General features: G+C 73.4%; 53 protein-coding genes (2 of these 53 cut by a window edge). 12 read left to right on the top strand and 41 right to left on the bottom strand.

Features of this window, described 5'->3' with window-relative positions; genetic code table 11:
- The 9 genes in view from JOE61_RS11090 to JOE61_RS11050 are tightly spaced (at most 22 nt apart) and all read right to left on the bottom strand, a layout consistent with a single transcriptional unit that may run on beyond the window.
- On the bottom strand, positions 1 to 25 hold the 5' portion of the coding sequence (locus JOE61_RS11090; RefSeq protein ID WP_307822944.1) for a YihY/virulence factor BrkB family protein. It extends 1,085 nt beyond the left edge of the window; only the first 25 of its 1,110 coding nucleotides appear in the window; the start codon lies at positions 23 to 25; its stop codon lies off the left edge, out of view.
- 22 nt (positions 26 to 47) lie between these two features.
- Complete coding sequence (locus JOE61_RS11085; protein WP_193669506.1) at positions 48 to 1,214, bottom strand: acyl-CoA dehydrogenase family protein; 1,167 nt, start codon at positions 1,212 to 1,214, stop codon at positions 48 to 50.
- Positions 1,211 to 3,148 (bottom strand): acetyl/propionyl/methylcrotonyl-CoA carboxylase subunit alpha, encoded by a 1,938-nt coding sequence (locus JOE61_RS11080; protein WP_193669505.1) that lies wholly within the window; start codon positions 3,146 to 3,148, stop codon positions 1,211 to 1,213. The genes JOE61_RS11085 and JOE61_RS11080 overlap by 4 nt, the downstream gene beginning before the upstream one ends.
- A gap of 8 nt (positions 3,149 to 3,156) precedes the next feature.
- Positions 3,157 to 4,725 carry an acyl-CoA carboxylase subunit beta gene (locus tag JOE61_RS11075; RefSeq protein ID WP_193669504.1) on the bottom strand — a complete coding sequence of 523 codons (1,569 nt, stop codon included), beginning with the start codon at positions 4,723 to 4,725 and terminating at the stop codon, positions 3,157 to 3,159.
- Positions 4,722 to 5,204, bottom strand: a complete 483-nt coding sequence (locus JOE61_RS11070; protein WP_204797218.1) for an SRPBCC family protein — start codon at positions 5,202 to 5,204, stop codon at positions 4,722 to 4,724. The genes JOE61_RS11075 and JOE61_RS11070 overlap by 4 nt, the downstream gene beginning before the upstream one ends.
- Entirely contained in the window at positions 5,201 to 6,346 is a 1,146-nt protein-coding gene (locus JOE61_RS11065; protein WP_307822943.1) for an acyl-CoA dehydrogenase family protein, read from the bottom strand. The genes JOE61_RS11070 and JOE61_RS11065 overlap by 4 nt, the downstream gene beginning before the upstream one ends.
- Positions 6,343 to 8,109 carry an acyclic terpene utilization AtuA family protein gene (locus tag JOE61_RS11060; protein ID WP_193669503.1) on the bottom strand — a complete coding sequence of 589 codons (1,767 nt, stop codon included), beginning with the start codon at positions 8,107 to 8,109 and terminating at the stop codon, positions 6,343 to 6,345. Before JOE61_RS11060 ends, JOE61_RS11065 begins: the two co-directional genes overlap by 4 nt.
- Complete coding sequence (locus tag JOE61_RS11055; RefSeq protein WP_193669502.1) at positions 8,106 to 8,906, bottom strand: TIGR03084 family metal-binding protein; 801 nt, start codon at positions 8,904 to 8,906, stop codon at positions 8,106 to 8,108. The genes JOE61_RS11060 and JOE61_RS11055 overlap by 4 nt, the downstream gene beginning before the upstream one ends.
- A complete protein-coding gene (locus JOE61_RS11050) occupies positions 8,903 to 9,538 on the bottom strand; it encodes a TetR/AcrR family transcriptional regulator (RefSeq protein ID WP_227491879.1) in 636 nt (211 codons plus the stop codon). The genes JOE61_RS11055 and JOE61_RS11050 overlap by 4 nt, the downstream gene beginning before the upstream one ends.
- 69 nt (positions 9,539 to 9,607) lie before the next feature.
- Here JOE61_RS11050 and JOE61_RS11045 point away from each other — a divergent pair, with 69 nt between their 5' ends.
- Entirely contained in the window at positions 9,608 to 10,843 is a 1,236-nt protein-coding gene (locus tag JOE61_RS11045) for an MFS transporter (protein WP_193669501.1), read from the top strand.
- Between the two features lie 7 nt (positions 10,844 to 10,850).
- Here the strand turns inward: JOE61_RS11045 and JOE61_RS11040 are convergent, their stop codons facing one another.
- Positions 10,851 to 12,158 (bottom strand): HNH endonuclease signature motif containing protein, encoded by a 1,308-nt coding sequence (locus JOE61_RS11040; RefSeq protein ID WP_193669500.1) that lies wholly within the window; start codon positions 12,156 to 12,158, stop codon positions 10,851 to 10,853.
- Positions 12,159 to 12,311: 153 nt separating this feature from the next.
- On the opposite strand from JOE61_RS11040, the gene JOE61_RS11035 reads away from it, so the two are divergent.
- Both JOE61_RS11035 and JOE61_RS11030 read left to right on the top strand, forming a co-directional pair.
- The gene (locus tag JOE61_RS11035; RefSeq protein WP_193669499.1) at positions 12,312 to 12,746 is read left to right on the top strand and encodes a hypothetical protein; all 435 of its coding nucleotides are present in this window, start codon (positions 12,312 to 12,314) and stop codon (positions 12,744 to 12,746) included.
- Positions 12,743 to 13,045, top strand: coding sequence for a hypothetical protein (locus tag JOE61_RS11030; RefSeq protein ID WP_193669498.1), 303 nt, complete (start codon positions 12,743 to 12,745; stop codon positions 13,043 to 13,045). Before JOE61_RS11035 ends, JOE61_RS11030 begins: the two co-directional genes overlap by 4 nt.
- 43 nt (positions 13,046 to 13,088) lie before the next feature.
- Here JOE61_RS11030 and JOE61_RS11025 read toward each other — a convergent pair whose 3' ends face one another.
- The 7 genes from JOE61_RS11025 to JOE61_RS10995 all read right to left on the bottom strand — a co-directional run bounded on the left by JOE61_RS11025 (position 13,089) and on the right by JOE61_RS10995 (position 21,236).
- On the bottom strand, positions 13,089 to 13,577 hold the full coding sequence (locus JOE61_RS11025; protein ID WP_193669497.1) for an SRPBCC family protein: 489 nt from the start codon (positions 13,575 to 13,577) through the stop codon (positions 13,089 to 13,091).
- Positions 13,578 to 13,582: 5 nt separating this feature from the next.
- Positions 13,583 to 13,948 (bottom strand): ArsR/SmtB family transcription factor, encoded by a 366-nt coding sequence (locus JOE61_RS11020; protein ID WP_193669496.1) that lies wholly within the window; start codon positions 13,946 to 13,948, stop codon positions 13,583 to 13,585.
- A gap of 46 nt (positions 13,949 to 13,994) precedes the next feature.
- Positions 13,995 to 16,589, bottom strand: coding sequence for an FtsX-like permease family protein (locus tag JOE61_RS22510; protein ID WP_193669495.1), 2,595 nt, complete (start codon positions 16,587 to 16,589; stop codon positions 13,995 to 13,997).
- Entirely contained in the window at positions 16,586 to 17,308 is a 723-nt protein-coding gene (locus JOE61_RS11010) for an ABC transporter ATP-binding protein (protein ID WP_193669494.1), read from the bottom strand. Before JOE61_RS11010 ends, JOE61_RS22510 begins: the two co-directional genes overlap by 4 nt.
- Complete coding sequence (locus JOE61_RS11005) at positions 17,305 to 17,448, bottom strand: hypothetical protein (protein WP_193669493.1); 144 nt, start codon at positions 17,446 to 17,448, stop codon at positions 17,305 to 17,307. Before JOE61_RS11005 ends, JOE61_RS11010 begins: the two co-directional genes overlap by 4 nt.
- A complete protein-coding gene (locus JOE61_RS11000; protein ID WP_193669492.1) occupies positions 17,445 to 18,032 on the bottom strand; it encodes a PadR family transcriptional regulator in 588 nt (195 codons plus the stop codon). Before JOE61_RS11000 ends, JOE61_RS11005 begins: the two co-directional genes overlap by 4 nt.
- Before the next feature lie 171 nt (positions 18,033 to 18,203).
- Positions 18,204 to 21,236: a S8 family serine peptidase gene (locus tag JOE61_RS10995; RefSeq protein WP_193669491.1), complete on the bottom strand. Its 3,033-nt coding sequence runs from the start codon at positions 21,234 to 21,236 to the stop codon at positions 18,204 to 18,206.
- Between the two features lie 209 nt (positions 21,237 to 21,445).
- Between JOE61_RS10995 and JOE61_RS10990 the strand changes: the two genes are divergently transcribed.
- Positions 21,446 to 22,204 (top strand): SDR family oxidoreductase, encoded by a 759-nt coding sequence (locus JOE61_RS10990; RefSeq protein WP_193669490.1) that lies wholly within the window; start codon positions 21,446 to 21,448, stop codon positions 22,202 to 22,204.
- Here the strand turns inward: JOE61_RS10990 and JOE61_RS10985 are convergent.
- The 6 genes from JOE61_RS10985 to JOE61_RS10960 all read right to left on the bottom strand — a co-directional run bounded on the left by JOE61_RS10985 (position 22,188) and on the right by JOE61_RS10960 (position 29,197).
- On the bottom strand, positions 22,188 to 23,234 hold the full coding sequence (locus tag JOE61_RS10985) for a VanZ family protein (protein WP_193669489.1): 1,047 nt from the start codon (positions 23,232 to 23,234) through the stop codon (positions 22,188 to 22,190). The genes JOE61_RS10990 and JOE61_RS10985 overlap by 17 nt on opposite strands.
- 13 nt (positions 23,235 to 23,247) lie before the next feature.
- A complete protein-coding gene (locus tag JOE61_RS10980) occupies positions 23,248 to 23,925 on the bottom strand; it encodes a histidine phosphatase family protein (RefSeq protein WP_193669488.1) in 678 nt (225 codons plus the stop codon).
- Positions 23,925 to 25,010, bottom strand: a complete 1,086-nt coding sequence (locus JOE61_RS10975; protein WP_193669487.1) for a phosphotransferase family protein — start codon at positions 25,008 to 25,010, stop codon at positions 23,925 to 23,927. Before JOE61_RS10975 ends, JOE61_RS10980 begins: the two co-directional genes overlap by 1 nt.
- A gap of 35 nt (positions 25,011 to 25,045) precedes the next feature.
- Positions 25,046 to 25,558, bottom strand: coding sequence for a thioesterase family protein (locus JOE61_RS10970; RefSeq protein WP_193669486.1), 513 nt, complete (start codon positions 25,556 to 25,558; stop codon positions 25,046 to 25,048).
- A gap of 156 nt (positions 25,559 to 25,714) precedes the next feature.
- Positions 25,715 to 27,922 (bottom strand): 3-hydroxyacyl-CoA dehydrogenase NAD-binding domain-containing protein, encoded by a 2,208-nt coding sequence (locus JOE61_RS10965; protein WP_193669485.1) that lies wholly within the window; start codon positions 27,920 to 27,922, stop codon positions 25,715 to 25,717.
- Between the two features lie 63 nt (positions 27,923 to 27,985).
- Complete coding sequence (locus JOE61_RS10960; RefSeq protein WP_193669484.1) at positions 27,986 to 29,197, bottom strand: acetyl-CoA C-acetyltransferase; 1,212 nt, start codon at positions 29,195 to 29,197, stop codon at positions 27,986 to 27,988.
- A gap of 133 nt (positions 29,198 to 29,330) precedes the next feature.
- Here JOE61_RS10960 and JOE61_RS10955 point away from each other — a divergent pair, with 133 nt between their 5' ends.
- Both JOE61_RS10955 and JOE61_RS10950 read left to right on the top strand, forming a co-directional pair.
- Positions 29,331 to 30,089 (top strand): MerR family transcriptional regulator, encoded by a 759-nt coding sequence (locus JOE61_RS10955; RefSeq protein WP_193669483.1) that lies wholly within the window; start codon positions 29,331 to 29,333, stop codon positions 30,087 to 30,089.
- A gap of 36 nt (positions 30,090 to 30,125) precedes the next feature.
- Complete coding sequence (locus tag JOE61_RS10950) at positions 30,126 to 31,016, top strand: NAD(P)H-binding protein (RefSeq protein WP_193669482.1); 891 nt, start codon at positions 30,126 to 30,128, stop codon at positions 31,014 to 31,016.
- On the opposite strand, the gene JOE61_RS10945 is transcribed toward JOE61_RS10950, so the two are convergent.
- The 11 genes from JOE61_RS10945 to JOE61_RS10895 all read right to left on the bottom strand — a co-directional run bounded on the left by JOE61_RS10945 (position 30,967) and on the right by JOE61_RS10895 (position 42,254).
- Positions 30,967 to 32,031, bottom strand: coding sequence for a cytochrome d ubiquinol oxidase subunit II (locus tag JOE61_RS10945; protein WP_193669481.1), 1,065 nt, complete (start codon positions 32,029 to 32,031; stop codon positions 30,967 to 30,969). The genes JOE61_RS10950 and JOE61_RS10945 overlap by 50 nt on opposite strands.
- Positions 32,028 to 33,446, bottom strand: coding sequence for a cytochrome ubiquinol oxidase subunit I (locus JOE61_RS10940; protein WP_307822941.1), 1,419 nt, complete (start codon positions 33,444 to 33,446; stop codon positions 32,028 to 32,030). The genes JOE61_RS10945 and JOE61_RS10940 overlap by 4 nt, the downstream gene beginning before the upstream one ends.
- Positions 33,447 to 33,519: 73 nt before the next feature.
- Positions 33,520 to 34,227 (bottom strand): CPBP family intramembrane glutamic endopeptidase, encoded by a 708-nt coding sequence (locus JOE61_RS10935; RefSeq protein WP_193669480.1) that lies wholly within the window; start codon positions 34,225 to 34,227, stop codon positions 33,520 to 33,522.
- A 16-nt stretch (positions 34,228 to 34,243) separates the two neighbouring features.
- Complete coding sequence (locus JOE61_RS10930; protein ID WP_193669479.1) at positions 34,244 to 35,719, bottom strand: DEAD/DEAH box helicase; 1,476 nt, start codon at positions 35,717 to 35,719, stop codon at positions 34,244 to 34,246.
- A gap of 227 nt (positions 35,720 to 35,946) precedes the next feature.
- Entirely contained in the window at positions 35,947 to 36,141 is a 195-nt protein-coding gene (locus JOE61_RS10925) for a CsbD family protein (protein ID WP_193669478.1), read from the bottom strand.
- 94 nt (positions 36,142 to 36,235) lie between these two features.
- On the bottom strand, positions 36,236 to 37,720 hold the full coding sequence (locus tag JOE61_RS10920) for a flavin-containing monooxygenase (protein ID WP_193669477.1): 1,485 nt from the start codon (positions 37,718 to 37,720) through the stop codon (positions 36,236 to 36,238).
- 68 nt (positions 37,721 to 37,788) lie between these two features.
- On the bottom strand, positions 37,789 to 38,535 hold the full coding sequence (locus JOE61_RS10915) for a glutamine amidotransferase (RefSeq protein WP_193669476.1): 747 nt from the start codon (positions 38,533 to 38,535) through the stop codon (positions 37,789 to 37,791).
- Between the two features lie 10 nt (positions 38,536 to 38,545).
- On the bottom strand, positions 38,546 to 39,706 hold the full coding sequence (locus JOE61_RS10910) for a CaiB/BaiF CoA transferase family protein (RefSeq protein WP_275581631.1): 1,161 nt from the start codon (positions 39,704 to 39,706) through the stop codon (positions 38,546 to 38,548).
- 33 nt (positions 39,707 to 39,739) lie between these two features.
- Positions 39,740 to 40,480 carry an amino acid ABC transporter ATP-binding protein gene (locus JOE61_RS10905; RefSeq protein WP_307822940.1) on the bottom strand — a complete coding sequence of 247 codons (741 nt, stop codon included), beginning with the start codon at positions 40,478 to 40,480 and terminating at the stop codon, positions 39,740 to 39,742.
- Entirely contained in the window at positions 40,477 to 41,337 is an 861-nt protein-coding gene (locus tag JOE61_RS10900; protein WP_193669475.1) for an amino acid ABC transporter permease, read from the bottom strand. The genes JOE61_RS10905 and JOE61_RS10900 overlap by 4 nt, the downstream gene beginning before the upstream one ends.
- Entirely contained in the window at positions 41,337 to 42,254 is a 918-nt protein-coding gene (locus tag JOE61_RS10895) for an ABC transporter substrate-binding protein (protein WP_193669474.1), read from the bottom strand. Before JOE61_RS10895 ends, JOE61_RS10900 begins: the two co-directional genes overlap by 1 nt.
- A 62-nt stretch (positions 42,255 to 42,316) precedes the next feature.
- On the opposite strand from JOE61_RS10895, the gene JOE61_RS10890 reads away from it, so the two are divergent.
- Genes JOE61_RS10890 through JOE61_RS10875 form a run of 4 tightly spaced genes read left to right on the top strand, consistent with a single transcriptional unit; the run spans position 42,317 to position 46,528 of the window.
- Positions 42,317 to 42,847 (top strand): PadR family transcriptional regulator, encoded by a 531-nt coding sequence (locus JOE61_RS10890; RefSeq protein ID WP_193669473.1) that lies wholly within the window; start codon positions 42,317 to 42,319, stop codon positions 42,845 to 42,847.
- Positions 42,844 to 44,895, top strand: a complete 2,052-nt coding sequence (locus JOE61_RS10885; RefSeq protein ID WP_193669472.1) for an NADPH-dependent 2,4-dienoyl-CoA reductase — start codon at positions 42,844 to 42,846, stop codon at positions 44,893 to 44,895. Before JOE61_RS10890 ends, JOE61_RS10885 begins: the two co-directional genes overlap by 4 nt.
- Before the next feature lie 32 nt (positions 44,896 to 44,927).
- Positions 44,928 to 45,371 carry an HIT family protein gene (locus JOE61_RS10880; protein ID WP_193669471.1) on the top strand — a complete coding sequence of 148 codons (444 nt, stop codon included), beginning with the start codon at positions 44,928 to 44,930 and terminating at the stop codon, positions 45,369 to 45,371.
- A gap of 2 nt (positions 45,372 to 45,373) precedes the next feature.
- On the top strand, positions 45,374 to 46,528 hold the full coding sequence (locus JOE61_RS10875) for an aminotransferase class I/II-fold pyridoxal phosphate-dependent enzyme (protein ID WP_193669470.1): 1,155 nt from the start codon (positions 45,374 to 45,376) through the stop codon (positions 46,526 to 46,528).
- 190 nt (positions 46,529 to 46,718) lie between these two features.
- Here JOE61_RS10875 and JOE61_RS10870 read toward each other — a convergent pair whose 3' ends face one another.
- The 3 genes from JOE61_RS10870 to JOE61_RS10860 are packed head-to-tail and all read right to left on the bottom strand — an operon-like array spanning position 46,719 to position 50,090.
- The gene (locus JOE61_RS10870) at positions 46,719 to 47,645 is read right to left on the bottom strand and encodes a hypothetical protein (RefSeq protein ID WP_193669469.1); all 927 of its coding nucleotides are present in this window, start codon (positions 47,643 to 47,645) and stop codon (positions 46,719 to 46,721) included.
- Positions 47,642 to 48,715, bottom strand: a complete 1,074-nt coding sequence (locus JOE61_RS10865; RefSeq protein WP_193669468.1) for a sulfotransferase family protein — start codon at positions 48,713 to 48,715, stop codon at positions 47,642 to 47,644. Before JOE61_RS10865 ends, JOE61_RS10870 begins: the two co-directional genes overlap by 4 nt.
- Positions 48,716 to 48,743: 28 nt before the next feature.
- Positions 48,744 to 50,090, bottom strand: a complete 1,347-nt coding sequence (locus JOE61_RS10860; RefSeq protein ID WP_193669467.1) for a GH1 family beta-glucosidase — start codon at positions 50,088 to 50,090, stop codon at positions 48,744 to 48,746.
- 15 nt (positions 50,091 to 50,105) lie between these two features.
- Here JOE61_RS10860 and JOE61_RS10855 point away from each other — a divergent pair, with 15 nt between their 5' ends.
- Positions 50,106 to 50,783, top strand: coding sequence for a pirin family protein (locus JOE61_RS10855; RefSeq protein WP_193669466.1), 678 nt, complete (start codon positions 50,106 to 50,108; stop codon positions 50,781 to 50,783).
- Between the two features lie 29 nt (positions 50,784 to 50,812).
- Here JOE61_RS10855 and JOE61_RS10850 read toward each other — a convergent pair whose 3' ends face one another.
- A complete protein-coding gene (locus JOE61_RS10850) occupies positions 50,813 to 52,030 on the bottom strand; it encodes a PKD domain-containing protein (protein ID WP_193669465.1) in 1,218 nt (405 codons plus the stop codon).
- A 245-nt stretch (positions 52,031 to 52,275) separates the two neighbouring features.
- The gene (locus tag JOE61_RS10845; protein WP_193669464.1) at positions 52,276 to 52,569 is read right to left on the bottom strand and encodes a hypothetical protein; all 294 of its coding nucleotides are present in this window, start codon (positions 52,567 to 52,569) and stop codon (positions 52,276 to 52,278) included.
- Positions 52,570 to 52,642: 73 nt separating this feature from the next.
- Between JOE61_RS10845 and JOE61_RS10840 the strand changes: the two genes are divergently transcribed.
- Entirely contained in the window at positions 52,643 to 53,287 is a 645-nt protein-coding gene (locus tag JOE61_RS10840) for a hypothetical protein (protein ID WP_193669463.1), read from the top strand.
- A gap of 48 nt (positions 53,288 to 53,335) precedes the next feature.
- On the opposite strand, the gene JOE61_RS10835 is transcribed toward JOE61_RS10840, so the two are convergent.
- Both JOE61_RS10835 and JOE61_RS10830 read right to left on the bottom strand, forming a co-directional pair.
- Complete coding sequence (locus tag JOE61_RS10835) at positions 53,336 to 54,253, bottom strand: diacylglycerol/lipid kinase family protein (RefSeq protein WP_193669462.1); 918 nt, start codon at positions 54,251 to 54,253, stop codon at positions 53,336 to 53,338.
- Positions 54,250 to 55,432: the 3' portion of an FAD-binding oxidoreductase gene (locus JOE61_RS10830; RefSeq protein ID WP_307822938.1), read on the bottom strand. The gene runs 440 nt beyond the window's last position; 1,183 of the gene's 1,623 nt are visible here — the last part of the coding sequence; its start codon lies off the right edge, out of view; the stop codon is at positions 54,250 to 54,252. The genes JOE61_RS10835 and JOE61_RS10830 overlap by 4 nt, the downstream gene beginning before the upstream one ends.

Here is a 55,432-nt window from a genome sequence, read left to right as displayed (position 1 = left end):
CGGCACCGTCCAGGACTCTTCCCACCCGCCCCACGCTAGTTGGTCGGCTAGTAGGACTTCGGCAGCCCCAGCGAGTGCATGGACACGAAGTTGAGGATCATCTCGCGGCTGACCGGCGCGATCCGGCCCACGCGGGTGGCCACCAGCAGCCCCGCCATGCCGTACTCCTGGCTCGCGCCGTTGCCGCCGTGGGTCTGCACGGCGCGGTCCACGACGTCGCAGGCGGCCTCCGCGGCGGCGTACTTGGCCATGTTGGCGGCCTCGCCCGCAGCCATCTCCTCACCGGCGTCGAGCAGGGCGGCGGCCTTCTGGTTCATCAGCCGCGCCATCTCGATCTCGATGTGGCTCTGCGCCAGCGGGTGCGCGATCGCCTGGTGGGCGCCGATCGGCTGGCCGAAGACCTCGCGCTCCTTGGCGTACGCCGTCGCCTGGCGCAGCGCGTAGCGGGCCAGGCCCAGCGAGAAGGCCGCCGCCATGATCCGCTCGGGGTTGAGCCCGGCGAAGAGCTGCACGAGCCCGCCGTCCTCATCGCCCACGAGCGCGTCGGCCGGCAGCCGCACGTCGTCCATGAACACCTGGAACTGGTTCTCGGGGCTGACGATCTCCATCGGGATCGCGTTGGCCTCGAAGCCCTCGGCGTCGGTGGGCACCACGAACAGGCACGGCTTGAGCTTGCCGGTGCGCGCGTCCTCGGTGCGGGCCACCACCAGCACGTTGTCGGCCTCGTCGATGCCCGAGATCCAGATCTTGCGGCCGTTGAGCACCCAGCCGTCGCCGTCGCGGCGCGCAGTGGTGGTGATGTTGTGGGTGTTGGTGCCGGCGTCGGGCTCGGTGATCGCGAAGGCCATCGTGCCGGTGCCGTCGCACAGCCCGGGCAGCCACTTCTGCTTCTGCTCCTCGGTGCCGTAACGGGCGATGATGGTGCCGCAGATCGCGGGGCTGACCACCATCAGCAGCAGCGGGCAGCCCTGCGCCGAGAGCTCCTCGCAGACCGCGGCGATGTCGCCGATGCCGCCGCCCCCGCCGCCGTACTCCTCGGGGATGTTGATGCCCAGGTAGCCGTTCTTGGCGATCGCCATCCACAGGTCGGTCGTCTTGCCGCCGGAGCGGGCCTTCTCGACGAAGTAGTCGCGCCCGTAGGTCGCGGCCAGCTTGGCGACCTGCTTGCGCAGCTCCTGGCGCTCCTCGGTCTCGGTGAACGCGTGCGTGCTCATTGCTTCTCCTCCACTACTGCCAGGACCTCTCCGGCCGCGACCTGCGAGCCGGGTCGTACGTCGAGCGTGACCACCACACCGTCGGTGGGAGCGCTGACCGTGTGCTGCATCTTCATCGCCTCGAGCACCAGCACCGGATCACCGGCGCCGACCTCGTCGCCCTGGGCGACCAGGACCTTCACGACGCTGCCGGGCATCGGCGCCAGCAGGCTGCCGCTGGCGACCGCGTCGGCCGGGTCGGTGAAGCGCGGCACCCGCACCAGGCGCAGGTGCCCGCGCGGGGAGTCGACGTCGACGACCGCGCGGTGGGTCGGGCCGCTCAGCGCCACGTCGTACGTCGTGCGCACGCCGTCGCGCTCGAGGCTCACGGCCGTGGCGCTCACCGAGACCACGCGGAAGCCCTCGACGCTGTAGCCGTCGCGACCGCCCCACCACTGCACCACCACCGACTCGTCGGCGCCGGGCGCCTCGAGCTCGGTGCGCTGCGGCGCGGAGACCACGTTGCGCCAGGCGACCGGGGCGCCGTGCTGGACGGTGCGCTCGGCGCGGGCGCGCTCGGCCAGGGCCAGCGCGGCGGCGACCGGCGCACCCGGGTCGGCCTCGGCCCCGGCGAACACGTCGGGGTGCTCGGCGAGGAAGCCGGTGCTGACCCGGCCCGCGACGAAGTCGGGCTCGCGCAGCGCCGCGACCAGCAGGTCGCGGTTGGTGACCAGGCCGTGGATCCGGGCCCGCGAGAGGACGCCGGCCAGCCGCCGGGCTGCGGCCTCACGGGTCGTGGCGTGCACGACCACCTTGGCCAGCATGGCGTCGTAGTGGGTGGAGACGACCGAGCCGCTGGCGAATCCCGCGTCGACGCGCACCCCCGGCTCCTCGCCCAGCGCGCCGGGGATCTCGAAGCGGCTCAGCACGCCGCTCTGCGGCTGGTAGTCGGCGGCGGGGTCCTCGGCGTAGAGCCGCACCTCGATGGCGTGGCCCCGCGCGGGCGGCACCTCGGGCAGGCCGTGGCCCTCGGCGACCGCGAGCTGCTGCTCGACCAGGTCGAGGCCGTGCACCAGCTCGGTGACCGGGTGCTCGACCTGCAGGCGGGTGTTCATCTCGAGGAAGAAGAACCGCTCGGTGGCGGGGTCGTAAAGGAACTCCACGGTGCCGGCGCCGCGGTAGTCGATCGCGGTCGCGGCGGCCACGGCGGCCTCGTGCATGGCGGCGGCGACCTCGGGGCGCAGCCCCGGGGCCGGCGACTCCTCGACGACCTTCTGGTGGCGCCGCTGCAGCGAGCAGTCGCGCTCGCCGACGGCCACCGCGCCGCCGCGGCCGTCGCCGAGCACCTGCACCTCGACGTGGCGCCCGGCCTCGACGTACGTCTCGACGAAGACGGTGCCGTCGCCGAACGCGGAGGCGGCCTCGGCCTGCGCGGCCGCCACCTCGCCGGGCAGGTCGGCCAGGGTGCGCACGATGCGCATGCCGCGCCCGCCACCGCCGGCGGAGGCCTTGACGATCAGCGGCAGGTCGGCCTCGGTGGCGGTCTCGACCGTGTGGTCGGTGAGCACCGGGACCCCGGCGGCCTCCATCAGCTTCTTGGACTCGATCTTCGAGCCCATCTGCTCGATCGAGGCGGGGGCCGGGCCGACCCAGGTCAGCCCGGCGGCCTCGACGGCACGGGCGAAGTCGGCGTTCTCGGAGAGGAAGCCGTAGCCGGGGTGGATCGCGTCGGCGCCCGCGGCCCGGGCGGCCTCGAGCACCAGGTCGGCGCGCAGGTAGGTCTCGCCCGGCGCGTTGCCGGGCAGCCGCACGGCGGCGTCGGCCTCGGCGACGTAGGGCAGGGCGGCGTCGGCGTCGGAGTGCACGGCGACGGTCTCGATGCCCAGCGCCCGGCAGGTCCGGAAGACCCGCGAGGCGATCTCGGCCCGGTTGGCGACCAGCAGTCGATTGATCATGGACGCGCTCACATTCGGAAGACGCCGTAGCCGGCGGCGCCGGTCCAGGGCTGGTTCTCGATGACGGACAGGCAGATGCCCAGGACGGTGCGCGTGTCGCGGGGGTCGATGACCCCGTCGTCGTAGAGCATCCCGGAGAGGAAGTGCGGCAGCGACTGCTCCTCGACCGAGGACTCGATGAAGGCGCGCATGCCCGCGTCGGCCTCCTCGTCGTACGTCGCCCCCTTGGCCTCGGCCGCGGCGCGCGCCACGATCGAGAGCACGCCGGCAAGCTGGGCGGGGCCCATCACCGCCGACTTCGCCGAGGGCCAGGTGAAGAGGAAGCGCGGGTCGTAGGCGCGCCCGTTCATGCCGTAGTTGCCGGCGCCGTAGGAGGCGCCGAGCACCACGGTCAGGTGCGGCACCGACGAGTTGCTGATCGCGTTGATCATCATCGCGCCGTGCTTGATGATGCCGCCCTGCTCGTACTCCTTGCCGACCATGTAGCCGGTGGTGTTGTGCAGGAAGAGCAGCGGGGTGTCGGACTGGTTGGCCAGCTGCACGAACTGGGCGGCCTTCTGGGCCTCCTGGCTGAACAGCACGCCCTGGGCGTTGGCCAGGATGCCGATCGGTCGGCCGTGCAGGCGGGCCCAGCCGGTGACCAGCGAGGTGCCGTAGAGCGGCTTGAACTCGTCGAAGGCCACCGCGTTGCCCGGCCCCGCGCCGTCGCAGACCCGCGCGATCACCTCACGCGGGTCGAAGGGCTCCTTGAGGTCGGCCGGCACGAGGTCGAGCAGCTCCTCGGGGTCGGCGTCCGGCTCGGCGTACGCCGCCGGCGCGGGCCGGGGCCGGCGCCCCAGGCGGGCCACGATCCGCCGCCCGATCCGGATGGCGTCGCGCTCGTCCTCGGCGAGGTAGTCGGCCAGCCCGGAGGTGCGCGCGTGCATCTCGGCGCCGCCCAGCGACTCGTCGTCGGACTCCTCGCCGGTGGCCATCTTGACCAGCGGCGGGCCGCCGAGGAAGACCTTGGCCTGCTCCTTGACCATCACGGTGTAGTCGCTCATGCCGGGCACGTAGGCGCCGCCGGCGGTGGAGTTGCCGAAGACCAGCGCGACCGTGGGCTGCTTGCGGGCGCTGGCCCGGGTCAGGTCGCGGAAGAGCTTGCCGCCCGGGATGAAGATCTCCTTCTGGGTCGGCAGGTCGGCACCCCCCGACTCGACCAGCGAGACCGTCGGCAGCCCGTTCTCCTCGGCGATCTGCGCGGCCCGGAAGATCTTCTTGACCGTCCACGGGTTGCTCGCGCCGCCCTTGACGGTGGGGTCGTTGGCGGTGATCACGCACTCGACGCCCTCCACGACCCCGATGCCGGTGACCACGGAGGCGCCGACGGTGAAGTCGGAGCCCCAGCCGGCCAGCGGCGAGAGCTCGAGGAAGGCCGAGCCCTCGTCGACGAGCAGCTCGATGCGCTCGCGCGGCAGCAGCTTGCCGCGGGTGTGGTGGCGTGCGACCGAGCGCTCGCCCCCGCCCGCGACGGCCTTGTCCTGCTCCTCGGCCAGCGACGACAGCTTCTCCAGCATCGCCTCGCGGTTGCCGCTCATGACTCCACCACCTGCTTCATCCTCTCCAGCGTCGTGCGCATGCCGTTGGCGTTGGTGCGCCGGCGCAGTCGGCCGAGCACCAGCCAGTAGGCCCGGAACGGCAGCGCGGCGGAGAGCCGGAAGTACTCGGTGACCCGCGAGCCGCCCGCGCCGTCGGGCTCGATGCGGTAGCCCCAGCTGTTGACCGTCACGTCGTCGGTGCCGACGCTGAACTCGAAGAGCCGCGGCTCCTCGCAGGCCGTGACCTGGCAGGGCGTCCAGTACGTCGGCCCCACGCCGTTGCGCTTGACGTGGCCCTTGAAGCTGGCGCCGACCTCGGGGCCGGTGGAGCCGCGGGTCCAGCGCGCCTCGAAGGTCTCGGGCGAGAACTCACCGATCCGGGTCACGTCGCTGACCAGCGCCCACACCTCCTCGGGCGGGGCCGCCATCGCGACCGTGACCTCGCCGGTCATCGGGGGTACGAGTCGGTCCAGGATCATCGGCTCTCGCCTCTCGTGGGTGCGTAGCCCAGCAGCTTGGCCGCGAGGTCGGTGAGGACCTCGGTGGCGCCGCCGCCGATGGGCAGGATGCGGGCGTCGCGGTAGTGCCGCTCCACCTCGGTGCCGTGCATGTAGCCGGTGCCGCCGTGCAGCTGCACCGCCTGGTCGCAGACGTACGTCGCCGCGTCGCAGGCCGTCTGCTTGGCCAGGCAGGCCTCGGCCACGCTCGCGCCGCGCTCGACGACGGCGCGGGTGTAGGTGCGCGCCACCTCGACCTGGCGGTGCATCTCGACCAGCTTGTGGCGCACCACCTGGTTGGCCACCAGCGGCCTGCCGAAGGTGTCGCGCTCGCGGCAGTAGGCGGCGGTCAGCTCGAGGCTGCGCGCGGCGATGCCGTAGGCGTGCACCGCCAGGGCGATCCGCTCGGAGACGAACTGCTCGGCGATCTGGTAGAAGCCCGAGCCCTCGGCGCCCACGAGGTTGCCCACCGGCACCCGCACGTCGACGTACGACAGCTCGGCGGTGTCGGAACAGTGCCAGCCCATCTTGCGCAGCGAGCGGTCGACGGTGAAGCCGGGCGTGCCGCGCTCGACGACGAGCAGGCTGACGCCGGCGTGGCCGGGCTGGCCGGTGCGCACCGCGGTGGTCACGAAGTCGGCGCGCACGCCCGAGGTGATGAAGGTCTTGGCGCCGTTGACGACGTAGTGGTCGCCGTCGCGGACGGCCGTGGTGCGCAGGCCGGCGACGTCGGAGCCGCCGCCCGGCTCGGTGATCGCCAGGGAGCCGATCAGCTCGCCGGCCAGCGTGGGCCGCACGAACCGGTCGACCAGCGCGTCGGCGCCGGCCTCGCCGCGGCCGGCGGCCGCGACCATGTGGGGCAGCGCGATGCCCGAGGTGAACAAGCCGGCGAGCAGGCCGCTGGAGGCGCCGGCCGAGAGCATCCCCTCCTGCAGGTCGACGGTGTCGAGCATCGAGCCGGCCTCGCCGCCCACCTCGGTGGGGAAGGCCAGGCCGAGCAGCCCCTGCTTGGCGGCGGCGGCGTGCAGCTCGCGCGGGATGGTGCCGGCGTCCTCCCACTCCTGCAGGTGGTCGACGACCTCCCGGCGGGCGAACTCGGCACCGAGCTCGTGGATCTCGCTCACAGCAGTCCCTCCTGGATGTGCACCGAGCGGGCCCGGGCCCACTCGCCGAGGCCCTTGGCCTGCGGGTCGAAGCGGGTCGAGGCGGCCACCCCGCGCCCGAGCAGCCCCTTGATGACGACGTTGACCGCGCCGAGGTTGGGCAGCACGTGCACCTCGATCGCCTCGTCGGGCAGCGCGGCGGTCTCGGGCAGCAGCTCCCGGACCTTGCGCGGGCTGATGATCTTGGCCAGCCAGGTCACCCGGGCGGCGTACTTGTCGTCGGGGCCGTCGTGGGAGACCCACAGGCCCAGGTTGGCGTCGCCGCCCTTGTCGCCGGAGCGGGCGTGCACGAAGGTGCCCAGCGGCAGCCGGCGGTTGAGGGTGTCGGCGGGCGCGGGGTACGGCGAGGGGCGCAGGCCCAGCGTGTGGTCGGCCTCGGCGTACGCCGTCGGGTCGGGCACCCTCTCGCGGGTGCCGTCGGGCAGCACCACGACGTGCTCGACGGCCGAGCGGTCGACGTACGCCGCGCGGTAGACGCCGTAGGGCGTGGGGGCCGCGGGCGGGCCGGTCATCGTGAAGCCGGGGTAGGAGCCGAGGGCGAGCTCGACCGCGGGGCCGGTGAACGCCTTGGCGACGGGGCCCTGCTCGGGGTCGGTGACGGTGCAGCGCAGCAGCACCGAGGCGCCCTCCTCGGTGTCGGCGTCGGCGGCGGGCGCGGTGGGCCGGCTCCAGGTGACCTCCTGGGCGGTGAGCCGTGGCGAGAGCTGCTCGCGCACCCAGTCGGCCTTGGCCTCGACGTCGAGGCCGGTGAGGACCAGCTCGACGGTGTTGCGCCACCCGCCGAGCTCGTTGACGCAGACCTTGAGCTGCTCGGGCGGTGCCTCGCCGACGACGTCGCTGACCCGCACCCGGTCGGGGCCGACCTGCTCGAGGCGCACGGTGTCGAGGTGGGTGGTGACGTCGGGGCCCAGGTAGCGGGTGGACTGGATCTCGTAGACCAGCTGGGCGGTGACGGTGTCGACGGTGACCGCGCCGCCGGTGCCGGCGTGCTTGGTGATGGTCGAGGAGCCGTCGGCCTCGATCTCGGCGACGGGGAAGCCGAGCGGCTGCGAGAGGTCGACGCCGGCCGCGGCGAGCGAGCGGAAGCCGCTGAAGTTGCCGCCGGTGGCCTGGGTGCCGCACTCGAGCACGTGGCCGGCGACCACGGCGCCGGCGAGCTCGTCGTGCTGGTCGGCGCTCCAGCCGAAGTGGGCGGCGGCGGGGCCGACGACCAGGGAGGCGTCGGTGACGCGGCCGGTGACCACGACGTCGGCGCCGGCGGTGAGGGCGCGGGCGATGCCGAAGCCGCCGAGGTAGGCGTTGGCGGTCAGGGCGCCGTCGAGGCCGAGCTCGGCGGCGCGGGCGCGCAGGTCGTCGCCCTCGACGTGGGCGACGGCGACGTCGAGGCCCAGGCCCTGCGCGACCTCGCGGACCTTGGCGGCGAGCCCGGCGGGGTTGAGGCCGCCGGCGTTGGAGACGATCCGGGTGCCGCGCTCGAGCGCCAGGCCCAGACAGTTCTCGAGCTGGCGCAGGTGGGTGCGCGCGTAACCGAGGGACTCGTCGCGCATCGTGTCCTTGCCGAGGATCAGCATGGTCAGCTCGGCGAGGTAGTCGCCGGTGAGGACGTCGAGGGTGCGCCCGTCCTCGAGGCTGCCCTCGAGCATCTCGCGCATCGCCGAGATCCGGTCGCCGTAGAAGCCGGAGCAGTTGCCGACCAGCAGTGTCGGCGCGAGCGTGCCCGTCATCGCTGCTCCCGCCCGGGGCCGGCGGGGCCGGCGAAGGCCTGCGCGATGGTGAGCCAGTGCTCGGCGTCGGCGCCGGTGGCGACCAGGTCGGTGTCGTCGCGGTGCACGCGCTGGGTGACGAGCAGGCAGAAGTCGTACGCCGACCCGGTCACGGTCTGGGTGGCCTCCTCCGGCCCCCAGGCCCAGGTCTGCCCCGAGGGCGAGACGAGCTGCACGCGGAACGGCTCGGCGGGCGGCTGCTGCTCGTGCACGGAGTAGGCGAAGTCGCGGGTGCGCACACCGAGATGGGCGACGTGGCGGACGCGGTCGGTCGGCTCGTGCCGCTGGTCGAGGGCGTCGTACACGTCGAGGGAGTGCGCCCAGGTCTCCATGAAGCGGGCGGTGCCCATCGAGGTCGGCGACATCGGCGGGCCGAACCAGGGCATCTTCTCGCCGGCGGGCACCTCGCGCAGCGCGATGGTCAGCTCCTCACGGGCCTTGCCCCAGCGGGCGAGCAGGGCCTCGGGGGCCAGGCGGGCCACCTCCTCGGCGGCGGTGTCGACGAAGCCGGCGGGGTCGGCCATCGCGGCGAGGACGACCTCGTCCCAGGCGACCTTGCCCTCGGGGGTGTGGCTGCGGGCCGCCAGGGCGGCGACCTCGTCGGTCCAGGCCAGGTGGGCGACCTGGGTGGCCACGCTCCAACCGGGGGCCGGGGTGGGCGTGGCCCAGCCGTCGGCGTCGAGCCCGGCGACGGTCGACCAGAGCTGGTCGCCCTCCGCGCGCAGGTCGCCCAGCAGGGCCTCGAGCAGGTCACTCATCGCGTTCTCCTCGTGAGGGTGGTGTCGAGCGTGTCGGCCCAGCGGTCCAGGATTCGGGCACGGCGGGCGGCGTCGTCGGTGACGGTGTTGGCCAGGCCGAGGCCGCGGACCAGGTCGAGGGTGGCCTGCACCAGCTCGCGGACGCCGTCGACGGACTCGTCGGCGTCGAGCAGGTCGACGGTCAGGCGGTGGGTGTCGCGGCCGACCCGCTGCTCGAGCGGACCGACGGAGGCGTGCAGGCCGGGGTCGGTGCGGGCGGCCACCCACAGCTCGAGGGCGGCGACGAAGACCGGGGAGGTGAAGTGGTCGGCGAGCACCTGCAGCACGCCCCGGGTGCGCGGCACGTCGGGCGGCAGCGCGGTCGCGGCGGCGGCCAGCTCGGCGCCGCGCACCTCGGTGAGGTGCTCGACGGCGGCGACGACCAGGTCGTTCTTGGTCGGGAAGTGGTGCAGCTGGGCCCCGCGGCTCACCCCGGCCCGCTCGCTGACCAGCGTGGTCGTGGTGCCGGCGAAGCCGCGCTCGACCAGCAGCTCGACGGTGGCGTCGAGGAGCCGCGCCCGCATCAGCCGGGTGCGCTCGCCCTGGGGCACACGGGTGGGGGCGCTGGTCACGAGCACAGCCTGGTGGCTCATCAACAAACAGTCAAGCCTGACTTTTGTTGACCAGGGCGCCGGCGCCAGAAGTGGGCTTTACTTTTCCGGGTGAGCACCCGCCTGTCCCCGCTCGCCACCCCCGCCTTCCGCTACTTCTTCATCGGCCAGGTCGTGAACCGCGCGGGGTCGTCGATGTCGGGCGTGGCGCTGGCGTTCGCCGTGCTCGCGATCAGCGACTCGGCGGCCGACCTGGGTGTGGTGCTCGCGGCGTGGAGCGTGCCGTCGGTGGTGTTCATGCTGCTGGGCGGCGCGATCGCCGACCGGCTGCCGCGGGCGGTCGTGCTGCGCGGGTGCAACCTGGTGCTGGGCGTCGCGCAGGGACTGACGGCCTTCCTGGTCGTCACCGGCCTGGCCGAGGTGTGGCACCTGGCCGTCCTGCAGTTCGTGGCGGGCACGGTCTTCGCGGTGAGCTACCCGGCGTTCCTGGGCATGGTGCCGATCCTGCTGCCGGTCGCGGAGCGCAAGGCCGCCTTCCTGCTCATCGGACAGGCGTCGAGTGCCGTGGGCATCCTGGGCCCGGCACTCTCGGGATTGCTGGTCGCGACCGCCGGCCCGGGCTGGGCGCTGGGCTTCGACGCGGCGACGTACGTCGTGGCGGCGGGGTTCCTGTCGCTGGTGCGACTGCCGCCGGGCGATCGCAGCGGCGCCGCGACGAGCGTGCTGGGCGACTTCGTGGCGGGGTGGAGCTTCGCGCGTCAGCTCGGCTGGGTGATCCCGGCGGCGTCGGCGTCGCTGGTGTTCAACGCGCTCGTCAGCGGCGCCATCGGGGTGCTCGGCCCGAGCATCGCCGACGACACGATCGGCAGCACGGGCTGGGGCCTGGCCCGCTCGGGCCAGGCGGTCGGCGTCTTCGTCGCGGCGTTCTTCCTGGCCCGCGTCAGCCTGAAGGTGCCGCTGCGCACGATCATGATCACCTTCCCGATCTGGTGCCTGCCGATGCTGGTGCTCGGCACCCACGTGAGCACCTGGCTGCTCACCGCCTCCTTCGTCATCGCCGGCGCGGCGCTGAGCCTGCTCGACCTGGCCTGGAACATGACGGTGCAGGAGAAGGTGCCCGAGGCGATGCTGTCGCGGATCATGTCGATCGACGGGTTCTTCTCCTTCGTCGCCACGCCCATCGGCCAGCTCGCCGTCGGGCCACTGGCCCTCGCTTTCGGGGCCGGCCGGGTGCAGCTGGGCTGCTTCGCCCTGGCCGTCCTGGTCGGCGCGGTCGCCGCCACCCGGCGCACCGTCACCGACGTCCGGCTCACCGGCGCGGAGCCCGAGGCGACCGGCCGGACCTGAGCAGGGGTCAGCGCCCGGTCAGCTCGAGGGTGCCGAGGGTGGTGACGGCGTAGCTGTGCCCGTGGTGGTCGCGCCAGAGGTAGTCGCCGTGGTCGGTGCGCTCATAGGTCCAGTAGTCGTGGGTCTTGGCGCGGTGGTGGTGTCGGCACAGTGGCGCGAGGTTGCCTGGATGGGTCTGGCCGGGTGGGCCGCCGAGGTGGAGCGGGATGTAGGGGGTGATGTGGTCGAGGTCGCAGCGCGGGGAGCCGGTGTCGCAGAACGGGAAGACGCAGTGGGTGTCGCGGCGGGTGACCAGGTCGCGCATCCAGCGGGGCGGGTCGTGGTCGTCGATCGCGTCGACCCGTGCCATGTCGAGGACCGGCAGCACGCTGACCGAGGCTGCGCCTGCGAGCCAGTCGCGGATCTTCGCCACCGTCGCGGGGCCGAGGCCGAGCACCTGACCGACCTGCGTCGTGTCGGCCGCCAGGTCCTCGGTGGTGATGTCGATGGCCAGCCGCACCCGAGGCCGGGGTGCACCGAGGCCGTCGAGCACGACGCCGAGTGCCTCGACCTGCCGCACCCCGAGCCCCGGGTCGAACTCGGGGTCGACCCCGGGATCGGCGGGCGGGGCGGTGGTGTCGGTGATCAGGTCGTGCAGGCGCTGCAGGGTGGGGGTGTCGCCGGTGATGCCGAGCCAGGAAGTGCCGGCCCACTGCCCGCCCTCCCCGGGGCGGCGGTGGCGCAGGGTGATGCCCCACTCGTGGGTCTGGGCGTGTTCCTCGGCGACCTCGAGGCTCTCGGGGTCGAACAGGGCGGCTGCGTCGGCGACCGCCCGGTCGATGCGCGTCGGACCCACGGAGTCCACCACCGGCGCCAGCACGGTGTCGACGTGCGCGGCCGCCTCCGGGGAGAGCCCTTGGGTGGCTTTCGCGACCCGACGCGCGCGCCACAGCGCGACGTCGAGGGACTCCACCCGGGCGTGGATCTTCGGCAACCGGTGCCGCAGCTCGAGCGCCTCGGCCATCAGGCTGGTGGTCGCCGCCGGCGACATCCGCATCACCGCGGCCAGCTTCTCGGCCGAGAACTCCGCGACCGCAGGCACCCCCTCGCCGCCGATCCAGGCGTCGCAGTCCCAGACCCGCTCCTGCTCGCCCCACGAGAGCCGGCTCTCGTCGTCGATGGCGGGGTTCAGGTCGCACCAGCGCAGCACCACCCGCAACCGACGCCGCTCGGCCCTGCGGACCTCCGCCTCGGCCTCGTGGGCGAAGTCGAGCAGCCACTCAGCGTCGAGGTCGTCGACCTCGAGGGGCTGGCCGTGGCTGTCGGTCTCGATCATGACCCGATTCTACTCGAACACACGTTCGAGCACAAGGGTCGATCGGCCACTGGGGACAGGCCCTGGGAGCCTCCTGGGCGTCCCTGCTGACAGTGGGCACGACCGCGGGACAGGTCCCCGCACACCCGGACCGAGCTCGCGTAGCCTCGACCCATGGGCACGGCTCGGACGCTGGGGTTGGCGGGGGCACTCGCGGTAGTGGTCTCCCTCGCCCTCGTCGCGTGGTGGCTCCTGCGCCCGGACACTTCCCCCGCCGTGTGGCGCCCGGCGCCTGGTGTCGTCATCGACGAGCAGACCACCACCATCGACGTGGTGGTCTCGCGCGTGGAGTGCAGCTCGGGCCGGACCGGGGACGTCGTCGATCCCGACATCGAGATGCGTCCGGACGAGGTGGTCGTCCGCTTCCGCGTCAGCCCGGGCACCCCTCGTGAAGCCACCTGCCCGGGCAACGAGTGGGTTCCCTACTCCGTCGCACTGGAGGGCCCCCTCGGCGATCGTCGGCTCGTGGACGGCGAGTGTCTCGACCAAGGGGCCGGCGCCCGGACATCGGAGTGCCGGGACGACCAGGGCATCCGCTACACCCCATGAGCAGCCGCGAGAAGGTCCTGGCAGAAGAGTTGCTGCAGTTTCTTCGCCGCGAGTTCGAGAAGCGCTCGACCTACTTCGCCGAGCACTACGTGACGGGCGCGGCGACCCCGGACGGAGACGTGACGGTCGTCTACTCCGCCGGGGGAGGTCGCTTCCTCTTCGGGCGTTCGTGGAACGTGACCGAGCTGCGGGCCGCCTTCTCGCCCTGGGAGCCCGAGGACCTGGCCGAGATCCTGTGGATCGAGGACGTGAACTGCCCGAACGGGACGGGCAGGACGGACGTCGCGCGGGCCGGGTGACCCGCCGCGACCTCCCGGGGCGCGGACTCCCGGCCTCCTCGTCTCATCCGGCGACGAGCTCGTCGATCTGGTTGATCGCCGCCGACGAGCCCTCGACGATGCCCATGTCGAGCACGGCCTGCAGCGCCTCGGCGCTGGCGTAGGTGCCGACGTACGTCGCTCGGGTGCCGCCGTCGTGCTCGACGAAGGTGACGACGTTGGAGCTCACCGGCAGGTCGGTGTTCTTGGTGAACTGCTCGTCGAGCGCGAAACCGTCGTCGAAGGTGAAGCCGAAGGGCTCGTCGACGCTGACGACCTCCCAGTAGCCGTAGTAGCGCTCCCCCTCGGGGCTGGTCATGTAGTAGTTCGTCCGCCCACCGGGGGCGAGGTCGTGGTCGACGAAGGTGGCCGGGTAGGTCGGCGGCCCCCAGACCCGCTCGAGCTGGCGCGGGTCGGCGTACACCTCCCAGATCCGCTTCGGGGGCGCCGCGAAGTCGGCGACGATGGTCAGGGTGCGGGCGGCGAGGTCGTGCGATACGTCGGTGACGGGCATGGTGCTCAGTCCTTCGGGATGTGAGGTGGGGGTGCCGGCTCGGCACGGGGATCGGGCTCGGCGATCAGCTCGTCGATCCGGGAGATGCGGCCCCGCCAGAGGGACTCCAGCTCGGTGAGCATCGCGCCCACCGACCGCACCGCTGCGACGTCGCCGCTGGCGAGAGCCTCGCGGCCCTGCCGACGCTTGGTCAGCAGGCCCGCCCTCTCCAGCACGGCCACGTGCTTCTGCACCGCGGCGAAGCTCATGTCGTACGACGCCGCGAGCGCCGAGACGGAGTGCTCCCCGGCCAGCACCCGGCGCAGGATGTCGCGCCGGGTGCGGTCGGACAGTGCGTGGAACCAGGCGTCCGCCGCGTCCTCTCCGTCCATGGAACCAACATACAACCAATTGGTTGTAGATTGTCAAGGCCCCCGTCTACTCGAGCCGGGCCACCAGCGGCAGGCGCGACCGGCCGGTGAGGCCGACGACGGCCGAGGTGAGCAGCGGCAGACCCACCACCACCCCGAGGACCAGCAGCCACGGCACGTCGAGGTAGTGGCTGGGCCCGCCCGCACCCTCGCCGAACCCGTACGGCGCCGTCAGCGGGTAGGTGATCGCCACCCCCGGCACGGCGCCGACCAGGGCGCCCAGCACCGCACCCACCAGACCCACCACCAGCGCGTACGCCGCCGCCACCCCGCGGCGGGTGCGGGGCGTCGCACCGACCGCGGAGAGGGTGGCCAGGTCGGGCCGGGCGTCGGAGAGCGCCAGGAAGGTGGCGGTCAGGGTGCCGCCCAGCATCAGCACCGCGCCGAGGCCGGCCAGCACCAGCTGCACGATGACGGTCTCGTCGTCGGCCTGGTAGCCGCGCTCGGCGTACACCGACGCGTCGGCGGCCACGCCCCCGACGGCCTCGGCCACGTCGCGCTCCTGCCCGGCCGGCACCGGGCCGGGCAGGTAGAGCCCCACCTCGCGCACCGGCGCGGCGAGCCGCTCGGCGGCCGCCTCGGAGAGCACGCCCTGCAGCGGTGCGTAGCCCTGCTCGACGACGACGAACGTGGCCGGCAGGACGGCCCGCTCGCGGCGAGCATCGGGGCCGCGCACCCGCAGCACCACCACGGCCTCGTCGTCGGCCACCGGCGCGTCGACGTAGGCGAGCACGCCGCCCGCCGCGAGCGTGCGGTCGGCGGCCTCCCGCTCCGAGTCCGAGAGCCCGGTCGCGGGCCCCGGCACCTCGTCGGCCACCAGCACGCTGGAGGAGAACGAGCCGCCGTACGACGACAGCACCGACTCCCCGCCGGTGCGCCGGAACTGCACGTCGGTCCAGCGCCCCTCGTCGGGATCGACGCCGTCGAGGCGGCGCACCTCGAGGTCGGGCGCCACGCCCGCGACCGTGGCCTCGAGCAGGTCGTAGTCGGCGCGGCGCCGGTAGTCGACGACGCTGACGGCGTCCATCGGCAGCGTCGCGGTGTAGGTCTCGCGGTTCTGCGCCTCGTCGCTGGTGATCGCGATCCCCAGCGCGACGACTCCGGCCACGGTCGCCGCGACCGCCGCCACGGCCGGGACCGTGCGACTGCGGTGCCGGGCGGCGTCGCGGGCCGCGAAGCGCAGCGGCAGCGGCAGCCCCCTGGCCAGTCGCGCCACCGCGACGACCACGACGGGCACCAGCAGGACCATGCCGAGCACGCTGAGCAGCGCGGAGGCGGCGATCGCGATCTCGCCGCCGTCACCCGCGCCCGTCCGAGCACCCCACACCGCCGCGGCGAGGCCGGCACCCAGCAGCACCAGGCCGACCAGCGGGGACCGGCGCGAGGCGCGCGCGTCGCCGCGCCGGCCGGCCAGCACCGCCACGACGTCCTGCCGTGAGGCCAGCCACGCCGGCACCATCGCGGCCAGCAGGGCGCTGACCAGGCCGAACCCGGCGACCGCGAGCAGGTGGCTCCACGTGACGTCGAACGGCCCGAACCGGGTGCTCGAGAAGCGCTGGACCAGCGGCATCAGTGTTAGCGCGCCGAGCAGCCCGAGCAGCACACCGAGCACGGCGGCCACCGCGCCGAGCACGACCCCCGAGGCCAGCACCACCCTGCGCGCCTGCGCCGGGGTGCCGCCCGCGGCAGCCATCAGCGCCAGGGTGCGGGCCTGACGGCGCGCCCCGACGGCGAACGCCGGTCCGGCGAGCAGCACGACCTCCAGCAGCACCATCACCACGACCAGCACCAGCACGGTGATCACCGAGGCCTCGAGCAGCTGGGAGCCCCACTGCACCTCCATCGGCAGCTCGTCGTCGGCGGGCGGGTCGAGCATCACCGCGCGGGAGAGCACCGTGGCCCCCGCGGCGTTGAGCTCGAGCACCTGGTCCCAGGTCACCGGCCCACCACCGACCAGGTAGCCGGCCGTGCCGTTGTCCTCGAGCCCAAACGCACCGGGCAGACCGAACGCCCGGGGCTGCCTGGTGTAGCGGGCGCTGCGCGCGGTGCCCACGATCGCCAGGCTGGTGCCGTCGGCCAGGGTCAGCACCTGGCCCGGGCCACGCTCGAGCAGCTCGGGACTGACCACGACCTCCGAGGAGTCCGCCGGCCAGCGACCCTCGACCAGCTCGACCAGGCCCGCGGCCAGCGGGTCGTCGAGCCGGGTCTCGAGGACGTCGGCGTCGCCGAGGCCGAGCTCGGTCTCGAAGCGCACCCAGCCCTCGTGGAGGACGGCGGTGGGTCGTTGGCCGAGGACCTCCTCTATGCCCGCCGCCGTCAGCGGGTCGGCCCTGCCCCCGCCCTCGAACGCCTGCCCCTCGCCCGGGTCGGGCTTCTGGTAGACCTGCCCGGCACCGCGCTGGACCTCCACGAGCGCCGCGGCCCCGCCCAGGCGGCGTTCGAGCACCTCGCCGCCCGAGACCTGCGAGGTGCTGTAGACGGTGTCGGCGATCGCCACGGCCGCCACCGGCAGCGCGATCATCACCAGCACCAGCAGGCTGCGCCCCCGGGCGCGCAGGGCGTCACGTCGAGCCACCCGCAGCGCCAGCCGCCAGCTCCTCACGACCGTGCGCCCAGGTCGAGCAGCGACTCGACCGGCTCACAGCCGGACTCGTCGACCACCACGCCGTCGCGCAGGAAGACCACCCGGTCCGCCCAGGCGGCGTGCCGGGCCTCGTGGGTCACCAGCACCCCGGCGGCGCCGGCGTCGCAGCGCGCCCGCAGCAGCCGCAGCACCTCCTCGCCGGTCTCGCTGTCGAGGGCACCGGTGGGCTCGTCGGCCAGGACCAGCCGGCGCTCGCCCACGACGGCGCGCGCGATCGCCACCCGCTGCTGCTGCCCACCCGACATGTCGTCGGGGAAGCGGTCGGCGAGCTCGGCGATCCCGACCTCCTCCAGCGCCCGCAGCGCGGCCTGCCGCGCCGCCCGGGTGCGGGCGCCGTCGAGCTCGAGGGGCAGCGCGACGTTCTCGGCCGCCGTCAGCGCCGGGATCAGGTTGAAGCCCTGGAAGACGTAGCCGATCGACGTACGCCGCAGCCGCGAGCGCGCGGCCTGGGGCAGGGCGACCAGGTCGGTGCCCTCCACCTCGACCCGGCCCTCGGTGGGCTGGTCGAGCCCGCCGGCGATGGTCAGCAGCGTCGACTTGCCGGAGCCGCTGGGGCCCATCACGGCGACCAGCTCGCCGGCGTGGGCGGCGAAGGAGACCCCGCGCAGCGCCTCGACCCGGGTGGGGCCCTCGCCGTGCACGCGGGTGACGCCGTGCAGGCGCAGCAGCGCGCTCATCGGGCGCTCTCCTGGGTGCCCTCGCGGCGAGCCCGCGCCCGGGCCACGGCCTCGCGCAGCCGGTCGGCCGACTGGGCCAGCCAGCGCTGCTCCTCCGCGCGCAGGCGCGCTGCCTGGGCGGCCTGCAGCTCCCCGCTCATCGGCCGGCCTCGTGTTCGTCGCGCTCGAAGCGGGCGGGGGTGATCAGTGGCTTGGACCGGGTGGCCGCGCGGCGTACGCGGGCCTCGCAGTGGTCGAGCCAGCGGATCTCGGCCTCGGCGGCGAAGACCAGCGAGTCGAGCACCAGGCTCCAGGCGAGGTCGGTGCGACCCGTCGACGCGTCGGCCTGCCGCTTGAGGCGGGTGTAGTCCTGCAGCGCCCCCATCGTGGCGCTGCGCTGGCGCTGGATCAGGGTGCCGACGTCGACGCCGGGCACGGTGACCGCGAGGGCCAGCTTGATCGCCAGCTCGTCGCGCGGCGGCTGGGTGCGCGCGACCGGGGTGGTGAACCAGGTGGCGACCTCGTCGTGGCCGGCGGCGGTCAACCGCCAGATCTCGTGGCCCTCGTCGTCGGCACCCGCGGGCTCGACGAGCCCGTCGCGCTCGAGCCGGGTCAAGGTCGTGTAGACCTGCCCGACGTTGAGTGGCCACGCCGACCCGGTGCGGGCCTCGAACTCCGTGCGCAGCTGGTAGCCGTACATCGGCTCCTGCTCCAGCAGCGCCAGCAGCGCCTGCTTGACCGACATCTCGTGCCTCCACCCGTCGAGGACCCGCGTCCTGGGGACATGCCTACCGGGTATGTATACCACGTATGCATACCCGGTAGGCAACGGTTTTCCGCCGGCACGCACGAGGCGGCCGCCCCGGTCCCCGGGACGGCCGCCTCTGCGTGCTGGGTGGTGCTGGTTGCTAGCTGGTCACTCGGTGGAGACCGACAGGACGGTCGGCGCGAGCGCACCCTCGTAGGTCAGCAGGCCGAGGTACTCCGCCCCCTCGTCCAGGCCGGTCCAGCTCACGTCGAAGGACGTGGGCTGCTGGGCCTGGGTCGGCACCGGGTTGGGGTCGACGGTGAGGTCACCGAGGTCCGCACCGGCTCCGACGAGGAAGGTGTCGAAGTCGTACTCGACCGGGCTGCCCTCGGAGCCGGCGGCGTAGCCGTCGACCTCGAAGAAGTACGCCCCGGCCACGGGAGCGGTGATGTCGACCCGCTCGTCGGCCGAGCCGGTCGCGGACTGGCCGGCGTAGGCGTAGATGGTCGCCGGGTCGCACGAGTCGGCGGCGTACACGTACAGGTCGAGGTCGCTGCTGTCGTCGATCGCGTCGAGGTCGAAGCGGGCGAAGTCGACGCCCTCGGGGATCTCGATGCACTCCGACAGCACGCTGTCTCCCTCGTCGACGGAACCGTCGGCCGAGATGCCCTGCGCCAGGCCGGCGGTGCCGATGGCCAGCTCACCGGTGGTCGACGGGGTGATCTCGACCGTGGTCGAGCCGTCGGTGGCGGTGCCCTCGACCGAGAGCGGGGCCTTGACCGAGACCGGGCGCAGCGCGACCGGCAGACGCATCTTGGTCGGGCCGACCAGCGTCACGACACCCTGCGAGAACTCGCCCAGCGGCGCGTCGGTGCGGGTGAACTCGATGGTGAGGTCCTCGATGTCGCCCTTGCGCTTGGCGGTGACGGTCGCGGGGACGCTCGCCTCGAAGCCGGGGACGTTGACCTTGACCTTCCAGGTGCCGGCCATGGTCGAGACCATGGTACGGGTGAAGGAGGTCGTGCCGGCCACCTGGCCCTGAGCCATGGAGGGCAGGTTGACCTCGGTCGCCGGGACCGCCGGGACGCCGGTGGGCAGGCCCTGGCCGGTCAGGAAGCCGCGCCACTCGCGCGCGCCGGAGCCGATGTGCCAACCCGGGTTGAAGAACTTCTTCGGGTTCACGATGCCGGCGCCCTGGGCGAGGGCCTCGCCCGAGCCCTTGCCGTCGGCGGTACGGGTGCGGTTGGCGGTGGTCATCATCGCCGACTGCACGTCCTGGGGCGACCAGGTCGGGTAGGTGCCCATCAGGAAGGCGCCCAGGCCCGCGACGTGCGGGGCGGCCATGGAGGTGCCGGAGTACAGGTCGTAGTCGCGCCCGGCGTTGGTCGGGGGCGAGACGGCGGCCAGCACGCTCGAGCCCGGTGCGGCGATGTCGGGCTTGAGGATGTCGGACTCGTTGGCGACGGCCGGGCCGCGCGAGGAGAAGCCCGAGACCTGCGGCAGCGGGGTGACCTTGTCGGTCTTGTTGCCCAGGCGGAACGCGGCGGTGGCGTCGGTGCCGGCCTCGTCGAGGTACTCGTAGACCGTCGCGCCGTCGACCTCGTCGAGGTGGATCGTGGGGACCGAGTGGAAGTCGGCGTCGAGGCTGTTCTCCGACGGGTTGACCATCACCATGCCGACACCGCCGGCGCGGGCGACCTCGGCGGACTTGGCCACCCGGTCGTAGGCGCCGCGGTCGCAGACCACGATCTTGCCCTCGGCCAAGGCCGGGTCGAGGCTGTCCGGGCCGCACAGCGCGGCGTCGGCGAGATCCTCGGTGCCGGCCACCGAGACCGAGTCGACGAGCGGGGTCTGCGGCAGTCGGGTGCCCGAGATCGAGGCGCCGACCAGCTTGGTGCCATCACCCAGCTTGACGGTGTTCTCGAAGTTCACGTGCGTGGTCGAGGCGACGGTGGTCAGCCACGGGCTGTTGTGCGCCACGGTCGAGGCGTCGGGGCCGCTGTTGCCCGCGGAGGCCGCGACGAAGACGCCCGCCTCGGCCGCGCCCTCGAAGGCCACCTCGACGGAGTCCACGACGGTGTCGGTCGCGCCCGAGATCGAGAAGTTCAGCACGTCGACGCCGTCGGCGACGGCGTCGTCGATGGCGCCCAGGATGGCGTCGGTGTAGCAGCCGCCCGTGTCGGGGTCGGTGTCCTCCCAGCAGACCTTGTAGACCGCGATCTTCGCGGCCGGGGCCATGCCCGAGAGCTTGCCGAACTCACGACCCTCGACCTCGACGCCGCGCACGATGTTGCCCGCGGTCGTCGAGGCGGTGTGCGAGCCGTGCCCGCCGCCGTCACGCGGGGAGAGGAACTCGTCCTCGGCCATCTCGATGGCGCCCGAGGCGATCTGGGCCTCGAAGGAGTCGGAGTAGTAGCGCGCCCCGACCACCTTGTCGTTGCACAGCGTGACCTCGAACTCCTCGCCGGCCTCGCAGACGCCGGTGAAGACGCCCCCGTCGAGCTTCTCCATGCGGGTGTTGCCCTCGGCGTCCATCGAGATGTCCCACTTGGTGCGGGGCTCCTCGCCGATGGCGTTGCCCGAGAAGGACTCCGACTCGGGCCAGTAGCCCGAGTCGATGACGCCGGCCACCACGCCGTCGCCGGCCTTGGGCCGCGGACCCTGCTTCTTCCAGGCGCCCTTCTTGCCGGTCATGCCCAGGAAGTCACCGGTGTTCCAGGTGTCGAGCTCGCGCGCCTGGTTCTTCTCCACCAGCAGCACCCGGCGGTCGCCGGCGAGCTCGAGGGCCTGCTTCGCGCTGAGGTCGGCGACGAAGGAGTTGCTGGCGATGGTGGTGCTCAGGACCGGCTCGACGCCGGCATCGGCGGCGACGGTGCGCTGGGTGCGCTCGAGGTGCGCGGTGTAGGCGCGCACCTTGTCGCTGTCGGCGCGGAACTGACCACCCTGGGGGGCCCGGGTGGCGGCGAAGCGGCGGTCGCCGCCGGCGTACGTCGCGGCCGCGGGGTCACGCAGCACGACGACGTAGCGCCCGGCGTCGTAGGACGTCAGGGCGTCGGCGCCGGTGGGCGCCTGGGGGGTGGCGGTCTCGTCGGCGGCGGAGGCCGCCGGCACCGAGGCCGCGACTCCGGCCGCGAGGAGTCCCGCGGAGATGAGGCCGATGCCGCGCTGGCGCGTGGAACGGCTCGCTGCAGTGGTGTGCACGAGTGTGATGTCTCCTGTGGCTGCCCGAGAACCCGCCGTGCGCCGACACCGAGACGGTCGGTCGCGAACACGGGGGTGGGATAGACCACAATTCATCACCCCCCTTCAGGTCAAGGGGTTGCCCCCAGGGGCATGGCAACGGTTTCGTAACGGTGACCGTCGCGTGACCTCCCGGGTGAGGTGCCGGCGGCGTCGCCGAGACTGTCCCCATGACCACCACCCTGATCACCGGCGCGTCCTCCGGGCTCGGCGCCGAGATGGCCCGCCAGCTCGCCGCGCGCGGCGAGGACCTCGCCTTGTGCGCGCGGCGCACCGACCGGCTCGAGGAGCTGCGCGCCGAGGTCCTCGCCGCCCACCCCGACCGCCGGGTGGCGCTGCGCACCCTCGACGTCACCGACCCCGAGCGGGTGCCGGTCGTCTTCGAGGAGCTGCGCGCCGAGCTCGGCGGGCTCGACCGGGTCGTCGTCAACGCGGGCCTCGGCAAGGGGGCCGCGCTCGGCACCGGCCAGGCCGCCGCCAACCGCGAGACCGCCACCACCAACTTCCTCGGCGCGCTGGCCCAGACCGAGGCCGCGATGGAGGTCTTCCGGGCCCAGCGCTCGGGCCACCTGGTGATGGTCTCCTCGATGTCGGCGATGCGCGGCATGCCCAGGTCGATGACGACCTACGCCGCCACCAAGGTCGGCGCCGCGTTCCTCGCCGAGGGCCTGCGCACCGAGCTGCACGGCACCGAGCTGGGCCGCACCGTCGACGTGACCGTGCTCTACCCCGGCTACATCGCCTCGGAGATGAACGAGCAGGTCGCGCAGCAGACCCCGCTGATGGTCTCCACCGAGAAGGGCGTGCGCTCGATGGTCGCGGCCATCGAGAAGCGTGCCGACTCCGCCTGCGTGCCCGCGCTGCCGTGGGCACCGCTGTCGGTGGTGATGAGGCACGCGCCCCTGGGCGTGCTCAAGCGTCTGCTCTGACCGCTGTGGTGAGCTCGAGGCCCGCGAGCACGTGGCTCAGCCCGCGGTGCTCGCGGGTCGGCCACGTCGCCGCCAGCGTCAGCGCGAGGTACGCCGCCAGCGCGGCCCCGCCCCACGGCAGGTCGCCCAGCCCCAGCGCGAAGACCGGCGCGAGCCCGGTGGCGAGCTTGACCACCCGCTGGGGGCCCACCAGCCAGCGCGAGCGGCTCGTCGTGCGCAACGAGACCACCCACTCCCCCACGGTGCGACCGGCCCCCAGCACCAGCACCGCCTCGAGCGCGAACGGCACGCTCCACTGCAGCAGCACCTGCAGGTCGCGCCACGGGCCCACGTCGAGCACGTAGACGTTGAGGAACCGCACGCCGATCGCCACCGCCGCCCCCACGGCCACCACGAAGACCACGTCGCAGGCCATCCCGACGACCCGTCGCCCCCAGGTCACCCGCTCGGGCAGCGGCCGGGCCCGCGGGTCGCGGCGCCGCACCACCGCCCACGAGGCCAGCGAGCCCAGCACCGCCCCGGTCGCGTTGAGCAGCACGTCGTCGACGTCGAGCAGCCGGTAGGCGCAGTCGTAGAGGCCCCAGATGCCGGTGCCCTGCGTGGTCTCGACCAGCACCGAGGCCGCCAGCCCCAGCAGGCCCGCCACGACCACGCCGCGCCGCAGCACGCGGCGTACGAAGAACCCGAAGGGCACGAAGAGCAGCACGTTGAGGGCGACCTGCAGGAAGGCCGGCTGGCGCAGCAGCGCCCGCACACCGCCCTCGTCAGGCAGCGCGACCCGGCCCACCGAGGTGAGCGGGTCGAGCTGGGTGGGCCGGCAGGTGAAGGAGCCGGGGTCGGGCAGCGGCAGCAGCGTGTAGGTCCACAGCGCCAGGCCGTAGACGGCCGCGGCCAGCAGGAGCAGCAGCTCGCCGGGCGGCAGCCGGCCGGTGCGGCGGTAGCGCACCGCCGCGGTCGGCACCAGCAGCAGCACCGCGACGACCGAGCCCAGCCCGACCGCCCAGAGCGCGTTCATCGCCTGGGTCGACATCGCGGTGGCCCGGCTAGCGGTAGGTCACCTGGTCGGGCGCGAGGTGCTCGTGCTCGTTGAAGGTCAGCAGCCGCGGTCCGCCGCGCCCGACGACGACCCGGGTGACCGAGGTGTTGGCGCACACGGTGTTGAGCCGCTGCCAGGTGGCGGCGTACGTCGCGTCGTCGGCCTGCTCGCCCAGCAGCAGCGCCGCGCCCACCGCGGCCACGACCCCGCCCGAGGTGACCACCACGACGCTGCGCCCGCTGCCGGCCTGCTCGGTCACGGCGTCGAGTGCGGCGCGGGTGCGCGCCCGGAAGCCGCGGTAGGTCTCGTCGTAGTCGGCGTCGTGGTCACCGGTGCTCCAGCGCTCGGTGGCCCGCTCGAAGACCTCCTGGAAGGCGCGACGGTCGAGCTCGCCCTCGGGCAGGTCGGGGTAGGCGCCGACGACGGAGAGGTGGTCGAACTCGTCCCAGCGCTCGTCCTCCTCGTGGGCGGGGCCCGCCTGCCAGCCGGCCCCCTCGGCGAGCGCCTCGAGGGTCTCGCGGTGCCGGCGCATCGAGCCGTGCACGACGCCGGTGGGGGCCACCCCGCGCTCGGTGAGCCAGCCCCCGAGGGTGCGGGCCTGCTCCCAGCCGGTGGGCGAGAGCACGTCGTAGTCGTCGGCGCCGAAGGAGGCCTGGCCGTGGCGGACCAGCAGCACGACGCCCATCAGCGGGCGGCCAGCAGGCGTCGGCAGCGCTGCTCGAGGTAGGCCACGACCTGGCCGAGCGGGGCGTAGGCCTCGTTGGTGGTCTGGCCGTGCACGTAGCGGTACCAGATCTGCTGGGCGATGACCGCGAGCCGGAACAGGCCGAAGACCTCGTAGAAGGCCAGGTCGTCGGCCGAGGGGGCGTGGCCGGTGCGCTCGCAGTAGCGCCGCACCAGCTCCTCGCGCGTCCACATGCCCGGCGCGTTGGTCGGCTGGCGGCGGAAGAGCTGGAACATGTCGTCGTCGTCGGCCTGCACCCAGTAGGCCAGGGTCGAGCCCAGGTCCATCAGCGGGTCGCCGACGGTGGCCAGCTCCCAGTCGAGCACCGCGACGACCCGCGGGTCGCCGGGACCGCCGTCGAGCACCAGGTTGTCGAAGCGGTAGTCGTTGTGGATCAGCACCTGCGCGACGTCGGCGGGCTGGTGCTCCTCGATCCAGCCCAGCACGTCGGACCAGTCGCCGGTGTCGTCGGTGCGCGATCCCTCGAGGCGCGTCGTCCAGCCGCGCACCTGCCGGGCGACGTACCCCTCGCCACGGCCCAGGGCGGCCAGCGCCGGCACCTGGGTCACGTCGACGGAGTGCAGCTCGACCAGCACGTCGAGGGCGCGCTCGCAGAGCAGCCCCACCGCGGCAGGGTCGACCTCGCCCCACGAGGCAGGCAGGTCCTGGCGCAGGATCGTGCCCGGCACCTGCTCCATCACGTAGAACGGCGAGCCCAGCACCGACTCGTCGCTCTCGTGGCCCACCATCCGCGCGACGTGGTCGAAGACGGGCGCCAGCGCCGCCTGGATGTCGTGCTCGCGACCCATGTCGTGGGCGCCGGCGGCCTTGCGCCCGCTCGGCGGTCGCCGCAGCACCAGGTCGTACGTCGACCCGTCGGGGCGCGGCTGGCGCACCAGGTAGGTCAGGTTGGAGGCGCCGCCACGGAACTGGCGCACCTCGGCGACCTGGTCGATCCCGGTGCGCGGGGCGAGCCACGCGGCGAGCGCGTCGGTGTCGAAGGCGTCCTCGTCACGGACCCGCCCGGCAGGGTTGTCCTGCTGCATCGGCTGCGTCTCCTGCGTCTCCTGCGGTGGGGGGCTCAGCGCAGCGACATCGAGCCGGACACGTCGGCCGCGAACGGCAGCTCGGCGTGCTCGGCGATGCGGGCGTCGAGGTTGGCGGCGACGTCCTCGGGCCACGGAGCCGTCTTGCGGGTCTCCATGTCGATGTGGAGGAAGATCTCCTCCATCACGTAGCTGACCCGCTCGTGGGTGTCGTCGAGCAGGTAGACCAGGGCGTGCGCGGCCCGCTCGGAGCGGCCCAGCAGCCGCACCCGTGCCGACATCCGGTCACCGGTGCGCAGCTCGGCGAGGTAGGTCAGGTGGTGCTCGGCGGAGAAGATCGCGTGCCCCTCGGCCGGCCACATCTGCGGGATGCCCAGCTCGACGAGCGAGTAGTCGAGGCCCTCGCTGGCGATGCCGGTGTAGTGGCGCACGTTGAGGTGGCCGTTGGCGTCCTCGAAGGCGACCGGCACGGGCTGCTCGGCCCAGGCCGGCAGACCGACGAGGTCGGCGTAGGTGGGGTGCGCGTTCTTGCTCTCTGGAGTGCTCACGGGGCACGACCTTACTGATCCTCGGCCCCACCCACGCCGACCCGGCCCATATCTCGCGCCGAGCCGGCGCAAATGTCACACCGGCCCGGTCCCGGAGCCCCTCGAGGAGGGGCGTCCGGGCCGGGCCGGTGCGTGGTGGTGCGGGACCAGGCGGGATCAGGCGGGGAAGGACTCGCCCTTCTCGGCCATCTCGCGCAGGCGGTCCGTGGGGCGGAACCGGTCGCCGTACGCCGCCGCGAGCTCGTCGGCGCGACGCACGAAGGCACTCAGGCCCACCTCGCCGTCGGCGTGGGTGTAGCCCTGCATGAACTGTGCCGCGCCACCGGTCATCGGCGGGAAGCCGATGCCCATGATCGAGCCGATGTTGGCGGCCGCGGCGGAGGTGATGACGCCCTCCTCGAAGCACTTGGCGGTCTCGAGCGCCTCGGCGAAGAGCATCCGGTCACGGCAGTCGGCGATCGGGGGCTGCTCCTCGGCGAGGGGGAACATCTCGGAGAGGCCCTCCCACAGCGTGACGCGCTTGCCCTGCTCGTCGTAGTCGTAGAACCCGGCGCCGCGCAGGCGACCGGCACGGCCGGCCTCGAGCATCCGGTCGACCACGGCGGTGCCGGGGTGCTCGGCGACCGGCTTGCCGTCGCGCTCACCTGCCTCGCGGGTGGCCTTGGCGATCTTGCCCATCAGCTCGAGGTTGAGCTCGTCGGAGAGCTGCAGCACCGGAGCCGGGTAGCCGGCCTGGCTGGTGGCGCGCTCGATGGTCCAGGGCGCGACGCCCTCGGCGAGCATCGCCATGCCCTCGTTGACCATGAAGCCGATGACGCGCGAGGTGTAGAAGCCGCGCGAGTCGTTGACCACGATCGGGGTCTTGCGGATCTGCTGGACCACGTCGTAGGCCTTGGCCAGCGCCTCGTCGGAGGTCTGCTCGCCCTTGATGATCTCGACGAGCGGCATCTTGTCGACGGGGCTGAAGAAGTGCAGGCCGATGAAGTCGGCGGGGCGGTCGACGCCCTCGGCGAGCTCGGAGATCGGCAGCGTCGAGGTGTTGGAGCACAGCAGCGCGTCGGGGTTGACGTGCGGGGCCACCTCGGCGAACACCTTGGCCTTGAGCGCGGGGTCCTCGAAGACCGCCTCGATCACCAGGTCGCAGCCGGCCAGGTCGGCCGGGTCGGCGGTGGCGTGGATGCGCCCGAGCAGCTCGTCGGACTTCTCCTGGGTCAGCTTGCCGCGCTCGACGGCCTTGGCGTTGAGCTTCTCGGAGTAGGCCTTGCCCTTGGCGGCGTTCTCGGCCGAGACGTCCTTGAGCACGACCTGCATGCCGGCGCGGGCGCAGGAGTAGGCGATGCCCGCGCCCATCATCCCGGCGCCCAGGACACCCACCTTGGTGGCCTGGAACCGCTCGACGCCCTGCGGGCGCAGCTTGCCGGCGCCGATGGCCTGCAGGTCGAAGAAGAACGCCTGGATCATGTTCTTCGAGCCCTGGTTGACGATCAGGTTGGTCAGGTAGCGCGACTCGATGCGCGAGGCGGTGTCGAAGTCGCGGCTGGCGCCCTCGACCGCGGCGGAGAGGATCGCGCGGGTGGCGGGGTAGACGGCGCCCTTGGTCTGCTTGCGCAGCAGCGCCGGGAAGGCCGGCAGGAACGCCGCGAGGCCGGGCGAGCGCGGGGTGCCGCCGGGCATCTTGTAGCCCGGCGCGTCCCAGGGGTTGGCGTGCGCGTCGGGGTTGGCCTGGATCCACGCCTTGGCCGCGGGCACCAGCTCCTCGCGGGTGGCGACGAGCTCGTCGACCAGGCCGGCCTCCTTGGCCTGGGCGGGCTTGAACTGCTTGCCCTCGAGCAGCACGCCCATCAGGGCGTCCTGCAGGCCCAGCATCCGCACGGTGCGGGTCACGCCGCCACCGCCGGGCAGCAGCCCGAGGGTGACCTCGGGCAGGCCGAGCGCGACCTTGGGGTCGTCGACGACGATGCGGTGGTTGCAGGCCAGGGTGATCTCGAGCCCGCCGCCGAGCGCGGCGCCGTTGATGGCGGCCACGACCGGGCGGGGCAGCTTCTCGAGGCGGCGCAGGGCGGCCTTCATGCCCTCGGCCATCTCGAAGACGGCCGCGGCGTCCTCGGGGCCGGTCTTGACCATGCCCTTGAGGTCGCCACCGGCGAAGAAGGTCTTCTTGGCGCTGGCCACGACCACGCCGGTGACCGACGACTCGTCGGCGGCCAGCTCGTCGTACAGGCGGTCGATCGCGGCGTCCATGGACGACCGGTAGAGGTCGTTCATGGTGTTGGCGGACTGGTTCGGGTCGTCGAGGGTCAGGGTGACGATGCCGTCGGCGTCCTTGTCGTAGCGGACTGCCGTCTGGGTCTCGGTGCTGCTCATGTCTGTGTTCGTGTCCTGTTCGGTCTCAGGGAAGTCTGGTCGGTACGGCGCTGCGGGTCGCCGTCAGACCAGCTCGACGATGGTGGCGATGCCCATGCCGCCGCCGACGCAGAGCGTGGCGAGGCCGCGCTTCTGGTCGCGGCGGGCGAGCTCGTCGATGAGCGTGCCGAGGATCATCGCGCCGGTGGCGCCCAGCGGGTGGCCCATGGCGATGGCGCCGCCGTTGACGTTGGTGATCTCGTGGCTGATGCCCATGTCGCGCATGAAGCGCATCGCCACCGCGGCGAAGGCCTCGTTGATCTCGAACAGGTCGATGTCGCCGACCTCGAGCCCGGCCTTGGCCAGCGCCTTGCGGGCGGCGGGGGCGGGGCCCGTGAGCATGATCGTCGGGTCGGCGCCCGAGACGGCCATCGAGACGATGCGGGCTCGCGGGGTCAGGCCCAGGTCGGCGCCGACCTGCTCGCTGCCGATCGCCATCAGGGCGGCGCCGTCGACGATGCCGGAGGAGTTGCCGGCGTGGTGGACGTGGTCGATCTTCTCGATCCAGTGGTACTTCTCCAGCGCCACGTCGTCGAAGCCGGCGTCGCGGCCGGGCTGGGCGAAGGACGGCTTGAGCCCGGCCAGGCCCTCGGGGCTGGTGTCGGGACGGATCGTCTCGTCGTGGTCGAGGATCGTCAGGCCGTTGAGGTCGCGCACCGGGACCACGGCGTCGGCGAAGTAGCCGTTGGCCCAGGCCTTCGCGGCACGGTGGTGCGACTCGGCGGCGTAGGCGTCGACGTCGTCGCGATTCCAGCCCTCGATGGTCGCGATCAGGTCGGCGCCGATGCCCTGCGGCACGAAGCCGGTGCTCAGCGCGGTGGCCGGGTCCATGGCCCAGGCGCCGCCGTCGGAGCCCATCGGCACGTTCGACATCGACTCGACGCCGCCGGCGACGATCAGGTCCTCCATGCCGCCGCGGATGCGGGCGGCGGCCTGGTTGACGGCCTCGAGGCCCGACGCGCAGAACCGGTTGAGTTGCACACCGGCGACGGTCTCGGGGTATCCCGCGGCCAGCGCGGCGGTCTTGGCGATGTCGCCGCCCTGCTCGCCGACGGGGGTGACGACGCCCAGCACGACGTCGTCGACGCGGTGCGGGTCGAGGCTGGGGTTGCGGGTGCGCAGCTCGTCGAGGAGCCCGACGGCGAGGTCGATGGCCTTGACCTCGTGCAGCGAGCCCGCCGCCTTGCCCTTGCCTCGCGGCGTGCGGATGTGGTCGTACACGAATGCTTCTGCCATGACCGTCCTCGGTTCTCGTGGAGCGCCGCGACCGCCGGGAGGCGTGGGCGCGCGCGTGCTGACTCGATTGTGACACTATTACTGTCAGTGTCGTCAAGGACCAGGGCGACCGGGTTGGTCAAGAAGGAGTGTGATGGGCACCACGTCGGAGTCCGGGGCCGCGGACCTGCTCACCCTCGAGGAGCTCACCTCCCGGGTCGGGATGAGCGTGCGCAACGTGCGCTTCTACACGACCAAGGGCCTGGTGCCGCCGCCGATCCGGCACGGCCGCTCGGGCTACTACAGCGACGACCACGTGGCCCGGCTCGAGCTCGTGCGCGAGCTGCAGGGCCACGGCTTCACGCTCTCCGCCATCGAGCGCTACCTCGCGGCGGTGCCCGACGAGGCCACCCCCGAGCAGATCGCGCTGCACCGCACCATGCTCGCGCCCTGGCAGGCCGAGGCCACCGAGACGATGACCCACGCGGAGCTGGCGACCCGGGCTGGGCGCACCCTCGAGGACGACGACGTGGCGCTGCTGGTCGCGCTGGGCATCGTGCGCCCGCGCAGCGGCAGCGACCTGCTCGACGTCACCCCCACCCAGCTGACCGTGGGCCTGGGCCTGCTCGACCTCGGCTTCCCCACCGCCGCCGCGACGGCCGCCGCCGAGGTGTACGCCCGGCACGGCCGCCAGGTCGCCGAGGAGCTCAACGAGCTGTTCCGCACCGTGGTGTGGCCCGCCTACAAGGAGGCGGGCGCCTCGGCCGAGACCGTGCGCGAGGTCGTGGAGCGCATCAAGCCGCTGTCGATCTCGAGCCTGGTGGCGGCCTACGAGGCCGCGATGGACCAGACCCGGCGCGAGCAGATCCGCGCCCGCGCCGACCGCGCCGGCCGGGGCTCCACCGCTGGGTGACCCCGGCACAGGGGTCGAGTCCCTAGTGTGGGACTCATGAGCCTCACCGTCCTGGTCACCGGCGCCACCGGATTCGTCGGTCGCCGACTCGTCCCCGCCCTCGTCGAGGCCGGCCACCAGGTCAAGGCCATGACGCGCAACCCCGACACCTACGACGGCCAGGGCGACCCGGTCTTCGGCGACGTCAACGACCCCGGCAGCCTCGCCGCCCCGCTCGAGGGCGTCGACGTCGCGATCTACCTCGTGCACTCCCTCGACGACAACGACTTCGAGCGCAAGGACGCCGAGGCCGCGAAGACCTTCGCCCTGGCCGCCGCGGCCAACGGGGTGCAGCAGATCGTCTACCTCGGCGGTCTGGGCAAGGAGGGCTCCCAGCTCTCGCCCCACCTGCGCTCGCGACGCGAGGTCGAGACGCTGCTGGCCGGCTCCGACGTGCCGGTCACGGTGCTGCGTGCCGCGATCGTCGTCGGCGCGGGCGGCATCTCGTGGGAGATGACCCGCAAGCTGGTCAAGAACCTGCCGGCCATGGTGGTGCCCAAGTGGGCCGCCACCCTGACCCAGCCGATCGCCCTCGACGACGTGATCCGCTACATCGTGGGGGTCACCGGGCTGGAGAAGGCCTACGGCCAGGTGCTCGAGATCGGCGGCGCCGACCAGCTGAGCTACATCGGGATGATGCAGGAGGCCGGCGAGGTGATGCTCGGGCGGAAGGTGCCGGTGCTCAAGGTGCCGGTGGGCACCCCGCTGCTGTCGTCGTGGTGGATCAAGCTGATCACCGGCGTCAACGCCACCACCGCCGGCAACCTGATCGACTCGATGGGCACCGAGGTCGTCCAGACCGACTACACCATCCGCGACCTGGTGCCCGGCGAGCCGCTCACCTACGCCGAGGCCGTGCGCCGGGCCCTGGAGGAGGGCCCGCGCTGACGGCCGGCGCCTCCGGCGCTCCGCTCCAGGCCTGCGTCTGGGTCAGCCACAGCAGGTAGCCCAGGGCGGGGAGCACCAGCACCACCGCGAGACCGACCGCGACCAGCAGCCCCTGCAGGGTCGCCGGCGCGCCGGCGGCCTGCGCCAGGGTGACCTCGTCGACCAGCAGCCAGGGGTACTGCGCGACGCCCCAGCCGCTGACCACCGACGCCACGGCCAGCACGGCGCTCCACCGGGCGGGACCGAAGCGGCGTACGGCGACGAGGGCCACGGTGGTGGTGCCGGCGACGAACGAGACCAGCACCAGCGGCAGCGCCCGCCCCGTGAGCCCGGTCCACAGCGTGGGCGCGTCGTCGTGGAGCGGCACCAGGGCCGCCAGCACCACGGCTCCGGTGACCAGTCCTACGACCAGCACTCGCCGGCGCAGAGCGGCGGTGAGCCCGGTCTTGCCGGCCCGCGCGGCGTCGGTGACCAGGAAGACCCCGGCGAGGAAGGCGCAGGTGCCGACGGCCACGACCCCGCCGACCAGCGACGTGGCGCCCGTCCAGGACGACCACGGGTCGCCCTCGCCGGCCGCGGGCACCCGACCGGACGCGATCGCCCCGGCGACGGTGCCGAGGAAGAAGGGGGTGACCACGGACGAGGCGGCGAAGACCACGCCGAAGAAGCGCGCCTGGGCCACCGTGGCGGCGTACTTGCGGAAGGCGAACGCCGAGCCGCGCAGCACGATGCCGACCAGGGCCAGGACCAGCGGCACCGCCAGGGTGGTGGCCACCGCGGCGAAGGTCGAGGGGAAGCCGGTCCACCACACGACGAGCACGAAGATCAGCCAGACGTGGTTGGCCTCCCAGACCGGGCCGATGCTGTGGTCGACCTGGCGGCGCAGCTCGGCCCCGCGCCGGGTCCCGCCCGCGGTGAGGTCGTAGAAGCCGGAGCCGAAGTCGGCCCCGCCCAGCACGGAGTAGGCCACCACCCCGGTGAACAGGGCCGCGGCGACCGCGATCTCGAGGCTCATCGGCGCTGCTCCTCGACGCGCTCGAGCTCGGGGCCGTAGGGGCTCGGCAGGCTCTCGTCGCCCTCGCGCCAGCGGCGGGCCATCGAGCGCAGCACCAGCACGGCGCCCACCGTCATCGCTGCGTACAGCAGCGCGGAGGCGCCCAGCACCCACCACAGCGCGGTGGAGGCGTTGCCCGCGGCCTCGGTCGTGCGCATCACCCCGTAGACCACCCACGGCTGACGACCCACCTCGGTGGCGATCCACCCGGCCTCGAGCGCCACCACGGCCAACGGCCCGGCGGCCACCGCGGCCCGCAGGAGCCAGGTGCCGCCACGCGCCTCGGGGCGCAGCAGGTCGTGCCCGCGCCAGCGCGCGACCCAGTAGACCAGGGCGAGCAGCGCCAGCGCGGTGCCGATGCCCACCATCGACTGGAAGGCCAGGTGCGTGATGTTGACCGGCGGCTGCTCGTCGAGCGGGATGGTGTCGAGGCCCTGGACCGGGGCCGTCAGCGAGTTCCTCGCGATCACGGACCCGAGGTAGGGGATGTCGATCGACCAGCGCACCTCGCCGTCGACCAGCAGTCCGCCCAGCCGCAGCGGCGAGGGGCTCTCGGTCTCGGTGGCGAGCTCGAAGGCGGCCAGCTTGGCGGGCTGCGTGTCGGCGAGCCGCGAGCCGAGCAGGTGCCCGATGGCCGGCTGCAGCAGCGCCGCCACCGACGCGAAGGCGAAGGGCACCGTGAAGCCGAGCCGGTGGTGCCGGTCGCGCCGACCGCGCAGCATCCCGGCGGCGTACACCGCGGCGATCGAGAAGCCGGCGACCATGAAGGCGGCGACCCACATGTGCAGGAACTGCCACAGCACGCCGCTGTTGAACATCGCGGCCCACGGGTCGACGTCGGTGACCTCGCCGTCGACGATGCGGAAGCCGGTCGGGTTGTTCATCCACCCGTTGACCGCCAGCACGCTGAAGGTGCCGGCGATGCCGGTCAGGGCCATCGGCACCAGCATCAGCAGGTGCCGGCGAGGCGGGATCCGTCCCCAGCCGTAGAGGTAGATGCCCAGGAAGATCGCCTCGAGGAAGAAGGCGACCCCCTCGAAGGCGAACGGGAGCCCGAGCACGTCCCCGAAGCGGCCCATCAGCCCGGGCCACAGCAGGCCCATCTCGAAGCTCAGCACGGTGCCCGAGACCGCACCGATCGCGAAGAGGACGGCCGAGACCTTCGCCCAGCGCCGGGCCAGCACGAGCGCCAGCGGGTCGTCGCGGTGGACCCCGCGCCAGTGCATCACCAGGATCATGGTGGGAAAGGCGACGCCGAAGCAGGCCAGCACGATGTGCCAGCCCAGCGAGAGCGCCATCTGCTGGCGCGCGGGCAGCAGGCCGGCCGGGTCGGGGACGTCGGCCGCGAGGGTGGTCAGTCCGGTGAGGAGGTCCACGCCGTCGACGGTACGACGGCGAGCGACCGGCGCCCAGACTTTGTGAAGCGATTCACGAAGTCGTTGGGCCGCGTCAGGACAGGAAGATCAGCGGCAGCAGGAACAGCATCGACAGCGACCAGGTCAGGTGGGTCAGCACGGGGGCGAGGATGCCCCCGGAGGCCCGGCGCTGCAGGCCCACCACGACGCCGAGCAGCACGGCTGCGAAGCCGAGCATCACGTTGCCGGTGGCCAGCGTGGCCACCGTGTAGGCCACCGAGGTCACCGTGACCGGGTGCCGGGTCACCGCGGCGTAGCCCGCCCCGCGGAAGAAGAGCTCCTCGGCGATGCCGTTGAGCGCGGTCACCACGACCAGCAGCGCGATCGGCGTCTCCTCGGTGTAGCGCAGCACCGAGCGGATCTGGCTGACCAGTGGATCGGCGAACGGGATCTCCCGGATCACCAGGGCACCGGCGACGAAGACCGCGACCAGCAGCGCCCCGAGCAGGATCGGCGAGAGCACCGGGCGTCGCAGCCCGTCACCGCGCGCGATCCGGCCCAGGTGCAGCGGGCCGGAGGCGAAGGCGCCCACGGTCCACACCGCGGCGAGCACCAGGGTCAGCAGGTAGAACTGCTGGCTGCCCGGGTCGGTGCGCAGCGTGAAGCCGAGGACGACCGCCCCGACGAGGACGAACCCGATGGTCACGAGCTGGCGGCGGCGCAGCGCCGTGGGGGTCTGGCGCTGGTCGCGCGGGACCATCTCCCACAGGCTGCGGCGTACGAACTCGCGCACCGGGCTCATCCTCTCGTCGGGTGGATCAGCGCACTCCTGCGCTGAAGCTCGCTGCGTTGTGGGAGCCACCGCCGGCGGGACGACCGCCGCCACGACGGGCGGCGGGCTTGGCGCCCTGCTTGGCAGCCGGCTTCGAGCCGGGCTTGCCGCCCTGGCGGGCGCCGCCCTGGCCGGCCTGGCCGCGCGGGCCTCCCTGGCCGCCCGAGCCGGAGCCCGAGCCCGAGCGACGGCGGTTGCGGTTGCGGCCGCCACCGCCGCCGGCCGCGCCGCCACCACCGGTGGAGCCGGTCGCGGGACGCGGGGCCTCGACGACGATGCCGCCGGGCACCAGCACCCGCTCGCCGGGGGCGAGCTGGGAGAGGACCGGGTGGCCGAGCGCGTCGACGCGGGTGATGGTCGGCTTGATGCCGGCGGCCCGGGTCAGGTCGCGCACGTCGCGCTCCTGCTCGGGGGTCATCAGGGTGATGACGGTGCCGGCGGCACCGGCACGGGCGGTGCGGCCCGAGCGGTGCAGGTAGGCCTTGTGCTCGGCCGGCGGGTCGGCGTGCACGACGAGCGAGACGTCGTCGACGTGGATGCCGCGCGCGGCGATGTCGGTGGCGACCAGGGTGGTGGCCCTGCCCGAGTGGAAGGCGTCCATGTTGCGGGTACGCGCGTTCTGGCTCAGGTTGCCGTGCAGCTCCACGGAGGGCACGCCGCTCTTGTTGAGCTGGCGCGCCAGCGCCTTGGCGCCGTGCTTGGTGCGGGTGAAGACGACCGTGCGGCCGGGGGCGCTGGTCAGGTCGACCAGCACCGGCACCCGGTGCTCGCGCGGCATCCGCAGCACGTGGTGGTCCATCTGGACGACCGGCGACTGCGCGGAGTCGGCCTGGTGGGTCACCGGCTGGCTCAGGTAGCGCTTGACCAGCACGTCGATGGCGTTGTCGAGGGTGGCCGAGAACAGCAGGCGCTGGCCGTCGCGCGGGGTCGCGTTGAGCAGGCGGCGCACCGCGGGCAGGAAGCCGAGGTCGGCCATGTGGTCGGCCTCGTCGAGGATCGTGACCTCGATGTCGTCGAGGCGGCAGTGGCCCTGCTTGATGAGGTCCTCGAGACGACCGGGGCAGGCGAGGACGATGTCGGCGCCGCGCTTGAGGCCGGCGACCTGCGGGCCCTGGCCCACGCCACCGAAGACGGTCTGCATGGTGAAGCCGTGCACCTTGGCCAGCGGGACCAGCGACTCGTGGATCTGGGCGACCAGCTCGCGCGTCGGGGCCAGCACGAGCGAGCGCGGCTTGCCGGCGCGGGCCGTGCGGCCGGACGCGGCCAGGCGGGCCACGAGGGGCAGCAGGAAGGCGTAGGTCTTGCCGGAGCCGGTGCGACCCCGGCCCAGGACGTCGCGTCCGGCCAGGGAGTCGGGCAGCGTCGCGGCCTGGATCGGGGTCGGGGTGGTGATCCCCGCGGCGTCGAGGACGCGGGTCAGGTCGGTGGGGACGCCGAGATCGGCGAAGGAGGGTGAAGACACGTTAGGACTACTCACTGTTGGCGTGTCTCGCCAGAACGTGCTGCGCTCGATGTGACACGCAGCAGCCTCTCGCAGGAGAGGGACGCGGCGCCGAGGCGCGCGGGGGGCCCGAGGCAAGACTGGACGGGCTGCTCCCCAGCATAGGGGGAGCAGCCCGGGACGACCTACTCGTCGCAGGGTGTTCCGCACCACTACCGCCGAGGCGGTCGGGCGCGGGTCGCCACCTGCTACTTGGTGAAGCCGTCCTTGATGTCCTTGCCGGCGTCCTTGATCTTCTCGCCGGCACCCTTGAGCGAGGCGGAGGCCTGGTCGCCCTTGCCCTCGCCCTCGAGCTCGGGGTCGTTGGTGGCCTTGCCGACGCCCTCCTTGCCCTGACCCTTGAGGTCCTCGGCCTTGTTCGACGCCTTGTCAGCGATGCCCATGGTGTTACCTCCTGGTAGCGGATGACGTGCACCCAATGAACCAGGCACCCACCGCCCCCTGCTCACCCCCGCGGATGCCCGCTGGCTCGAGGGGTCAGCGGAAGGTCAGCACCCCGTCGTCGATCTTGTCGTGGCGGATGGTGCGCAGGTCGGTGAGGTAGTTCTGCTTCAGCATCCACGGAGCCCGGTCGCCCTGGCGGGGCAGCTGGTCGAGCGCGCGCACGACGTACCCCGACTGGAAGTCCATGAAGGGCCGCTCCCCCACCGTGGGGTCCTTGTCGACGACGAACATCGAGGCGCCGCGCTCGCGCATCTCCTCGAGCACCCGCACGGCGAAGTCGGCAACGAGGTCGGCCTTGAGGGTCCAGGAGGCGTTGGTGTAGCCGATCGTGTAGACGAAGTTCGGGATGCCCGAGAGCATCAGCGACTTGTAGGCCATCGTCTCGTGCATCTTGACCTCGGCGCCGTCGACGCTGAAGCGGATGCCGCCGAAGGCCTTGAGCTTCAACCCGGTCGCGGTGACCACGATGTCGGCCTCGAGCTCCTCGCCCGAGCTGAGCCGGATGCCCTTCTCGGTGAAGGTCTCGATGGTGTCGGTGACCACGGAGGCCTCGCCCTTGCGGATCGCCTTGAAGAGGTCGCCGTCGGGCACGAAGCACAGCCGCTGGTCCCACGGGTTGTACGCCGGGCGAAAGTGCGTGTCGACGTCGAAGTCGTCGGGCAGCTGCTTGACCGTCTGGTCGCGGATCAGCTTCTTGCCCCACTCGGGCTTGCGCTGGAAGAGCTGGTAGGACACCACGGCCTCGAGGATGTTCTTCCACCGCACGACCGGCTGCTTGACCTTGGCGGGCAGCCGCGAGAGGCGCTGGGCCAGCGGGTCGGAGCCCGGACGGGTCAGCACGTACGACGGCGAGCGCTGCAGCATCGTGACGTGCTCGGCGGTGCCGGCCATCGCGGGCACCAGCGTGATCGCGGTGGCGCCGGAGCCGATCACCACGACCCTCTTGCCCGCGTAGTCCATGTCCTCGGGCCAGAACTGCGGGTGCACGACCTGGCCACCGAAGGACTCGACACCGGGGAACTCCGGGGCGTGGCCCTGGTCGTAGTCGTAGTAGCCCGAGGCGCCCCACAGCATCGAGCAGGTGATCTGCCGCTCGCGGCCGTCGTGCTCGTAGGTCACCGTCCAGCGGCGCTCGTCGCTGCTCCACGACGCGGCGCTGACCCGGTGGTCGTAGCGGATGCGCCGCTCGACGTCGTACTCGCGGGCGACGGTGCGCACGTAGTCGAGGATCAGCTCGCCGTCGGCCAGCGCGGTGTCGCTGGGCCAGGGGCGCCAGCGGTAGCCGAAGGTGAACATGTCGGAGTCGGAGCGGATGCCGGGGTAGCGGAACAGGTCCCACGTGCCACCGCTCGCGCTGCGGCCCTCGAGGACCGCGACGCTGGTGCCGGGGACGCGCGAGAGGACCTGCGCGGCCGCGCCGATGCCGGAGAGGCCCGCGCCCACGACGAGCACGTCGACGTGCTCGGGGGGCTGCTGGGCCTGCGGCTCGGGGGCAGGGGTGGGCTCGGGAGTGCTCATGGACGAGCACGGTAGTCCAGATCCGACTCTATTGACAGATGTTCAGCAAGGATTCCGGGTGGGCCCGGTCACCGGGCGAAGAGCTCGACGAAGCGGGCCAGCAGCCGCGGCGGCTCGCTCACCGTGGCGGCCCGCGCGGCCGCCAGGGCGTCGTCGAGCCCGCCGGGCGCGGTGTAGCCGTGGTCGCGGTAGATGCTCAGCCGGTGCACCAGCCCGTCGACGTCGAGCTCGGGGTGGAACTGGGTGGCGTAGACGCGACGCCCGAGCCGGAAGGCCTGCACCGGGCAGGTCGCGGAGCCGGCGAGCAGCACCGCGCCCTCGGGCAGCCGGCTGACCGCCTCCTTGTGGCCCACGAAGGCGTCGAAACGTGCCGGCAGCACCCCGAAGAGCGGGTCGGCGACACCCTCCTCGCTCAGGCGTACGTCGACCGCGCCGACGGGCTCGCCGTGGGTGCGGTCGACCAGGCCGCCGCGCAGCGAGCCGAGCGTGCCGATGCCGTAGCAGGCACCCAGGAAGGGCGAGTCGGCCCCGATCACGCGCAGCGCGAGCGCGCGCAGCTCGGCCTCGACCCGGTGCTGGGTGACGGTCTTGGCCTCGCCGGGGTCGGAGAGGTTGAAGGGGCTGCCGCCCAGGACGATCCCCGACCAGTCGGCGGGGTCGACAGGGCCTCCCAGCTGCTCCTCGAGCGGTGCCCGCTCGAGCCGCACGCGGCGCAGCCCCGACTCGTCGAGACCGGCGCAGCGGCGCAGGGCGTCGTACTCGCCGTCGGCGGCGTCGTCCTCGGCGCGGGTGCCGAGGAACAGGAAGGGCCGCACGCCGCGCAGACTAGTCGGCCTGCACCGCGACCCCGCGCTCGAGGAGCCCGTCGACGTCGGCGACGCCCCAGGCGGCCAAGGCCTCGCGGGTGTGCGACCCGGCCTTCGGGGCGGGCGGGAGGTCGAGGGTGGCGGCGGTGCGCGAGAAGCGCGGCGCGGGCTGCGGCTGCGCGATGCCGTCCTTGGTCACGAACGTCTGGCGGGCCTGCAGGTGGGGGTGCTCGACGGCGCGGCTGAGCGGCACGATGCCGGCCACGCAGGCGTCGGTGCCCTCGAACAGCTCGACCCACTCGGCCTGGGTGCGCCGGGCGAAGGTCTCGGCGAAGAGGGCGCGCATCTCGTCGTACCGCTCGAGGTCGAGCTGGCCGGGGCAGCGGTCCTCGACGCCCAGCAGGCGCACCAGCTCGGCGAAGAACTGCGGCTCGAGCGCGCCGACGCTCATGTGCTCGCCGTCGGAGGTCTCGTAGACGTCGTAGAAGGGGGCGCCGCCGTCGAGCAGGTTGGCGGCGCGCTGCTCGCTGAAGGTGCCCGAGGCCAGGAACGCGGCGCCCATGGCGTTGAGGTGGGCGGTGCCGTCGACGATCGCGGCGTCGACGACCTGGCCCTGGCCGGAGACCCTCGCCTCGAGCAGGGCGGCGAGGACGCCGATGACCAGGTAGGTCGACCCGCCGCCGAAGTCGCCGACGAGGTTGCCGGGGAAGTGCGGGCGCGACCTGTCCTGGCCCAGGCCGTGGAGGGCGCCGGTGATGGCGATGTAGTTCATGTCGTGCCCGGCCGCGGTGGCCAGCGGTCCGTCCTGGCCCCAGCCGGTCATCCGGCCGTAGACCAGGGCGGGGTTGCGCTCGTGGCACTGCTCGGGGCCGAGACCGAGGCGCTCGAGCACGCCGGGGCGCATGCCCTCGACGAGCACGTCGGCGCCCTCGACCAGGTCGAGCACGGTGGCCACGGCCTCGGGGTCCTTGAGGTTGAGCGCCACGCTGGGCCGCCCCCGGTTGAGCAGGTCGTGGCTGCCGCCGGTGAGCATCTGCCCGCCCGGGCGCTCGACGCGGATCACGTCGGCGCCCAGGTCGGCCAGGATCATGCAGGCGTGCGGGCCCGGCCCGATCCCCGCGATCTCCACGACCTTGACGCCCTTCAACGGGCCCGTGCCCCTGCCCAGCTCGATGCTCATGGCGAGCATCCTGACAGCATCGCTGTCACGGTGCTAGGGGCGGTCCAGCACGCGGCGCAGGAAGGCCCGGGTGCGCTCCTCGCGGGGCTCGGCGAAGATCTGCGCCGGCGGGCCCTGCTCGAGGATCCGCCCGCCGTCGAGGAAGGCCACCTTGGTGGCGACCTCGCGAGCGAAGGCCATCTCGTGGGTGGCCAGCACCATGGTGGTGCCGGCCGCGGCCAGGTCGCGCACGATGCCGAGCACGTCGCCGACCAGCTCGGGGTCGAGCGCCGCGGTGACCTCGTCGAGCAGCAGCAGCGTCGGCTGCGTGCACAGGGCGCGTACGACGGCCGCGCGCTGCTGCTGCCCGCCGGAGAGCCGGTCGGGGTGCTTGTCGGCGTGCTCGGCCAGCCCGAAGCGCTCCAGCAGCTCGCGGGCCCGCTCGCGCGCGGCGCGGCGGCCCAGGCCGTGGGCGTGGCGCGGGGCGAGCGTGCAGTTCTCCAGCACCGTCAGGTGCGGGAAGAGGTTGTAGGCCTGGAAGACCATCCCGATGCGCCGGCGCACCTGCATCGGGTCGACGCGCGGGTCGGAGATCTCGCGGCCCTCGAAGGTGATCACCCCGTCGTCGATCTCCTCGAGCAGGTTGAGGCAGCGCAGCAGCGTCGACTTGCCCGAGCCCGACGAGCCGATCAGGCAGACCACGTCGCCGGGGTGGACGCGCAGGTCGACGTCGTCGAGGACCACCCGGTCGCCGTAGGTCTTGCGCAGGCCGGTGACCTCGACCAGCGGGCTCACAGCGCCCCCGCCCGCTCGCGCTCCATGACGCGACGCTGCAGCCAGTCGGTGAACCGGGCCAGCGGCACGGTCAGGGCGATGAAGAGCAGCGAGACGACGACCAGCGAGGTGTAGTTGAAGTTGTAGGCGCTGTAGTCGCGGGCGGCGAAGACGCCGTCGTAGGCGCCCACCAGCGAGACCAGGGCGGTGTCCTTCTGCAGCGAGATGAAGTCGTTGAGCAGCGGCGGCACCACGCGGCGCACCGCCTGGGGCACCACCACGTGGCGCAGGGTGCGCACCGGGCCCAGCCCCAGCGCCCGGGCGCTGGCGATCTGGGAGGGGTGGATCGACTCGATGCCGGCGCGGAAGACCTCGGCGACGTAGGCGGAGTACGACAGGATCAGCGCGACCGTGGCCCACACGAGCCGGTCGTTGGTCAGGCCCTGCAGCTCCAGGGCCGGCACGCCGAAGCCGAGCAGCACCACCAGCAGCAGCGTCGGGATGCCGCGCATCACGTCGGTGAAGGCGACCGCCACGATGCGCGCCGGCGCGAGCCAGGCCGAGCGGGTGCCACGCATGATCGCGACCAGCAGGGCGAGCAGCAGGATCGCCGGCTCGGCGACCAAGAAGATCCGCACGTTGAGCCAGAACGCCTCGAGCACCAGCGGGAAGGACTCCTTCGCGTCGGACCACGAGAAGAAGGTCTCCTGCACGCGCTCCCAGCCCGGCGAGAGCACCAGCCCGAGGCCCAGCAGGGCGAAGAAGACGACGGTCGAGGCGCTCGCGGTGCCGGAGCGGCGTACGCGCAGGCGACGGCGCTCGGCGCGCCGGGCGAGCTCGCGCTCGCTGGGGCGCCACGCCCCGGGACTGGTGGGCACTACTGCAGCTCGGGCACGCCGACGACGTCGGAGAGCCACTCCTGCTCGATGTCGGCGAGCTCGCCGTCGGCCTCCATGGCCTGCAGGGCGGCGTCGACGCAGGGCACCAGCTCGCTGCCCTTCTCGAAGAGCATCCCGAACTCCTCCTGCTCCCCGGTCTCGGGCTGGAACTGCCCGACGATGGTGCTGCCGGGGATCTCGACGGCGGAGATGTAGAAGGCGGTGGGCAGGTCGGCCAGCACGGCGTCGACCTGGTCGTTGGCCAGCGCCTGCTTGGCGGAGTTGGTGTCCTCGAAGACGGCCGGGTCGACCTCGGGCTCGATGATGTCGCGGATCGCGGTCAGCGAGGTGGTCCCGGTCTGCGCGCCCAGGCGCAGGTCGGCGAGGTCCTCGAGGCTGGCGGCCTCGGCGCCGGCGGTGCCCTCGAGCGCCACGACGGCCTGCGCGGCCTGGTAGTAGCCCTGCGAGAAGTCGACGACCTCGGCACGCTTCGGGGTGATCGAGATCTGGTTGATGTCGAAGTCGAAGTCCTTGGCGCCGGGGGCGTAGGAGGTGTTGAAGGGCACCCGCACCCAGCTGACCTCGTCGTCGGAGAAGCCCAGGCGCTCGGCGACGGCGTAGGCCACCGCCGACTCGTAGCCCTCGCCGTTGGTCGGGTCGTTGTCGGCGAACCACGGCTCGTAGGCCGGCGAGTCGGTGCCGACGGTGAGGGTGCCGCCCTCGAGCAGCATGTCGTCGGTGACGCAGGCGGCCGGGTCGACCTCGGCGGCGGGCTCCTCGGAACCAGCGTCGGAGCCAGCGTCGGAACCAGCGTCGGCGGCGGTGGTCGGCTCCTCGTCGGCGGGCGCGCAGGCGACCGCTCCGAGCAGCAGGGGCAGGGAGGCGAGGGCGGGGACGACCGCAGACCGGCGCAGCATGGGGGAATCGTAGGACGAACCCGGTCTTGCAACTAGTTGCATAGGTCGGGCACGATACGACCATGGCCCTCGAGCACGCCCTGCTGGTCGCCCTGAGCGAGCAGCCGGCCGCCGGACTCGAGCTCAGCCGACGCTTCAGCCGCTCCATCGGCTACTTCTGGGGCGCCACCCACCAGCAGATCTACCGGGTGCTGGGCCGGATGGAGTCCGACGGCTGGCTGCGCGCCACCACCGTCGAGCAGGCAGGGCGCCCGGCCAAGAAGGTCTACGAGGTCGCCGCCGCCGGCCGCGAGGTCCTGGCCGCCTGGCTGGGCGAGCCGAGCGCCACCCCGCCGCTGCGCTCCGACCTGGCGGTCAAGATGCGCGGCGCCTCCTTCGGCGACCGCGCGGCCGTGCTCGACGTCGTGCGCGCCGACCTCGCCGAGCACCGCGCCCGCCTGGCGCGCTACGAGCAGCTGATGACCCGCGACTACCCCGACCCGACCACCCTGGGCGGCCTCGAGCTCGACCAGTACCTCGTCCTGCGCGGCGGCGTGCTGGCCGAGCAGACGTCGATCACCTGGCTCACCGAGTACCTGGAGGCACACGCATGAGCGCCAACCCCTACCCCCACCTGCTGGAGCCCCTGCGGCTCGGGTCGCTGACGCTGCGCAACCGCGTGGTGATGGGCTCGATGCACACCGGGCTCGAGGACGCGCCGTGGGACGTGCCCAAGCTGGCGGCGTACGCCGCGGAGCGTGCGCGGGGCGGGGTCGGGCTCATCGTCACCGGCGGCTACGCACCGACCAAGCGCGGCTGGCTCAAGCCGTTCGCCTCCGAGCTGACCACCCGGCTGCAGGCGATGCGGCACCGCCAGGTCACCGACGCGGTGCACGACGAGGGCGGCGCGATCGCGCTGCAGGTGCTGCACGCGGGCCGCTACGGCTACCACCCGTTCATCCACTCCGCCTCCGACCGCAAGAGCCCGATCACGCCGTTCAAGCCCTCGGCGATGTCGGCGCGCCAGGTCGACCGCACCGCGACCGCGTTCGCGCGGACCGTCGCGCTGGCGGTCAAGGGCGGCTACGACGCGGTCGAGATCATGGGTTCCGAGGGCTACCTGATCAACCAGTTCCTCGCCGAGCGCACCAACCAGCGCGACGACGAGTGGGGCGGCAGCGCCGAGAAGCGGATGCGCTTCCCGCTCGAGGTGGTGCGCCGCACCCGCGACCTGGTCGGCGACGACCTGCCGATCATGTACCGGATCTCGCTGCTCGACCTGGTCGAGGGCGGCCAGAGCTGGGACGAGGTCGTCACCCTGGCCCACCGGCTGACCGAGGCCGGCGTCAGCGTGCTCAACACCGGCATCGGCTGGCACGAGGCCCGCATCCCCACGATCATCACCCAGGTGCCGCCGGCGGCGTGGCGCTCGGTGACCGCGCGGCTCAAGGCCGAGGTGTCGGTGCCGGTGTGCGCGTCCAACCGGATCAACACCCCCGAGCTGGCCGAGTCGATCCTCGCCGAGGGCGGCGCCGACCTGGTCTCGATGGCCCGCCCGCTGCTGGCCGACCCCCAGTTCGTCACCAAGGCCGCCGCCGGTCGCGGCGACGAGATCAACACCTGCATCGCCTGCAACCAGGCCTGCCTCGACCACACCTTCTCCAACAAGACCGCCTCCTGCCTGGTCAACCCGCGCGCCTGCCGCGAGACCACGCTGGTGCTCGCCCCCACGCGCGTACGCCGCTCGGTCGCCGTCGTCGGCGCCGGCCCGGCGGGCCTGGCCACCGCGGTCTCCGCGGCCGAGCGCGGCCTGGCGGTGACCCTCTTCGAGGCCCAGCCCGCGCTGGGCGGGCAGTTCCGCCTGGCGATGGCGGTGCCCGGCAAGGAGGACTTCGCCGAGACGCTGCGCTACTACACCCGGCGCCTCGAGGTGCTCGGCGTCGACGTGCGGCTCTCCACCCGCGCCACCGCCGCCGACCTGGCCGGCTTCGACGAGGTCGTGGTCTCCACCGGCGTCGAGCCGCGGCTGCCGGTGATCCCCGGCGGCGACGACCCGCGGGTGGTCTCCTACGCCGACGTGCTCTCCGGCCGGATGGTGCCCGGCAAGCGGGTCGCCGTCATCGGCGCCGGCGGCATCGGCGTCGACGTCAGCCACTGGCTGGTCCACGACCCCGCCTCCCCCGGCCCCGACGAGGAGGCCGGCGTCGAGGAGTGGATGGCCCACTGGGGCGTCGGCGACCCCAGCCTGCACCGCGGCGGGCTGACCGAGCGCAAGCCGCGCGAGCCGTTCCGCGAGGTGACCCTGCTCCAGCGCAAGACCTCGATGATCGGCAAGGACCTGGGCAAGACCTCGGGCTGGGCGCACCGCGCCGTGCTCAAGCAGTCGGGCGTCACCCAGGTCGCGGGTGCGGCGTACGAGCGCATCGAGGGCCGCGACGACGCCGTCGTCCTGCACGTCACGGTCGAGGGCGAGCCGCGCGAGCTCGTCGTCGACCACGTGGTGCTGTGCGCCGGCCAGGAGTCGGTGCGCTCGCTCTTCGACGACCTCACCGCGGCCGAGACCCACCCCGGCCTGCACCTGGTCGGCGGGGCCGACGTGGCCGCCGAGCTCGACGCCAAGCGCGCCATCGAGCAGGGCACGCGCGTCGCCGCGGCGCTGTGAGGCGGCCGGGGACGGCTGGCTAGGGTCGGGGCATGCCGGGCGAGGTCAACCGAGACGACAGCTGCCTGTTCTGCGCGATCGTGGCAGGCACCATCCCCTCCACCAGGGTCGACGAGGACGAGCGGACGGTGTCCTTCATGGACATCAACCCCGCCACCGTCGGGCACCTGCTCGTGGTGCCGCGTGCGCACGCGGTCGACCTGACCGACATCACGCCCGACGACCTGGCGGCCTGCGCACTCACCGCCCAACGGCTGGCCAGGCGCCAGCTCGAGGTGCTGGGGGCCGACGGGGTCAACCTGCTCAACTGCACGGGCGAGGCCGCCTGGCAGAGCGTCTTCCACTTCCACCTGCACGTGGTGCCGCGCTACGGCGACGACCCTGCGCGAGACGGGCTGTCGCTGCCGTGGACCCCCACGCCGGGCGACCCCGACGCCATCGGCGCCACCGGCCGGGCCCTGCAGGGCGGGGCCTGAGGATGCTGCGCGACCTCACCGACTCCGAGGCCCGCGCGGCGCTGCCGCTGAAGTGGGGCGCGGTGCCCGAGGGCACCATCCCGGCCTGGGTGGCCGAGATGGACTTCGCGCCGCCGCCGGCGGTGACCGCGGCCCTGACCGCCGCTGTCGGTCGCGGGATGCTCGGCTACTCGGCGTTCCCCGGCACCGCCCAGCCCGCCGACCTCGACGCCGCGTTCCGCGGCTTCGCCGAGCGGCACTGGGGCTGGGACGTGCCGCTCGACTCCTCCACCCCCGTCGGCGACGTGGTCGCCGGGCTGCGCCTGGCCCTCGACGAGCTCTGCCCGCCGGGCCCGGTCGTGGTGCCGCTGCCCTGCTACCCGCCGTTCCGCGAGGTGGTCGCCCTGGCCGGGCGCGAGGCGGCATACGTCGGCCTCGACCCCGACCACGACCACGACGACCGCGCCGCGGCGGCCCTCGACCTGGCCGCCGTCGAGCGGCACCTCGAGGCCGGCGCCCGCACCGTGCTCCTCTGCCACCCGCACAACCCGCTGGGCCGGGTCGCGCACCGCGCCGAGCTCGAGGCGCTGCGCGAGCTCGTGCGCGCCCACGGCGCCCGGGTGCTGGTCGACGAGATCCACGCGCCGCTGGTGCTGCCCGGGCAGGAGCGGTTCGTGCCCTACCTCAGCGTCGACCCCGAGGCGGTGCTGGTCACCAGCCACTCCAAGGCCTTCGGCACGCCCGGGCTGCACGCCGCGCAGATCGTGCTGATGGACCCCGACGAGACCCGCCGGCTGCGCTCGGTGCCCGTCCCCGCCAACCACGGCCACTCCGGGCTCGGCATGGTCGCCGGCTCCGCCGCCTGGCGCGACAGCGACCTGTGGCTGCACGCCCTGCGCTCGCGGCTGCGGGTCAACGCCGAGGACCTGGGCGAGCTCGTCGCCGAGCACCTGCCCCAGGCACGGCTGTGCCCGCTCGAGGCGACCTACCTGGCCTGGCTCGACCTGCGTGCGTACGGCGTCGCCGACCCGGCGGCCGCCGCGCTCGAGCACGGCGTGCGCCTGGCCCCCGGCCACGACTACCAGCCGGGCCTCGAGGGCCACGTGCGCCTCAACATCGCCACCTCCGAGAAGCGGCTGGTGCAGGTCGTGGAGCGCCTCGCCGCCGCCCTCACCTGACGCTGGTCGAGCAGGGAGGAGTGGTCACTCCCGACGGTCCCGGCCGGCCCGGAACTGTCGTTCGTGACCACTGCGCCTCCCGCGCCCGCTCGCCGTACGCCATGGGGTCACGCGGTTTCGGCGACGCTCGAGCCTCCGGCCCTCGCTGCTCAACCCACGACGGCGCCTCGCTGCTCAACCAACGACGGCGTCAGACCTCGAGGCGGCCCTTGCGGCGGACGAGGGGGCGCTCGGCGCGGGGCAGCCAGGTGCGGGTGACGTGGTCGACGACGTGGACGCCGGGGGGCGACTCGATGCGGTGCAGGCCGGGCACCTCGTGGCCCAGGCCGTCGCGCAGCGCGGAGTAGACCTGCCACTCGCGGCGCTTGCGGGGGGCGCGGGAGGTGTCGAAGTCCATGTCGCTCCAGTGCGCGAACTCGTCGCGGTCGAGCCACTTCAGCTCCACGCACAGCCCCTCGGGGGCCACGATGCGGGTGGTCGACTCGGGGAACTCGCGCACCTCCCACTCGAAGGCCTTCACGAAGGTGAACTCCGGGCCCATCGGGTAGATCCACGGCTCGAGGAAGCGGAAGCCGAGGTCGAGCCAGGCGACCTGCTCGCTCTCCACCGAGAGCGGGTGGCGCGGCACGGCGACGACGGCGTTGGAGTCCTCGAGCTGCCACGACAGGTCGCGCAGGATGCTCACGCCCTCGCGGGTCAGCACCATGTCGCCGTCCCACTTCATCGAGTAGGCGGTGCGCACGTGGGAGAACGACCAGTTGTAGAAGTGCGTCAGGGAGTGCACCGAGTCGGGCCGGGTGGCCAGGTGCTCGCTGCCGGCGCGCGAGACCTGGAAGGGGTACGACGTCACGGTGATCCGCTCCCCCGCCCCGCACTCCTCGGCGACCCGCTGGGCCACCTCGGGGGTGCCGTCGTCGGAGAGGTTGTCGACGATGACGACGTGCTGGACCGCCTCGAGCATCGGCGGCAGCACCCACGGCAGGTTGTGCGCCTCGTTCTTGAGCCGGAACACGCAGGTCAGCCCGGGCCGCAGCGCACCGTCCTTCCAGGGCCAGCGCACGTCGTAGGCGCTCTCGCCCTCGAGGCAGGCGATGTCGGCCCCGCGCACCGGGCTCATCCGCGCTCCCGCCCGGCGGCCTTGCGCAGCCCGCGGCGCACCGAGGGCGGCACCATCGCGCGCACCGAGTGCGGCACCCGGTCGACGGCGCTCGGCGGCGCCGACTGGGTGCGGGCCCCCTCGCGGCGGGCCGCGTCGGCCGTCGAGCGGGTCAGCGCCTGCGCCTCGTCGTACATCTCGGCGTACGCCGCGCGCAGCTCGTCGAGGGTGGCCTGCACCTCGGGGGTGTCGCCGCCCTCGTCGGGCAGCTTGTCGAGGGCCTCCCAGGTCTCCTGGGCGATGTCGCGCAGCCGGCGCGGCACGTCGACGTCGGCCCAGGTCAGCGCCACGCGCCGCAGGGAGGGGTCGACGAACTGGTGGACCTGGCGGATGTCGTTGGCCGAGGCCGACTTCACGGCGTCGAGGTCGAAGCGCTGGCCCAGCCCGAAGACCGGCACGGTCCAGTCGTCGAGCATGTCGTGGTAGCGCACGAAGGCGCGGGACGAGCCGCGGGTGCTGCGCTCGACGTGGAGCATCATGTTGACCCAGGCGGCGGTGCGGTGCACCTCACTGGTGCGGGCGTCGTAGACGCGCTGCTTGGAGCCGACCACCTCGGTGACCGGGCGCAGCATCGTCACGTAGCCGGCCTCCGCCTCGCTGCGCATCGCCGCGGAGCGCCACAGGCCCAGGAACCAGGCCAGGCGCGGGTCCTTGACGACCAGCTCGGGTCCGCCGGCGACCAGCTGCTCCTCGAGCCAGGTGTGCAGCCGGGTGCGCAGCGGCTCGAAGTTGTTGAGCCGACCGGTGTCGAACCACGCCGAGGGCCGCGCGTCAGCCATCGAGACGTTGGTGCGCTCGAGCAGCTCGTCGTGCAGGTCGACGACCCACTGCGACTCCGCGAACCCCTTGGGGTTGGTGTCGTCGGCGGCCACCTCGGGCGCCGGCACCGTCATGCCGAGGGTCTGCAGCGCCCCGGCCATGGTGCTGGTGCCGCTGCGTCCCGACCCGACCACGAAGACGACACGGCGCTGTGGCGGGGCCGGGTCGACGAGCTGGGCAGGGGACTCCGAGGGGGTGGGCGCGTCGACCATGGACCTCAGACTAACGACGTCGGGCCGCTCAGCCGACCGACCGGGTCTGGGCGGCGATCACCGCGGCGTACCACTCGAACGACGCCTTGGGGGTGCGCGCCTGCGTCTGGTGGTCGACGTGGACCAGCCCGTAGCGCTGCTCGAGGCCGTGCACCCACTCGAAGCTGTCGAGCAGCGACCACACGTAGTAGCCGCGCACGTCGACCCCGCGCTGGCAGGCCGCGGCGACGGCGCGCAGGTGGGCGTCGAGGTAGGCGATGCGCTCCTGGTCGTCGACCACCCCCGACCCGTCGGGCCCCGTCGAGTACGCCGCCCCCGACTCGGTGACGACCACCGGCGGCAGCGCCGCGCGGTAGCGGGCGCGCAGGGTGATCAGCCACTCGCGCAGCGAGTCGGGCACCACCGGCCACCCGATGTCGGTGACCGGGTAGCCGACCAGCTCGCACACCTCGAAGGGGATCGGGGAGTCCTCGGGCGCCGCTCCGATCTTGATCGGGCTGTAGTAGTTGACCCCGTAGAAGTCGAGCGGCTGGCGGATCGTGGCCAGGTCGCCGGGACGCACTGCCTCCTCGACCAGCGGCGCCAGGTCGACGGGGTAGCGCCCCAGCAGCATCGGCTCCAGGAACAACCCGTTCCACAGGGCGTCGAAGAGCTTGGTGGCACCCACGTCGGCGGGGTCCTCGCTGACCGGCCACATCGGGGCGTGGTTGTTGGCGCAGCCGACCGAGGAGGCCCCGGCGGCACGCAGCTCGACCACCGCACGGCCGTGGGCCAGCAGCAGGTGGTGGGCGACCGGGAGCGAGTCGAAGCCCATCTCGCGGCCCGGGGCGTGCATGCCGGTGGCGTGGCCCATGATCGTGGCGACGTTGGGCTCGACCACGGGGATCCAGTGCTCGACCCGGTCGGCGAGGCGCCCGCCGACCACGGCGGCGTACTCGGCGAACGCCTCGACGGTCTCGCGGTTGAGCCACCCGCCCTCGTCCTCGAGGGCCTGCGGCAGGTCCCAGTGGTAGAGCGCGGCCATCGGGGCGACGCCCTGGGCGAGCATCTCGTCGACGAGCCGGTCATAGAAGTCGAGGCCGGCGGCGTTGACCGCCCCGCGCCCGGTGGGCAGCACCCGCGACCACGAGACCGAGAAGCGGTGGCCCCCGACCCCCAGACGGGCCATCAGCGCGACGTCGTCGCGGTAGCGGCGGTAGGAGTCGCAGGCCGGCTCACCGGTGGTGCCGTCGAGGACGGCGCCCGGCAGCTTCGAGAAGGTGTCCCAGATCGAGGGACCCCGGCCGTCGACGTCGGTGCTGCCCTCGCTCTGGAAGGCCGACGTGGCGGTGCCGAGCCGGAAACCCGGCGGCAGCTCGGGAAAGGAGGCTCGCACCGGCACAATGATGCCGTGACCGTGGAGATCCGTCGGGGGAACACCCGCTTCTTGACCCGGGTGCCCGGGCGACTGACCCGGCACGCCTTCTCGTTCGGCGAGCACTACGACCCCGAGCGGCTCTCGTTCGGGCCGATGGTCTGCCACGACGACCACGTCGTGCGCGGCGGGCAGGGCTTCGAGGAGCACGCCCACAGCGACCTCGAGATCGTCACCTGGGTGGTCTCGGGCGCGGTGCGCCACGTCGACGACGCGGGGCGCGAGGAGGTGGTGCCCGCCGGCTCGCTGGCGGTGCTCTCGGCAGGCAGCGGGGTGCGTCACTCCGAGACCGCCGTCGAGGGGGCCGGCCCGACCCGGTGGGTGCAGACCTGGCTGCGCCCCGACGCCACCGGCACCGACCCGTCGTACGCCGTCGCGGCGGTCGACCCGGGTGCGCGCGGGCTGGTGCCCGCGCCCCTGGGCGTCGGCGTCGACGGGGCGAGCCTGGCGGTGGCGCAGCTGCGGGGCGGCGACACCCTCGAGCTGCCCGTCGCGCCACGGGTGCACGTCTACGTGGTGCGGGGCGCGCTGCTGCGCTTCTCGCTCGCCGAGCCGCTGGCGGTCGGCGACTCGATCTGCGCCACCGACGAGCCGGCCCACCCGGTGGTCGCGGCGGTCGACACCCAGCTGCTGGTGTGGACCTTCACGTCCTGAGCCCGGAGGACCGGCTCGAGGGGTAGCGCTCAGCGCTTCTTCGGCTTGCCGATCTTGATCATGAAGCGCGTCTTGACGGTCTCGGTGCCGTCGTTGACCTTGAGGATGATCCGGTACTGGCCGCGGAAGTCGTAGCGGTTGATCGCCCGGATGCCTCGGCCCTTGTTGCCGTCGCCGAAGTCCCAGCGGTAGGTGAGCGGGTCACCGTCGGGGTCGGTCGCCTTGACGCGGAACCGGATCGGCGACTTGACACGGGCCTTGCCCTGGCCCTGCAACGGCTTGGCGGCGATCCGCTTGACCTGCGGCACCCGGTTGCCCGGTCCGGTGGTGACCGTCTCCGTGGCGGTCGCGGTGGCCGTCGCGGTGGCCGTCGTGGTCGCCGTCGTGGTGGCCGTGGCCGTGGCGGTCGGTTGGCTGGTCACCGTGGTGGTCGCGGTGGCGGTGGGCTGGCTGGTGACGGTGGTCGTCGCCGTGGCCGTCGCCGTGGCCGTCGTGGTGGCGGTGGTGGTCGCGGTGGCGGTCACCGTGGCGGTCGGGTCGGGCGAGGGCGTCTTGTCGCCGATCCGGTAGGTGCACGGGCTGGTCGCGCGGTCGGCCACGTCGTCGGTGATGAGCAGGGAGCGCAGAGAGGTGATCGAGAAGCCGCTCAGCACGTCGCCGACCACGAACGCGTCCTGGGCCGGGCTGGCCGTCGTCAGGTCGCTCGCGGCGAGTGTCACCGTGACCAGGTCGAGGGCCGGGTCGAAGCTGCCGGCCAGGCCCGTCTTGAGCGTCGTGCCCGACCCGTCGGTCAGCGTGTAGGTGCCGGGCGCCTCGATCGGCACCTCCGGCTGCAGCAGCGGCCGGTCGGCCTCGACGACGTAGTCCTGGCCACCCAGGACGAACGCCCAGCGGAAGAGCTCGCTGGTGCCCCGCAGGCCTCCGCTGAGCACCGACAGGTCGGTGACCTTGATGTGGAAGGTGATCGCGTCGTCGGTGGCGTTGGTGCTCACCCACGCCTCGCGCAGGTCGAGGCCGTCGGGGTCGAGAGCCGGATCCACCGGCAGGATCAGCAGGTCGTTGACGTCGCCGGCGGGGTCGGTGAAGCGCGCGTCGAAGGAGCAGGCGCTCTGCGCCTGGGCCGGGCCGGCGGGTCCGCCGACGGCGGAGACCACCGCCAGCACGGGGAGACCGACGAGCGCGGTGCCCACGGCGGTGGCGACCGCTGTGGACCGGGTGCGCGACCTTCGGGAGGACAGGGGGGACATGGCGGGGCTCGCTTCCGGTGGGGGACCAGGTACAGGTCCAACGCACGTCCACCCGAGGAGTGACTCGCGGCCCGTCGACGGTCTAGACCCCTTGCCGGTGACGCGCCGCGACCCCGTCGGTCCTCGGTCGACGGGGTCACGGCGTGTCGGCGCCCGGGAGGGCAGCGGCCGCCCCCTGGGTTCGAGCTGACCAACGAGCCGGTGCCCGCCGGGTCACCCCGGGCGCGACGAGGTCTGGACCACGCTCAGCCGAGGGGGCCCGGGCCGAGGGGCCCGGGGCCGCTCTGCCCCGGTCGACGCTCCTGGCGCAGGTCCTCCTCGCCGAGCCCGCCGAGGTGGGTGGCCAGGGCCACGAGCAGCAGGAAGCCGCCCCACACCAGCCCGGCGACGAGCACCATGCCCGGTGCCGCCAGGTCGCCGGTGAGCCGCACCAGCAGCAGCGAGGCCGCCGTGGCGATCGCGATGGTCCAGCCGCCCCGCCGCGCCAACCGGCCCGGCCGGGTCTGCGGACGCCCGGAGGTCTGCGCGGGCTCGCTCACACCGGCCACTGTAGTGACGAGGGCCGCGCCGCCCGCCGCGCCCCGACCGCGGGCGCTGCGGCAGGCTGGACCCATGGAACCCGACGGCACCCGTGAGCGGCTGGCGGCCTGGCTCGAGCAGCTCGGCCTGGTCGACCACCTCGGCGAGGCCGGCCTGCCGACGATGACGCGCGACGCCGCGGGCCGCGCGGTGTGGACCGACCCGGGCACCGGCGCCGAGCTGAGCGACGACCAGGTCGCCGAGCTCGACGCGGTGCTGCACCAGGAGGGCAGCGACCCCGGTCACGCCGTGCCCGTGCCGCTGCTGCAGATCGCCCAGCAGGCGCGGGTGCACGACGAGCTGCTGACCAGCCCCTGGCACACCTACGAGTCGCTGGCCCGGCTGCGGGGCTCGACGGCCGAGCGCACCCGCTTCGCGGTGCACAAGGCGGCCGGGCAGCACCGGCTGCTCGTCGTCACCGGCCCGACCGGCGCGATGGTGCCCGCCTTCCAGCTCGACGCCGCCGGCGAGCCGCGGCCCGAGCTCGCCCCCCTCCTCGAGCCGCTGCTCGGCGCCGGCATGGACGGCTGGCGGGCCTGGGCCTGGCTGACCCGGCCCGCCGCCCTGGCCGCGGGCCTGGTGCCCGAGCGGGCCGCCGGCGGCGACGACCCCGACGACGCCGACGTCGTACGCCGCGCTGCACAGCGGCTGGCCCGCACCCTCACTGGCGAGGGGTGACCCGCGCCTTTGCAGAGGGGCACACGCGTGCCCCTCTGCAAAGCGCTGTCAGCCGATCACCCGCAGCGCGCCGGGGCGCACCTCCACCACGGCGGGCGCCCGGCCGAGGCCCGGCAGCTCGCCGAGCGGCTCGCCGTCGCCGCCCACCGGGAGCGGGGTGCGGCCGTCGGCGTTGAGCTCGACGCGGGCGCCGCGCAGCACCGTGACCTGGGGCAGGTCGACGTGGGAGCCGTCGTAGATCTTGGGGAACGAGCGCACCAGCGCGGTCCGCGAGGCGGCCTCGACCACCACGACGTCGAGCAGGGCGTCGTCGACGACCGCGCCGGGGGCGACCTTCATGCCCTTGCCGTAGTAGGCGGAGCCGGCCACCACGACCAGCCCGGCGGCGTACTGGCGCGCGTCGCCGTCGACCGCCACCCGGAACCGGCCAGGCCGGTACGTCGCGATCGCGCGGACCGCGGCCAGCGGGTACTGCAGCTTCTGCGGGGTCCAGCGCATCCGGTCGACCATCGCCGCGGCACGGGCGTCGATGCCGGAGTAGACGGACCCGGCCACCAGCCGGCTCGGCCCGCCGGGGAGGGTCCAGGCCAGCAGGTCGACCTCGCGCACCGGCGCGTGCAGCAGGTGCTCGGCGACCGCGGCCGGCTCGGAGGCCAGCCCCAGCATCCGCGCGAAGTCGTTGCCGCGGCCGGCCGGCAGCACCCCCAGGACGCCACCGGCGGTCGAGACCGCGCCGGCGAGGTGGGAGAGCATGCCGTCGCCGCCGACCGAGACCACGACGTCGCCGCGCCCGACGGCGGCCCGCACGAGGTCGTCGGTGGCCCGCGGGCCCGGCGAGTAGGTCACCTCGACCGAGGCGCCCGCCTCGCGCAGCAGCCGCGCGACCGGCACCACGGCCTCGGGCGCCGCGCCACCTCCGGAGGCGGGGTTGACCAGGAACGTGAAGGTGCGATCGGGGGCGCTCACGGGACCAGCACCCCGGGGTTGAGCACGCCGGTGGGGTCGAGGTCGGCCTTGACCGCGCGTAGCACCGAGGCACCCAGGTCGCCGATCTCGGCGCCCAGCCACGGCCGGTGGTCGGTGCCGACGGCGTGGTGGTGGCTGATGGTGGCGCCGTCGGCGACGATCGCGTCGTTGGCGGCGGCCTTGGCCCGGCCCCAGCGCTCGATCGGCGCCTCACCCGCGCTGGTCGCCACGGTGAAGTAGAGCGAGCAGCCGGTCTCGTAGACGTGGGAGATGTGGCACAGCACGATCGCCGAGCCGCCCTCGACGCCGAGCTCGCGCTCCAGGGCGCCGCGCACGTCGGCGTACAGCGCGTCGACCTTCGACCAGAAGGTGGCGGTCTCGAGGGTCTCGACCAGCACGCCCACGTCGAGCATCGAGTCGCGCAGGTACGGCGCGTGGAAGCGGCCGTGGGCCCACGACGCGCCCGGCTCCTCGCCCAGCGGGGTGCCGCCGAGGCCGGTGAGCACCTCGGTGACGGCGGCGCGGCGGGACTCGACCTGGGCGGGCGTGCCCTCGTGGCCCACGATCATCAGGCAGCCGGTGGACTCCTCGCCGATGGCGTCGGGGCGAGCCAGGTTGAGCCCGGTCTCGGCCTCGTCGGAGAGCCGCAGCACCGTGGGCAGCGTGCCCGACTGGGCCAGCGTGCGCATCGCGGCGGCGCCCTCGACGAAGGAGCCCCAGCGCCAGCCCTCGTAGACCTTCACCTCGGGCAGCCGGCGCACCCGCACGGTGACCGCGGTGATCACGCCGAAGGCGCCCTCGGAGCCCAGCACCAGCTGGCGCAGGTCGGGGCCGGCGGCGTTGGCGGGCGACGAGCCGAGCCGCCACTCCCCGCGCGGGGTGGCCACCCGCAGGCCGACGACCATCTGGTCGAAGCGGCCGTAGCCGGCGCTCGACTGGCCCGAGGAACGGGTCGCGGCGAAGCCGCCGATCGAGGCGTGCTCGAAGGACTGCGGGTAGTGGCCCAGGCAGAGCCCGTGCTCGGCGAGCAGCGCCTCGGCCTCGGGGCCGCGCAGGCCGGGCTCGAGGGTGGCGGTCATCGAGACCTCGTCGACCTCGAGCAGCGCGTCGAGGCGGACCAGGTCGAGCGAGACCAGGCCGGCGAAGCCGTCACGACGCGCGGCCAGGCCACCGGTGACG

It is taken from the genome of Nocardioides salarius (assembly GCF_016907435.1).
In the GTDB taxonomy this organism is placed as follows: domain Bacteria; phylum Actinomycetota; class Actinomycetes; order Propionibacteriales; family Nocardioidaceae; genus Nocardioides; species Nocardioides salarius.
The sequence above is the reverse complement of the archived record's forward strand: the minus strand, read 5'-3'. Positions and strand labels throughout refer to the sequence as shown.

Excerpts from the sequence above, each read along its gene's own strand:
- JOE61_RS10955 (WP_193669483.1), top strand. The coding sequence starts at position 29,331 with ATGGGCACCACGTCGGAGTCCGGGGCCGCGGACCTGCTCACCCTCGAG.
- JOE61_RS10960 (WP_193669484.1), bottom strand. The coding sequence starts at position 29,197 with ATGGCAGAAGCATTCGTGTACGACCACATCCGCACGCCGCGAGGCAAG.
- JOE61_RS10945 (WP_193669481.1), bottom strand. The coding sequence starts at position 32,031 with ATGAGCCTCGAGATCGCGGTCGCCGCGGCCCTGTTCACCGGGGTGGTG.
- JOE61_RS10910 (WP_275581631.1), bottom strand. The coding sequence starts at position 39,706 with ATGAGCATCGAGCTGGGCAGGGGCACGGGCCCGTTGAAGGGCGTCAAG.
- JOE61_RS11055 (WP_193669502.1), bottom strand. The coding sequence starts at position 8,906 with ATGAGTGACCTGCTCGAGGCCCTGCTGGGCGACCTGCGCGCGGAGGGC.
- JOE61_RS10895 (WP_193669474.1), bottom strand. The coding sequence starts at position 42,254 with ATGCTGCGCCGGTCTGCGGTCGTCCCCGCCCTCGCCTCCCTGCCCCTG.
- JOE61_RS10920 (WP_193669477.1), bottom strand. The coding sequence starts at position 37,720 with ATGAGCACTCCCGAGCCCACCCCTGCCCCCGAGCCGCAGGCCCAGCAG.
- JOE61_RS10965 (WP_193669485.1), bottom strand. The coding sequence starts at position 27,922 with ATGAGCAGCACCGAGACCCAGACGGCAGTCCGCTACGACAAGGACGCC.
- JOE61_RS10990 (WP_193669490.1), top strand. The coding sequence starts at position 21,446 with ATGACCACCACCCTGATCACCGGCGCGTCCTCCGGGCTCGGCGCCGAG.
- JOE61_RS10980 (WP_193669488.1), bottom strand. The coding sequence starts at position 23,925 with ATGGGCGTCGTGCTGCTGGTCCGCCACGGCCAGGCCTCCTTCGGCGCC.
- JOE61_RS11010 (WP_193669494.1), bottom strand. The coding sequence starts at position 17,308 with ATGAGCGCGCTGCTGCGCCTGCACGGCGTCACCCGCGTGCACGGCGAG.
- JOE61_RS11080 (WP_193669505.1), bottom strand. The coding sequence starts at position 3,148 with ATGATCAATCGACTGCTGGTCGCCAACCGGGCCGAGATCGCCTCGCGG.
- JOE61_RS10950 (WP_193669482.1), top strand. The coding sequence starts at position 30,126 with ATGAGCCTCACCGTCCTGGTCACCGGCGCCACCGGATTCGTCGGTCGC.
- JOE61_RS10865 (WP_193669468.1), bottom strand. The coding sequence starts at position 48,715 with ATGGTCGACGCGCCCACCCCCTCGGAGTCCCCTGCCCAGCTCGTCGAC.
- JOE61_RS10885 (WP_193669472.1), top strand. The coding sequence starts at position 42,844 with ATGAGCGCCAACCCCTACCCCCACCTGCTGGAGCCCCTGCGGCTCGGG.
- JOE61_RS11040 (WP_193669500.1), bottom strand. The coding sequence starts at position 12,158 with ATGATCGAGACCGACAGCCACGGCCAGCCCCTCGAGGTCGACGACCTC.
- JOE61_RS11020 (WP_193669496.1), bottom strand. The coding sequence starts at position 13,948 with ATGGACGGAGAGGACGCGGCGGACGCCTGGTTCCACGCACTGTCCGAC.
- JOE61_RS11050 (WP_227491879.1), bottom strand. The coding sequence starts at position 9,538 with ATGAGCCACCAGGCTGTGCTCGTGACCAGCGCCCCCACCCGTGTGCCC.
- JOE61_RS11035 (WP_193669499.1), top strand. The coding sequence starts at position 12,312 with ATGGGCACGGCTCGGACGCTGGGGTTGGCGGGGGCACTCGCGGTAGTG.
- JOE61_RS11085 (WP_193669506.1), bottom strand. The coding sequence starts at position 1,214 with ATGAGCACGCACGCGTTCACCGAGACCGAGGAGCGCCAGGAGCTGCGC.
- JOE61_RS10925 (WP_193669478.1), bottom strand. The coding sequence starts at position 36,141 with ATGGGCATCGCTGACAAGGCGTCGAACAAGGCCGAGGACCTCAAGGGT.
- JOE61_RS11075 (WP_193669504.1), bottom strand. The coding sequence starts at position 4,725 with ATGAGCGGCAACCGCGAGGCGATGCTGGAGAAGCTGTCGTCGCTGGCC.
- JOE61_RS10890 (WP_193669473.1), top strand. The coding sequence starts at position 42,317 with ATGGCCCTCGAGCACGCCCTGCTGGTCGCCCTGAGCGAGCAGCCGGCC.
- JOE61_RS10840 (WP_193669463.1), top strand. The coding sequence starts at position 52,643 with ATGGAACCCGACGGCACCCGTGAGCGGCTGGCGGCCTGGCTCGAGCAG.
- JOE61_RS10975 (WP_193669487.1), bottom strand. The coding sequence starts at position 25,010 with ATGCAGCAGGACAACCCTGCCGGGCGGGTCCGTGACGAGGACGCCTTC.
- JOE61_RS10875 (WP_193669470.1), top strand. The coding sequence starts at position 45,374 with ATGCTGCGCGACCTCACCGACTCCGAGGCCCGCGCGGCGCTGCCGCTG.
- JOE61_RS10870 (WP_193669469.1), bottom strand. The coding sequence starts at position 47,645 with ATGAGCCCGGTGCGCGGGGCCGACATCGCCTGCCTCGAGGGCGAGAGC.
- JOE61_RS11060 (WP_193669503.1), bottom strand. The coding sequence starts at position 8,109 with ATGACGGGCACGCTCGCGCCGACACTGCTGGTCGGCAACTGCTCCGGC.
- JOE61_RS10935 (WP_193669480.1), bottom strand. The coding sequence starts at position 34,227 with ATGAGCCCGGTGCGCGAGTTCGTACGCCGCAGCCTGTGGGAGATGGTC.
- JOE61_RS11070 (WP_204797218.1), bottom strand. The coding sequence starts at position 5,204 with ATGATCCTGGACCGACTCGTACCCCCGATGACCGGCGAGGTCACGGTC.
- JOE61_RS11000 (WP_193669492.1), bottom strand. The coding sequence starts at position 18,032 with ATGTCGGTCAAGCAGGCGCTGCTGGCGCTGCTGGAGCAGGAGCCGATG.
- JOE61_RS11005 (WP_193669493.1), bottom strand. The coding sequence starts at position 17,448 with ATGAGCGGGGAGCTGCAGGCCGCCCAGGCAGCGCGCCTGCGCGCGGAG.
- JOE61_RS10880 (WP_193669471.1), top strand. The coding sequence starts at position 44,928 with ATGCCGGGCGAGGTCAACCGAGACGACAGCTGCCTGTTCTGCGCGATC.
- JOE61_RS10985 (WP_193669489.1), bottom strand. The coding sequence starts at position 23,234 with ATGTCGACCCAGGCGATGAACGCGCTCTGGGCGGTCGGGCTGGGCTCG.
- JOE61_RS10850 (WP_193669465.1), bottom strand. The coding sequence starts at position 52,030 with ATGTCCCCCCTGTCCTCCCGAAGGTCGCGCACCCGGTCCACAGCGGTC.
- JOE61_RS11030 (WP_193669498.1), top strand. The coding sequence starts at position 12,743 with ATGAGCAGCCGCGAGAAGGTCCTGGCAGAAGAGTTGCTGCAGTTTCTT.
- JOE61_RS11025 (WP_193669497.1), bottom strand. The coding sequence starts at position 13,577 with ATGCCCGTCACCGACGTATCGCACGACCTCGCCGCCCGCACCCTGACC.